32 protein-coding genes and 2 pseudogenes (1 of these 34 running past the window's edge) are annotated in these 57,671 nt (G+C 57.4%); 9 read left to right on the forward strand and 25 right to left on the reverse strand.

The window, feature by feature from the left end:
- The coding region (locus PH586_RS21430; protein WP_271349837.1) for a hypothetical protein at positions 1 to 803 on the reverse strand (803 nt) is incomplete at its 3' end.
- Positions 804 to 1,475: 672 nt separating this feature from the next.
- On the opposite strand from PH586_RS21430, the gene PH586_RS21435 reads away from it, so the two are divergent.
- The 5 genes from PH586_RS21435 to radC (PH586_RS21455) all read left to right on the forward strand — a co-directional run bounded on the left by PH586_RS21435 (position 1,476) and on the right by radC (PH586_RS21455) (position 5,480).
- Positions 1,476 to 1,805, forward strand: a complete 330-nt coding sequence (locus PH586_RS21435) for a hypothetical protein (RefSeq protein WP_271349838.1) — start codon at positions 1,476 to 1,478, stop codon at positions 1,803 to 1,805.
- A gap of 70 nt (positions 1,806 to 1,875) precedes the next feature.
- A complete protein-coding gene (locus PH586_RS21440) occupies positions 1,876 to 2,844 on the forward strand; it encodes a DUF932 domain-containing protein (protein ID WP_271349839.1) in 969 nt (322 codons plus the stop codon).
- A 79-nt stretch (positions 2,845 to 2,923) separates the two neighbouring features.
- Positions 2,924 to 3,928: a YqaJ viral recombinase family nuclease gene (locus PH586_RS21445; RefSeq protein ID WP_271349840.1), complete on the forward strand. Its 1,005-nt coding sequence runs from the start codon at positions 2,924 to 2,926 to the stop codon at positions 3,926 to 3,928.
- Between the two features lie 80 nt (positions 3,929 to 4,008).
- The gene (locus PH586_RS21450) at positions 4,009 to 4,935 is read left to right on the forward strand and encodes a recombination directionality factor (RefSeq protein WP_271349841.1); all 927 of its coding nucleotides are present in this window, start codon (positions 4,009 to 4,011) and stop codon (positions 4,933 to 4,935) included.
- 47 nt (positions 4,936 to 4,982) lie between these two features.
- Positions 4,983 to 5,480: a RadC family protein gene (gene radC, locus PH586_RS21455; RefSeq protein WP_271349842.1), complete on the forward strand. Its 498-nt coding sequence runs from the start codon at positions 4,983 to 4,985 to the stop codon at positions 5,478 to 5,480.
- Between the two features lie 293 nt (positions 5,481 to 5,773).
- Here the strand turns inward: radC (PH586_RS21455) and PH586_RS21460 are convergent, their stop codons facing one another.
- From PH586_RS21460 to PH586_RS21480, 5 genes are read right to left on the reverse strand one after another with little or no spacing between them, the layout of a single operon-like run.
- Complete coding sequence (locus PH586_RS21460) at positions 5,774 to 6,337, reverse strand: condensin complex protein MksE (RefSeq protein ID WP_271349843.1); 564 nt, start codon at positions 6,335 to 6,337, stop codon at positions 5,774 to 5,776.
- Positions 6,321 to 7,727 (reverse strand): hypothetical protein, encoded by a 1,407-nt coding sequence (locus tag PH586_RS21465; protein WP_271349844.1) that lies wholly within the window; start codon positions 7,725 to 7,727, stop codon positions 6,321 to 6,323. The genes PH586_RS21460 and PH586_RS21465 overlap by 17 nt, the downstream gene beginning before the upstream one ends.
- Entirely contained in the window at positions 7,724 to 10,675 is a 2,952-nt protein-coding gene (locus PH586_RS21470) for a coiled-coil domain-containing protein (protein WP_271349845.1), read from the reverse strand. The genes PH586_RS21465 and PH586_RS21470 overlap by 4 nt, the downstream gene beginning before the upstream one ends.
- Positions 10,675 to 11,490 (reverse strand): hypothetical protein, encoded by an 816-nt coding sequence (locus PH586_RS21475; RefSeq protein WP_271349846.1) that lies wholly within the window; start codon positions 11,488 to 11,490, stop codon positions 10,675 to 10,677. Before PH586_RS21475 ends, PH586_RS21470 begins: the two co-directional genes overlap by 1 nt.
- A gap of 59 nt (positions 11,491 to 11,549) precedes the next feature.
- On the reverse strand, positions 11,550 to 12,587 hold the full coding sequence (locus tag PH586_RS21480; RefSeq protein ID WP_271349847.1) for an IS630 family transposase: 1,038 nt from the start codon (positions 12,585 to 12,587) through the stop codon (positions 11,550 to 11,552).
- An 88-nt stretch (positions 12,588 to 12,675) separates the two neighbouring features.
- Here PH586_RS21480 and radC (PH586_RS21485) point away from each other — a divergent pair, with 88 nt between their 5' ends.
- Together radC (PH586_RS21485) and PH586_RS21490 are read left to right on the forward strand one after the other, a co-directional pair.
- Positions 12,676 to 13,173 (forward strand): RadC family protein, encoded by a 498-nt coding sequence (radC, locus tag PH586_RS21485; RefSeq protein WP_271349848.1) that lies wholly within the window; start codon positions 12,676 to 12,678, stop codon positions 13,171 to 13,173.
- A gap of 9 nt (positions 13,174 to 13,182) precedes the next feature.
- Complete coding sequence (locus tag PH586_RS21490) at positions 13,183 to 13,365, forward strand: hypothetical protein (protein ID WP_271349849.1); 183 nt, start codon at positions 13,183 to 13,185, stop codon at positions 13,363 to 13,365.
- 117 nt (positions 13,366 to 13,482) lie between these two features.
- Here the strand turns inward: PH586_RS21490 and PH586_RS21495 are convergent, their stop codons facing one another.
- The 6 genes from PH586_RS21495 to PH586_RS21515 form a co-directional block, all read right to left on the reverse strand.
- Positions 13,483 to 19,434 (reverse strand): DEAD/DEAH box helicase, encoded by a 5,952-nt coding sequence (locus tag PH586_RS21495; protein ID WP_271349850.1) that lies wholly within the window; start codon positions 19,432 to 19,434, stop codon positions 13,483 to 13,485.
- Positions 19,434 to 24,512, reverse strand: coding sequence for an Eco57I restriction-modification methylase domain-containing protein (locus PH586_RS21500; protein WP_271349851.1), 5,079 nt, complete (start codon positions 24,510 to 24,512; stop codon positions 19,434 to 19,436). Before PH586_RS21500 ends, PH586_RS21495 begins: the two co-directional genes overlap by 1 nt.
- Positions 24,509 to 27,775 carry a DISARM system SNF2-like helicase DrmD gene (drmD, locus tag PH586_RS21505; protein WP_271349852.1) on the reverse strand — a complete coding sequence of 1,089 codons (3,267 nt, stop codon included), beginning with the start codon at positions 27,773 to 27,775 and terminating at the stop codon, positions 24,509 to 24,511. The genes PH586_RS21500 and drmD overlap by 4 nt, the downstream gene beginning before the upstream one ends.
- 179 nt (positions 27,776 to 27,954) lie before the next feature.
- A complete protein-coding gene (locus PH586_RS21510) occupies positions 27,955 to 28,830 on the reverse strand; it encodes an OB-fold protein (RefSeq protein ID WP_271349853.1) in 876 nt (291 codons plus the stop codon).
- 78 nt (positions 28,831 to 28,908) lie between these two features.
- Positions 28,909 to 29,106, reverse strand: a complete 198-nt coding sequence (locus PH586_RS23765; RefSeq protein ID WP_408637027.1) for a type II toxin-antitoxin system HicA family toxin — start codon at positions 29,104 to 29,106, stop codon at positions 28,909 to 28,911.
- Positions 29,103 to 30,020, reverse strand: coding sequence for a viperin family antiviral radical SAM protein (locus PH586_RS21515; protein ID WP_271349854.1), 918 nt, complete (start codon positions 30,018 to 30,020; stop codon positions 29,103 to 29,105). Before PH586_RS21515 ends, PH586_RS23765 begins: the two co-directional genes overlap by 4 nt.
- Positions 30,021 to 30,202: 182 nt before the next feature.
- On the opposite strand from PH586_RS21515, the gene PH586_RS21520 reads away from it, so the two are divergent.
- On the forward strand, positions 30,203 to 32,923 hold the full coding sequence (locus PH586_RS21520) for an ankyrin repeat domain-containing protein (RefSeq protein ID WP_271349855.1): 2,721 nt from the start codon (positions 30,203 to 30,205) through the stop codon (positions 32,921 to 32,923).
- 321 nt (positions 32,924 to 33,244) lie between these two features.
- Here PH586_RS21520 and PH586_RS21525 read toward each other — a convergent pair whose 3' ends face one another.
- From PH586_RS21525 to PH586_RS21550, 6 genes and pseudogenes are all read right to left on the reverse strand, one after another.
- A complete protein-coding gene (locus tag PH586_RS21525; RefSeq protein WP_271349857.1) occupies positions 33,245 to 33,751 on the reverse strand; it encodes a hypothetical protein in 507 nt (168 codons plus the stop codon).
- Between the two features lie 131 nt (positions 33,752 to 33,882).
- Positions 33,883 to 34,182: a hypothetical protein gene (locus tag PH586_RS21530; protein ID WP_271349858.1), complete on the reverse strand. Its 300-nt coding sequence runs from the start codon at positions 34,180 to 34,182 to the stop codon at positions 33,883 to 33,885.
- Between the two features lie 60 nt (positions 34,183 to 34,242).
- Positions 34,243 to 34,926 (reverse strand): inovirus Gp2 family protein, encoded by a 684-nt coding sequence (locus tag PH586_RS21535; protein WP_271349859.1) that lies wholly within the window; start codon positions 34,924 to 34,926, stop codon positions 34,243 to 34,245.
- A 370-nt stretch (positions 34,927 to 35,296) separates the two neighbouring features.
- A complete protein-coding gene (locus PH586_RS21540) occupies positions 35,297 to 35,482 on the reverse strand; it encodes a helix-turn-helix transcriptional regulator (protein ID WP_271349860.1) in 186 nt (61 codons plus the stop codon).
- A gap of 463 nt (positions 35,483 to 35,945) precedes the next feature.
- Positions 35,946 to 36,470 (reverse strand): annotated as a pseudogene (locus tag PH586_RS21545) (IS21 family transposase); the annotation flags it as partial.
- Positions 36,471 to 36,607: 137 nt separating this feature from the next.
- Entirely contained in the window at positions 36,608 to 37,774 is a 1,167-nt protein-coding gene (locus tag PH586_RS21550) for a hypothetical protein (RefSeq protein WP_271349861.1), read from the reverse strand.
- Positions 37,775 to 38,064: 290 nt separating this feature from the next.
- On the opposite strand from PH586_RS21550, the gene PH586_RS21555 reads away from it, so the two are divergent.
- Positions 38,065 to 38,796 (forward strand): hypothetical protein, encoded by a 732-nt coding sequence (locus PH586_RS21555; protein ID WP_271349862.1) that lies wholly within the window; start codon positions 38,065 to 38,067, stop codon positions 38,794 to 38,796.
- A gap of 178 nt (positions 38,797 to 38,974) precedes the next feature.
- Here PH586_RS21555 and PH586_RS21560 read toward each other — a convergent pair.
- The 7 genes and pseudogenes from PH586_RS21560 to PH586_RS21590 all read right to left on the reverse strand — a co-directional run.
- Positions 38,975 to 39,247 (reverse strand): annotated as a pseudogene (locus PH586_RS21560) (IS3 family transposase); the annotation flags it as partial.
- A 732-nt stretch (positions 39,248 to 39,979) separates the two neighbouring features.
- Positions 39,980 to 40,873, reverse strand: a complete 894-nt coding sequence (locus PH586_RS21565) for an efflux RND transporter periplasmic adaptor subunit (RefSeq protein WP_271349863.1) — start codon at positions 40,871 to 40,873, stop codon at positions 39,980 to 39,982.
- The gene (locus PH586_RS21570; RefSeq protein ID WP_271349864.1) at positions 40,870 to 42,882 is read right to left on the reverse strand and encodes a preprotein translocase subunit SecA; all 2,013 of its coding nucleotides are present in this window, start codon (positions 42,880 to 42,882) and stop codon (positions 40,870 to 40,872) included. Before PH586_RS21570 ends, PH586_RS21565 begins: the two co-directional genes overlap by 4 nt.
- A 7-nt stretch (positions 42,883 to 42,889) precedes the next feature.
- Positions 42,890 to 45,037 (reverse strand): efflux RND transporter periplasmic adaptor subunit, encoded by a 2,148-nt coding sequence (locus PH586_RS21575; RefSeq protein WP_271349865.1) that lies wholly within the window; start codon positions 45,035 to 45,037, stop codon positions 42,890 to 42,892.
- 25 nt (positions 45,038 to 45,062) lie between these two features.
- Positions 45,063 to 46,871: an efflux RND transporter periplasmic adaptor subunit gene (locus PH586_RS21580; RefSeq protein ID WP_271349866.1), complete on the reverse strand. Its 1,809-nt coding sequence runs from the start codon at positions 46,869 to 46,871 to the stop codon at positions 45,063 to 45,065.
- 383 nt (positions 46,872 to 47,254) lie between these two features.
- Entirely contained in the window at positions 47,255 to 48,064 is an 810-nt protein-coding gene (locus tag PH586_RS21585) for a SapC family protein (RefSeq protein WP_271349867.1), read from the reverse strand.
- 20 nt (positions 48,065 to 48,084) lie between these two features.
- On the reverse strand, positions 48,085 to 57,671 hold the final stretch of the coding sequence (locus PH586_RS21590; protein ID WP_271349868.1) for a hypothetical protein. The gene runs 15,430 nt beyond the window's last position; the window shows 9,587 of its 25,017 coding nt (coding positions 15,431–25,017); its start codon lies off the right edge, out of view — the gene reads right to left on this strand; the stop codon is at positions 48,085 to 48,087.

The raw sequence follows: 57,671 nt of genomic DNA on the forward strand, positions 1-57,671 counted from the left end.
TTCTTTAAGGCCTGGATAGTTGTACGGTGATCTTGTGGAAAATAGTAGGAAATAGGTCTGAGGTGTCTGACGCGCCATCTTGGCCAAGATCGCTTTCCGCTGAGCGCCGTCGAAGGACGTGGATCATCGTATTCTATCTGTATCGAAGCGTTGCTCACGGTATCAATATACTCGGTATAGCTAGGTTGGCGATCAGTAACATCAGAAATATTGAAGTGCAGGCGAGCAGCACAAAGTGCATTTTTCATGGGTACAACTGGAATCGACCGTGATGCACCCACACCAAAACGCTGATCTACGGTGCAGTGAATGAACTGCTGTACGTTGGTGACTCTGTCGTATGCGGTAAGTCGGCCAGCATTTTTACGTAGCGCATTGCTTAGGTTACCAATCTGGTCAGCAAGTATGTTATCAGGTTCTATTTTGCATACTTTGTACAAAACACCTTCTAATAACCTATCGATACACTCACTGCTTTTAAGAATGGCGGCGTAATATCCTGGCAACTTTTCTTTGCTCATGTATCGTACAACTGCTGATTGCAAGCTGTCATGATAAACTTTATTAATCAATGCCAGTTTGATTTCCCTGTTGCTGTTGAGGCCCGCGACAAGCTTCGCTGCAGCTTTGAACTTCTCTGAGTTTTCAATCTTTTTCTTTCGCTCATCTGATTCATGTGCATGATCCAAATCGCACTCCCATTGACCACAGTGGCATTGGCTCCCGCCAGTTAGAAGACGTCCAACTCCTGCAGCCCGCTCCAGCGGCGTTAGGCAGTTATCATCCCAGCTATCTGAGCTCAACCTTTACCCTCCTTAGAATATATCGCTGCGTAATTTTGCATAATCTCACGGCCACTGAATCAGGTAAACCCAATACAGCCGGTAAGTTGGCCCTGAATATGTAGGCCGTGATCGGCTATTCTGGGCCGGTGGTGGTAAGTCGTGACAGCTACCTGCCAACCGTTACCAGTATCGGTGAGGGTAGGACGGACTATCTATATTGGGTCGATTTCAGTTGGTTCCGGCAGGCAGCTATTGGCCGACTGCTGCCAGTCACTAACGGCGGAAGCCGCCCCGTAGCGGACGGTGGTCACCGGCAAAAATCGGCCAATTGCGCGCAAAACACAGACCTCGCACCTCCATTTCGACCTGATGCACCTCACGGGAGTTTGAGTCGGGCCCTGGCAACTCAAATTCAGCCTGACTACGCATAAACCCTCAGCCAGTTTGCAGTCCGGCAATGCTTGAGCTACGCCCTCTCGCGCGACCCGCTGTAGAAGGCCGCAACTTTTAACCTTAATTTACAACAACTTAGTTCGAGATAAAGACGTGGAACGCTCATCGGCTAGCGACGGCCGGGCCGCCTGTTTGGTATCTCATTCAAAATAAATTCAAACCTATATCACTCGAATGAACGCTCAGCGATGAGTGGATCGTTAAGCACTTACGCGTGAAATAGAGAGGAATTTGCATATGTATACCCCATGCCCTTGCTGCAACTCAGGACGTGTCATAACGAAAAATATCGGCCGAACAACCGGGGGCGTCATCGGCTCTGTTGGTGGAGCCGCTAGTGGAGCTGCTGGTGCTTTGTCAGGTGCAGAAATCGGAGGGGCTCTGGGTGTTGTGGGCGGCCCCGTGGGCATAGCCCTCGGGGGTATTGCCGGCGCGATTCTTGGCGGGCTGTTTGGCGGTGCAGCGGGAGGTTTGGCCGGAGCAACAATTGGCGAGCAACTCGATGAGCGCGTACTGAACAACTACGAATGCTTGGAATGCGGACACACGTACAGCGTTAACAGCTGATCCAGCTAACCCATCCAGCATCGGCCCCCACGATGCTGCGCTCTTCCCCCTTGAGCAGGAGCAACTCTTCATGGCCCATCTCGTCGAACAAATGGCTTACGTTGGCGCAGCACCCTGGCATGGCCTGGGCAGTCGCCTTTCACCCAAACAACCGCTGGAAGTCTGGCAACGTGAAGCCGGTATGAACTGGCAGATCCAACACAGCCCGGTGCACTTCAAAGCCGACACGGTTGGCAACCTGGGCACCATTCACTCCTTCCCGGAACAGAAGGTGCTGTTCCGCTCGGACACCAAGGCACCGCTGTCGGTAGTCTCCAGCCGCTACCAGATCGTGCAACCCGGCGAGGTGCTGGAGTTCTACCGCGATCTCACCGAAGTCTCCGGCTATGAGCTGGAAACAGCCGGCGTACTCAAGGGCGGCCGCAAGTTTTGGGCCTTGGCCCGTACAGGTCAATCGACCGCATTGAAGGGTAACGATCAGGTCAACGGCTACCTCCTGTTGGCGACATCCTGTGACGGCACCCTGGCCACTACCGCCACCCCAACCACCGTTCGCGTTGTCTGCAACAACACCCTGACCATCGCCCTGGATGGCACCACCCGAGCGATCAAGGTGCCGCATAACACCCGCTTCGATCCCAATGCGGTGAAGAAGCAACTCGGCATCGCCGTCTCGCAATGGGACGAGTTTATGTTCCGCATGCGTGCGCTGGCCGACCGCAAGGTGCAATGGCACGAGGCCATGGGCTACTTCATGAACGTGTTGTGCGAAGTCAGCCCGAACAGCCAGTTGCCGGAGGTACTGCCCAATGAACGGGCGCTGCGCAAGGTGCAGGCGCTGTACGAAGGGCAAGGTCGCGGAGCCACTCTGGAATCGGCCCGCGGTACCGCCTGGGGGCTGCTCAATGCCGTGACCGAGTACGTCGATCATGAACGTCGGGCGCGCAGCAACGAGTACCGCATAGACTCGGCCTGGTTTGGCCAGGGTGCGCAGATCAAACAACGTGCGCTGGATGCCGCCCTGCAACTCGCAGCCTAACTCCTTACTTCCTCACACCCAATAACGCCCGGTCAGCCTTGTGCTGCTCGGGCGTTTTTATGCCCGCAAGGTGACCGTTATGAAAGCCAAGAACCTGAATAGCAGCACCGTAAAACCTCGCCCGGCCCTGCGCCTGGTCAACACCAAGGAACTGCCGCGTGAAGACTGGCTGGCCGTGCGTAAGCAAGGCATTGGCAGTTCCGACGCAGCAGCGGCCGTCGGCCTCAATCCCTACAAGTCGCAACTGGAGCTGTGGCTGGAGAAAACCGGCCGCGATACCACGCTGCCCAAGCTTGACCCACACGACGAGGAAAGCCCGGCGTACTGGGGCAACATCCTCGAACCTATCGTTGCCTGGCATTACAGCAAGCGCACCAGCAACCGCGTGCGGCGCATCAACGCCGTGCTGCAGCACCCTGACCCTGAGTTGTCCTGGATGCTCGCCAACATCGACCGGGAGGTGATCGGTGCGGACGATGTGCAGATCCTCGAATGCAAGACCGCCGGCATAAACGGTGCACGCCTCTGGAAGGAAGGCGTGCCCGAGTATGTGCAATTGCAGGTCATGCACCAGCTGGCGGTTACCGGTAAGCAGGCGGCCGATGTGGCGGTACTGCTCGGTGGCCAGCACCTGGAGATCCATCGCATCGAACGGGACGAGCAGATGATTGCGCGCCTGATCGACCTGGAGCGCAAATTCTGGGCGTGCGTGGTAACCGACACTCCGCCGGCTGCCGATGGTTCAGCGTCAGCAGACGCCGCCCTGCGCTGCCTCTATCCCGAGGATAACGGTCAGGTGATGGACTTCAGCGCCAATCCAGCGCTGTCGATTGCCTACGTGGAGCTCAAAACAGTACGCAAGAACATTGCCCAGCAAGAACAGCGCGAAGCCCAACTCAAGCAAACCCTGCAACAGGCCATGGGCGAGGCCACCCGAGCGGAGTTCTCCAGCGGCTACATCAGCTGGAAGAAGTCCAAGGACAGCGTCGGGCTGGATGTGGAGCGCATGCTCAAGGACAAACCCTACCTGCAAGCTCGCTACAGCAAGGTCAAGGACGGCAGTCGCCGCTTCCTGATCGCCTGAATCCAGCCATCCACTCTCAAGCCACCCGGTTAGCTCGCTGACCCGGTGGCTTTTGTTTATTCAGATAAAGGAAAACCACCATGCTCAAAGGTCTGGCTATCACCCCGCCGGTGCTCGGGCGTATCTCCATCGGCAAGGTCGTCGAGAAAAACGGCAAGCGCCTGCCGGAGAAGGACGATCAATTCACCATCACCTCGCAAGTCCAAGGCCGGGAAGGCTGGCTGCTGCACCCACTGAACGACGAGCTGCGCCAGACGCAGGAAGACAAGCTGCGCAGCATCCCGATTCGCTTTCTGTTCAATGAGCCGGATCTCAACTTCCGCGCCGACTACACCCTGTTCGATCGCAACACGGGGCGTCCGGTGTGCGTCGGCAACGGAGAAACCTGCAAACGGCAATGTGAGGATGGGGTCAAGTCCATGCCCTGCCCCTCGCCGGATGCCTGTCCGCTGGCCAAGGGTGGCGCCTGCAAGCCTTACGGGCGACTGAACGTGGTGATCGGCGACGATGACCCACTCGGCAGCTTCGTGTTCCGCACCACTGGCTTCAACAGCATCCGCACCCTGGCGGCGCGCCTGCAGTACTTCCAAGCCATCTCCGGTAATCGGCTGGCGTGCTTACCCCTGGAGATGCGTCTGCGCGGTAAGTCCACCCGGCAGAGCCACGGCACGCCGATCTTCTACGTCGACATCACGGTCCGTGGTGGCCTTTCGCTGGAGGCAGCGCTGCTCGATGCACAGCAAACCGATGAAGTCCGTCGCAACGCGGGCTTCGATCAAGAAGCACTGGATCGTGCTGCGCGGCAGGGCTTCAACAACGGGGCATTCGAAGACAGCGAGGAAGATACCAGCGCCATCGTTGAAGAGTTCTTCTCCGCTCCTGGAGAGGAAACCCGTACCACCGCACCCACCACCAAACCTTCAGCCTCGGCCCAACCTTCACTCGCGGAAAAGCTGGAATCCAAAGCCCTGCAGAACAGCAGCGGGCAACCTGACCGCACCCACTAACCATGCGCCCACCTTCACCCAATGCCTTCAACCTCAGGAGAGTACTGATGAAATATCACAAGCTCAGGGCCGGTGAAGCGACCGGCACCTATGTCATGGAGTCGCCGGTTACGGAAGCCGACATCCTTCGCATGGCCCAGCAGTTCGCCAGCAAGCGATTGGCCAAAGGCCGGCTGCTGGCCGATCCGCAACACGTATTCAGCCACCTGCAAACACTGCTGCAGCACCACGAACACGAAGTCTTTGCCCTGCTACTGCTCGATAACAAGCACCGGGTAATCGGCTTTCGGGAGTTGTTTCGAGGCACCCTGGACGGCGCCAGCGTGTATCCACGGGAGGTCGTCAAGATTGCCCTGGAGCACAACGCAGCTGCAGTGATCCTGGTTCACAACCATCCCTCTGGTGATCCGGAACCCAGTAGCGCTGACCGTCACCTGACCACGACACTCAAGGACGCACTCAATATGGTCGGCACCAGGACACTGGACCATATCGTCGTCGGCAGCGAGGGCTGCGTGTCGCTAGCTGAACGGGGGTACCTATAATCCCTAAACTCTCACCTTACCGATAGACCGCCTTGGTATCAGCCAAGGCAGTCTATCGGTAAGGTTTCACCCACTAATTTTTTGCCATGACCCAGCGACCGCATTCAGCTTCGCCTGCAGACATGGCTACCATCACCAAAAGCCTTGGCAATCGCTAGGTGCGAGGCCGGGTATCAGCGTATAGACCAAACGCTTGCACTCGTATGGCAAAGCCCCTACGTTGGTCCACTCATTTGCGGACCAGCAGTTTGCTAATTTTCTAAAGCGGCGCTTCACAATAGCCCAGCCATAACTCAAGCCACCATCACTACCCCAGGCTCTGAATTACTGTATTTGAACACGTCGTCAAAGAACGCTAATCCAGCATGAGTCAGCACCAGATTGCCTTTAGCATTCCTGTAGGTGATCCCACGCTGCTCGAGATTTTTCCTAACTGCAGATGCAAGAACCTCCCCTTTCATGTTGCTGGCAGACATGACGTCTTGCTTGTCTTCTCCCTTCCCGATCTCCTCCATGATCCCATCAGACACACCAGCTTCACCGTCACGCAGAATATCAAGCTGGTAGCCCAATTCATGCAGTCCACGGGCCAGGATCAGCAGCAGAACCTGGATCTTCCTGACCACCTCGCTGTACTCCTCATCGCGCTCGACTGAACGAATGTAGATAAAGCCATTGCGCATTACCAACTCAAAGCCGATGTTCAGGTACAAGGGTTTGTAGCTCTGATCGTAGCTATTGAGAACCTCTTCGAAGAGCGGGTTGGGTTTTACTTCACCATTCTCGTAGGTGTCTCTGTTGATTACCTTCCCCGACATCAACTCTTTGTAGATGGCCTGGCTAAGCTGTTGTCTCACTATCCTGCTCCTCGATCCTCAATTTGTAATAGGTCAGCTTCTGCCTGTCGTCCTCAATGACTCCTAGCTGAAATCGAGGGATTAGCACGATGTCCTCTCGGTGCTTTAGCCAAGACACGCCTTCTACTAGGTCAGCAATTTCGTAGTCGCTGATTTTCTGGATCAGATGTGTGTGAAGCGACGCATGGGCGTCAGGCCCAGCCTGAACAGGCCACTCATCTATCAGCCTCCCAATTAGCTTTCGACGCACATCTGAAGCACGTCTGGCTTTGAGCACATCCTCTCCAGCCGGCTCAACAGCCGTTGTCGTTACACGGATATTATTGAGCGAATCCAGGCTGCTTCTCAGATGCTCCTGAAGGTGAAGCCAATGGTCTACGTTGTGCCATTCAATCTTGCTTTCGGCTCTCTGCCTCCTCAAGCCTTTGAAGGTAGAGAAACGTTCAAGCACCTCATGGTCCATTGGTATGAGATTGCCCCTAAGCTTTCCGTCATGGAGCTCCCGGCATGCAACCAGCAAGTCGTTGAAAACACTCTCGACCTGATCGTACTCACGGCGCTGACGTTCATTCTGGTGAACATAACGCTGCAGGGATTTGCTGATGACCTCCACGTCATAGCGGTACGAACGAATGGACGCCACTGCATAGAGAACCTGTTGGCCCAACTTTGGCAGCTTGGCATCGCGAAAAATTTCAGATATCCGCAGCAAGGCCGTGAGTGCCGGTAAGCCTTCCTTCAAAGGTTCCCTCTCATTGAGGAACTGCAATGTGGGAAGAACATGCCTACCGTAGATTCGGGTGATCGCCTGCAAAGCGCCGCGCGCCTGCTTCACCTCGTCGAGGTTCTCAAGGCTCATCCCTTCAACGATCTCAGCCAGACGAAGTGTCTGTCCCTGAAGGCTGTCCACGCTTTCCTTGATCTTCCCTTGAGCGTAGCGGATGCGCTCCCGGAGTAGCTTAAGCTCATCCTCGAACGTGTCGTTCCCCTGCTCAATCACTGTCAAATCGCGAAGCTTTTCAAGACTATCGTTGAAGCTGTCGCACAGCGCCTTAAGATCGGCGCTACTCAGCTGCCGAAGACGCGATTTATCAAAGTGGCGAAATAACTCGATCAGAAACGGGGCGAAAGCAATGACTCCTCGCTTAGTATCATGGTGCAATATAAGGCTTGCCCGGACGAGGTTACGCACGTCGAAGGCCGCTTCAATTTTTTGCCGATCGGACTTATTGTCTCCCAGCGAATCAAGCAGCTTCATTACCGTGGATTCGTACAGGCGAGTGGGCACCTCTTCACCAGCCGAGCCTTCATCCATGATGTCGATAAGATCAAGAAAAATATGCTTGTGCTCGATCATGAGCATGACCGTTTTGTCTGCTGCAACGATCATCCTGCAGTGATCTCCACAGCATCATCGGCGGAATCTTTTTTTGTTCTCAGCGACTCGCTTTCACCTGTGTAAATCACCCTACGCAAGTGGCTGTACGTTCTGTCTGTGGCAAGAAAATGCGAAAGATCGATGTAGTTTTCGATTACTTTCGCAATAGTGGACGTCGGCTCCGGTGTTGCCCCGAATAGCACGAACCCTTCTGACTCAGCGATGCCACGCGCAGCCTTCAGATTCAAGTGGCTCAGATTCGACAGCTCGTCCATCACCAATGGCAAACAGATCTGTGTATTCGCAACCAGCAGCCTGCGCAGAAGGATCGATAGCAAACGGCAGTTGATCATTGCCGTAGTACCGTTGGACTGATCCTCTTCGGTGTACTTGTCATGCCCACGCTTGCGGTACCGGTATCCAACCCGATCTATCAGCAGACTCATATCCAGGGTGGTCCCCCGGCGACCACCGTTAACAAAAAACTCGGTGCAGAAAGCTCGTAACCGTTCATACAAACGCTTCTCGTGGAGCCCGGTTGTCATGAGATTTATGGAATCAATATCGACCAACAGCTCTTCGAAATGGGGATTCAATACGCAGTAGATCTCGATCGCCTCGAGGTCAGACACACTGAACTCCGAAAGCTGGACATCTACCTCCTTCTCGAATTCCTTGATCATCCTTCTGGCGTGTCTGATTTCGTCGATTTGAATAGAGGTATTCGAGTTATGCGCGGTAACCTTTGACTGGTAGGTCTGCTGCTCTCCTTCCAAGGTGCCAAACATCGCCGCGAAAGCTTTCCGACAGCTACGCATACGACCTAAGTCATGGAAAGCATGGTAGCCAAAGTCTCTGCCCTCCTCCTCCAGCAAGTTACGTTTCAGCAATTCATCCAGGGCCACTTGCAGAGCTTCTCGGCTCTTGGCTACCTCAGAAGCGAACTGAGAAATGTCCTTGATCTGGTTGGGATGAAAGGACGTATCGCGAGCTTCCAGCTTCATTTGGCGGATCGAAAGGAATCCTAAAGTGATCTCTGCAAGGTTGCGAATCTGCTCTAGGTAACTGCGCAGGTCGTCGTTTTCCTTCCTCACTCTGGCAAGCACTTCTTTTGCGCGCTCAGCGTCTATTGCTAGGTCCTCCAGCTCGCCGGCGGCATCCGCTACACTCTTATGTAGCTTGGCCAACTCTACCGTCTGCCCCCCCACCTCAAGGTCCAATGCTTTCTGCTGGTCGCGCATGTAGCCATGCCGACTGAGCAGTTGAACATCTTCATCAGTTTCAGTCCGCTCGCGGTTCAGTTTTTTGGCCTTATCCCTGGCCTGCTCGGCAGTCAATTTACTGTCATCGTTTAGGCGTTGAATGAGGTCATAGCAGTCCTTGATATCATCATCCAGCTTGATCAGGTCTTGCTCGTGCTGCCTCCTTGCTCTGGTCGGGTCGAAAGACATGAAACCGAATGAGGTCTCCTCGCTCAAGAAACTGATGAAAGAATCTCGCTCTTGGAATAGACAGCCAAACTCTTTGATGGCTTGCTTCTGGTCAGGGTTGAGTCGAGGAGTCAGGTTAGTGAACAGCGTCGAGTTCAAGCTACTCAGCACCGACGCACTGTGACGATCGACCTGCTCGAGAACAGTCTCCACATGCTCATCAAGGATTTTTCGGAGTTGGTCGCGCTGATGGGTAAGACTGTTCTTACTCCTGATTGCTTGGGCTAGTTGTTCAGCGCTCTGGGCCTTGTTTGTCAGGGTCTCGACCTCTGCGGTCAACTCTGCTGAAAGATCGGATAAGAGCTCGCGGACCTCATGCTCTGTTTTGCCAGGGTAACGCCGAAGAATCTCGCTGACCTTAAATAGCTGCTTTTGGGCACTTTCCAAATCCTTCTGCCGAAGATTAAGTGCTCCTGCAAGCTTCAGATACTCAGCTTTGACCAACCCGTGATGCTGCCTTTTCGCAGAGTGAGCGGCCTCAAGAGCCTGATGTCCCTCAGACGCAGTCTTCACCTCATCAAGAATGCTGGACTGCCTTTTTGCCAAGGCATACTCAACATCGACGATATTCCGAACGATCAGCTCGGACTTCGTCTCAAATTGCTGGAACTGGCTATCAAAGAGCTCCCAAGGCTTCCGCGCGCTTTCTATGTCCGCCAGGCGATCACCTTCTTTTTTCAGGCTCTCATAGTCATCAAGGATCTCGCTGAGACTGACACTCAGCTCTGCATTCTTCCGGTCCTTGTCTCCTTCGATGATCGTGGCGATGGTATCCGGCAGAGTGCGGCGGTCCTTTGCACCGATATCGAAGGCAAGGTGGATAAGCATCTTCCACGCGTCGATCTCACGTGCAGTACCGCCATTCCGTAGAGGCAGCAAACAGAACCGGCCTTCCTCACGGTTCAGTGCGTGTTGGCCGAAGAGCCGCTGGCGGATGACAGTCCCGTCGTTCATTGCCTCCCCGCCCCGAGCTCTCAGATCCGAAAGCACGCCAGAAAGTGAGATACCTTCTATCGGAGCCCCCATGCCCCCATTGATGGGCGACTCAAGGTCCCAAAATAGATGCTGGATGTCGGCATACACGCAAGGTACTGCCATGCGGCCGTATGAGAATGGTCGATTCCCACGGTGCAGTACCAGGCAGAACGGGCCGTGCATGTTCTCCGCTTCGAGGATGATGAAGGAGTGATTTTCCGGGAAGTAGTAGCTGTAGCTAGCGTCAGTCGAGTAGTACGTCCCGGCCGGGCCCTTGAAGGCGAATTTCTTATCGCAGCTCTTGAAGTTTTCGTGTGGCAGCAAAAAGAGCTTCAATGCATTCAGCATTGAGGTCTTTCCAAGGTTGTTCTGGCCACACAAAGCGGTGTGCTTGTCCACGCGGATTACGGTGTAGGCATAGGCAGCACTGTTAACAAAAATCAGTCTGTGAAATTTGTATATGTCCTGGAACGCGTAGGAGTCGCTCAACATCATCAGTCCCTTGTCGTTGCCGGCATCAAATAGGTTTCCTGCTCTAGCGCTCTATGAGAGCCTCGCATAAATCCGATCAGCTCATTGGTTTCCTTGGACAGACCAACAAACTCTAGAAGATCATGTCTCGTTTGCTGATTTAGTAAGCATTTGGAAGCGCTTAATCTGTGGGCGATATCATCAGGGTACACAAACACAACCCTGTGCCCTTCTGGCAACCCTTTGAGAAGGGTTCGATACATCGTCAGCCCGCCTAGGTCCGCATCAAACAAGCAATATAGCCTCTGGTACTGACTGAGAAATGGCATGTTCAACCTGCTGGTAATCTGATTGCCGGCACCGAAAATGAAGTCGAGATTTTCATTTTGCTCAGTTACTCCGCAGTCGGCCAGGATGTCGACGGTCTGTTCGAGAGCTAGGAAGTTCTCGAGATTCTCCACCAACAACGCTGCTGGTCGGGGAGTGTTAGGCGCATCCCATCCGTGCTTGCTCAGAAGAACCACGCTTGGATGTGGATGGACCACGCTTCGTGTTATCAAAATCGAGCCACTTACTGCTACTGCGTGGCTATTTCCATCGAAAGCGGCACCAATACGGCCCGTAACTTCTGATGGGGCGTGTTCACGAAGCAGCTCAGCAAAGCGGTCCTCACGCAAGACAGCCACCTGATAGCTGCTCTTTCCGATTTTCGACGCTGAAAACGTGTCGTGCAGATAGCCTGCACCCTTGCCCTGCTTCCTCAACTCCTTAGCAAAAACCTCGAAGTTGATCGGATGACCGGCGCTGATTGAGCTCAGGTAGCGGTAGATATTCGACATTGCATTCCTTGTGCTCTGCGAAACAAGTGAATCCCTATTTATTCGGCCCGTAAATAGTTTCAGGCGGCATACTTGACGAAAGGATCCTGGAAGAAGGATCTGATGCCTTCTGGCTTGGCCTCCAGCGCGGTCATGTGCTCAACGGCGGCAGCCTGCAATTTGGCTTTCGTGCGGACAGGCACTTTGCGTCTGATGACGTGCTTGAGATCGGCATTCAACCGTTCCTCCGGGTTCAACTCGGGGCTGTAGCTGGGCAGGTAGAACACCTCCATTTTGGCTGCGTTCTCTGCCAGCCAGGCCTTCACCGGCTTGCAGTGATGAACGCCCAAGTTGTCCAGAATGAGGAAGATTTTCTTGTCCGCATCCTTGACCAGAGATTCGAAGAACTCGATCAGGCGCGCGTGATTGAAAGCGCCATCAATGATCATCCAGCGTGCCTTGCCTTGGTTGGTCACCGTGGCGATCATCGACAGCTTCTGGCGTGTGCCGCCCACCGCCAACGTCACCGGCGTTTTGCCTCTCTGTGCGAAGCTGTGCCCTCGCACATCGGTATTGACCAGCGCCGTCTCGTCGCCCCAATGAATCTCGGCGCCTTCGGCCTTGGCGCGTGTGGCGATCTGCGGGTACTGGGTATCGAGCCACTTCTGAACGGCCACCGGTGACTGCTCGTACGCACGCTTGATGGGCTTTTGAGGGGTGAAACCCCAGCGAGCAAGGTATTTGCCCACCGAACGCACATGGAGCACCACGCCGTACTCCCGCTCGATCAGTTGCATCACGGCCGCACGGCTCCACAACGCAAACTCCATCTTCAACTGCTCAGGGCGTTTGTCGCAGATTAGGCGCTGGATGGCTTGCTCTTGATCTTCGGTCAGCGCGCGATCTTCTCCGGGGCGTCGACCCCGGGTTCGCGGCGCCAGTCCTGCGGCACCAAGTGCTTCGTAACGCTCAATGGTTTTGCTTACGGCGGGGTAGCTCAGGCCAACTTCTTCGGCAATTTGCGTGCGGCTTCGCCCGCGCTTGTAGGCGCGGATGACTTGCCTGCGGCGCTCGTGTTGTTCAGCTGGGCTGAGCTTTCTGGCATCTTCTTTTTCCATGTGCAGAAGATGCCGCAATTCCCCGCATAATTCAAACTATTTGCGGGCCGAATCTATAATACCGGCCAGCCGGCCCATGGAGCACACGATGAAACTGCACAAGCTTAAAGCCGGTGAAGCCACTGGCACCTATCTGATCGAGTCACCTGTGAGCGAAGCCGACATCCTATTAATGGCCCAGCAACTGGCCAGCCAACGCCTTCGCCGGGGCCGATCGCTCACGTCGCCAACAGCGGTGTTTAACCATTTGCAGACGTTGCTGGGCGACTATGAGCACGAGGTTTTCGCCTTGCTGATGCTAGATAGCAAACACCGGGTGCTGCAGTTTCGGGAGCTGTTCCGTGGAACCTTGGACGGAGCCAGCGTCTACCCAAGAGAGGTCGTCAAGATCTGCCTTGAGCAGAACGCTGCCGCAGTGATCCTGGTGCACAACCACCCCTCAGGTGATCCGGAGCCTAGCCAGGCTGACCGCACTCTGACGCGTAAGCTTCAGGATGCACTGAATCTGGTTGAGATTCGAACGCTCGACCATATCGTGGTGGGCCACGAAGGCTGTGTGTCGCTGGCTGAGCAAGGCTACCTGTAAGGAGACGATATGAAGCTACTGCTACGCACCCTCGCCGCAGTATTCGTATTTGCCGGCATCTTTGCTGGCTGCCTGTCAATATTACTGCTGGTGGTTCTGATGGTGCGCTTTCCACCGCTGCTGATCGTTGTAGTGCTGGCCTGCTGGATTTTCAACCGACTGGCAAGAGCTTCAAAGTCAGCACATCAATAGGAACCTTGGATCGCATGGGTAGCTAAAAGGCTACTCATGCGACCGTCAGGTGATTTTTCTTTTTTGTCCCGCTTTATCGAGACGTTAATCTTTTCTGCAGCTCTTCAAACCAGTGCTTCAAAGCACTCTTAAAAACTCGGCGACGGCAATAACCATACCCTCTTCCTCAGGCTCAAGCACCAAGGGCTGATACTCCGGATTTAGCGGCTTGAGCGTTATCCGCTCGTGCTGCCATTCACCGTCATCACTCGCAGTTTTTTCGCTGGAGTAGACTTTCAAGGTGTACTCCCCACCCGTCTCAGTATCGGCTACGCCTGCATGCCAGATGAGCAACTTCCGGCCCTGCCGACTACCAGCTGGCACCTGCCGGAACAGGCAGTAACTACCATCAGGCACCAAGGGCTCCATGGATCGACCGACCACCTGGGCCACAAACATGCCAGGCTCCGACTTGCTGTTATCCAGCACGACCCACTCTTCAGCATGTTCGGCCAACTCAAGTAGCCCGCCCTGCTCCTTACTCCAAGCTCCAGCGGCGACCTGCAGGCCAACCAATGGTGCGCAGCCCTGATAGGGCACAAAGCCCGCTTCATTCGGGGTTACGGTCCTGAATGGCAATACATTGACACTGGATGCAGCCACCCTGGCCATTGATGCAGATGCAGAATCAAACCAGTCATCACTGGCAGCCAACTCCTTGGCCTTCGCCTTGCCGATCACAGCTCGCGCTATGCGTCGCATGTGCTCACGCATCACAGTCTTGTCATAAAGTTCCTGGAACTGAATTTCGATCACTTCGTAATCGGTATTCAGCAACTCCTGACGGATCTGCCGGTCCTTAGCTGCTGTCTGGGCGTTACCGTGCAGGTGCTCGCTCATGCCATCCAGGTAGATGCAGACGCCCTCGTACTGATCGTTGGGCTCGTGGAAATACACGTCCGGACGGGTCGTGATGCCACCGGATAGCTGAATCGGCCGCTCAGTCTCAAACGCACTCATGCCTGCCGCCTTCAGCATTGCCACCAGCTGTTGCTCTGGGGGATTACCCGGTTGCTGAGTCAGGGTTTCATCAGGCAGAACAGGCGCCAAATCATGGGCAAAGCTCAGGCTGCTTCCCCAGTCATTGAACACTTCAAGCGCGGTATGGCGATTCAGCTTGTTGTGATAGAACGAATTGCGGAAATGCTGCAGGCAATCCACACAGGACGATTCACAGGCTGACGGACACTCTTCAGCCAAGCGCCTTGCCGCAGCAACAACAGCCGGCCAGTGCTCCAACAACTGCTCAAGCAGCCCCGAGCCACCGGGCATAGGGTCATACAGCAGCGCATCTACCGACTCACTGCCCGGCTTGCCAATCACCTGCACCTGCAGATCGGATATTTCCATATCCAGCACGTCGGCAGCCCCCTGACGCAGCGACTCCATGACGCTGTAGGCCGTTTCCTGGGAGGCGCAGTCCTGCAGCACTAGTGCATCGGCTACCACCTCGGCGTAGAAAGCGATGGTCTGAACGGGACGGCCACAGCGCTCGATATGATGCTCATTGAATTTATCCAGCTCCTGCTGGCTGCTCATAGCCGAGCGGCTAGCACCACACACCAGGCAAAGCGGATATCCCAGCAAAGCCCCGGATCGCACTTGCGAAGCCGCGCCAACATTCACCAAACGCATATGCAGGCCATGCTTTAGCTGCAACTGCGCTTTGCCCCACTCATAGACTTTACCGCCGGAGTGCCGCCCCTGGTCTTGAGCAAAGACTGCCACCGACATTTGAAAGCGATAGTCCTCATCGTCCGAAATATAGGAATGATGAGGCGCATCCACATCGCAGATGGATACACCCGGAATTTGCGTGACCGACATGGAGCTGGCTTCACTGCCAGCCTTAGTGTTCGGGCCAGTTTCCTGGACTGACTCACTTGCCACATCCACAGCAAATACCAGAGGCTCTTCCGGGACTAGATGGAAGTGACGCGGCACAAATTTGTGCGCATTGGCGTAGATCAGGTTACCAGGCACATATTCGCGAACAGCCAGAGCAGTGTTACGGCGTAACTCCCAGTCACTGATATCGCTGCTGTGACGAGGCGCCACATGGGTCAGGGTTACCGCACCGCTATCCAGTCCATACCCCGGTAAAAAGCCCTCAGCCGCCAATACGCCATAGGTATTGGTGTCATCAAAACCCTCTGCCTGGCTACGATTGCGCTTGGCCTCGCCTTTTAGTTTTTTTACCAACCGTTCGCAGCGGGCGCGCAAGGCCTCTTCATCGGCGTCCAGTGCGCCCTTGCCAGCGGCCACCTTGCGCAACCGCTCCAACTGCCCCAAAGCCCACTGCAGGCGCTGGAATAGACGATTGATTACCCCCTGGAGCTGCTCCGCAAAACTACCAATGAGCACCTCCAACTGGCCACGGCTTACTACCTCGCGGTCACTAGTCGGCCACCCCTGGTGGAAGGCTTTGATCACCGCATTCAAGAGTGCTGTTTTATGCTGCGCTATCTGCTGGCTCAGTGCTTCAACCGGTAGAGGCTCAGCCCTCACCATGCCATCAGAGGTAAACAGATAGGGTCTGATTTGAGGTGGCAAGCAGGCAGACAAGGCCTCCTGCAGCGCAGCGGCCTGTTGTCCTGGCAGACAGTTACTACGCAGCATCTGCAGCAGCGTGGTCAGCACCGTGGCATTCACGTGCTTGGCCACCATGACGGGGTTGCGCAGGTTGAAGCTTGGGGGCTCCACCAGCCCCTCGAGCATTTTTAACGGTTCATTGAAGTAGGCTCGGTCGTGGCTGGTTGTGCGTGCATAGGTCAGATCCAGCGCCATGCGGAACTGACGCCCGGCACGACCAGCCCGCTGCCAATAATTGGCCGGTAAAGGCGGTACGTTGCGCATCAAGACTGCATCCAGCGAGCCGATGTTCACGCCCATCTCAAGCGTGGGTGTACACACCAGGGTATTGATGCGCTCGCTCTCGCCCTTGAAGGCGTTTTCGATGCGTTCACGCTCCGGCCCCGGAATCTGCGCAGAGTGCTCGCGGGCACGGAGCATGGAAAACTCCTGATCCAGCAGCAGCAGGTCGTAGTTATCCGGATTCTCGGCCTCGAATACCAGCTTGCCACTGCAACGCCAGGCCATACAGGTCATACCGGGGTTGGCCCGGGCATGCAGGCGCCGGCAGGTCTGGCAGCGATACATGCCTGACGCAGGTACCAGCATCATGTGATCCACATGCACCTGGTTGGCACCGTGACAGCCTGGCAGGTTTTTTCCACGCGCTCCCTTGAACTGAACCTGGGTCAGTAATTCCAGTTCATCGGTGCAGAGCCGCCAAACATCATCCAGAAACGACTGAACGTGATCTGGATCGACTCCCCAACTCACAGCCGCCTGTTTGGCGGAGCTGTCGTAAGTGCTGAACCACTGCTTGATACGCCCTTTTTCGTGTTGACCATCACGCTCAAACACCAAGCCTTCCGGTACGCCACGCATGATCGGTAAATATCCGCGCAGCACTTCCTTTTCACCGTCCAGCCAGAACTTGGAAAACATACGGGTTACAGGATCAAACAGCATGCGCCGGGAGCGGGCTGCATCCAGTAGCGAGCCAATGCCTTCGCGCAAGTCAGCCGGTGAGCAGCCCAACGCCCTTGCCCACTTCTGAATAACCGGCAGTGCTTCATCCAGCCCCAGATACTGGATCTTCAAACGCCCCAACGGTTCCAGACCGGTGCTTTGCCGCGCCCCTAGCGTCAACTCACGCAGCACCTGAGCACGCAAAAACCACTTGCGTTCCTCGGCATGGGCCAGGCTGGTTTCCGATTTGGGTTCGACCCGCCAGACTTCCGGGATCAACGCCCGCGACAACTCATCGTCTGCATCCAGAAACTTGTCCAGCCACAACACCAGATCACTGACCGAGACGGCGCCTTCGCGCAATTTCTTGTAGATCAGTTCCCTGAGACGATAACGACGAGAGCGATCCTGCATCCACCCGGCCTGGAAAGCGGCATCCTGGCGGTTGTCTGCGAACACCAGCAGGCGCTTGCGCTCGGCACGGTGGATCATACTTTGGGCCAATACATGCACGTCAGCCACACCCGTCGCGCGTACTGGACGGGCCGGTTCGCGGTAACTGCCGCTCACCCGGCGACCATGGGCGCCGCAGGATACACAGCGTGTCAAACGTCCAATGTGTTCTTCTTTCTGTTGTACGAAATGCAATGCCTTAAGGGCCTTATTGCGGCCACAACCAACACATTCAGGACCCTGCCGGTCATGCGTGGTGCCGCAATAACGGCAGACGAAGAGCACCTCAGTACGCGAGGGCTCTTCCTCACCATCGGAGCCTACCTGATGATCCAATGAGACCGCACGCACGCCCCCCAACGGGATGTCCTGGGCACGCCACACACGATTTTTGCCCTCTGCAGAGCCACCACCAGGTGCATCACCGGTGTAATTGAAGTCCTCCAGCCCATGCTCGAAGTAGTGCTGGCCACAGGTCGTGCAGCTCGACAGTGGAAAGGTTTTCAGTTCCGGATCACGCCCGTCACTCGCAGCCAGTGCATCCTCAGCCGACAGCCACAGCCGACCCAGCTGCCCTTGCCCATCTTCAAAGGTCACCACTGCGCCGCTAACGCCGCGCACAAACCCGTGTACCACCGGGCGCAGCAACGGCCGGTCGCCATTACGGGCCGCAGCCCCCAGAGCCAGCCAAATGAGGATTTCCTCTTCGGTGATCGGGCGTCCCAGTTTGTCGTTCAGCTCTTCCAACAAGGTAGCCACGGCTCGCGGACGGCGCAGCACATCGGCGATCTGGAACACTACCTCGTTATGGCTGAGCCACTGGTTCAGCGCCTCACGCCAGTTGTCACCGGCCATGCGCATGCCGCTAGTGGTCTGGAACCAGATGCGGAAGGCCTGCAAGTCGGCGGGCTCGACCTCGGCTCGGTCCAGCGTGCCGAGCATTTCCAGCACGGTTTTCAGCTGCATGGCCTGATCGCCATTGAAGGGCGCGCTGACAGTACGCGGCTCGCCCCAGATATCCTCCTCGTAGGCTTCGCCAATCAGCTCAACCTGCTGGCCATCGACACCAAAGAAGCGACTAGCAAACTCGCGGCCGGCTTCGATACCGCGGCGCGGGTCAGCAATGGTGGCGGAGGTGGCGACACAGGTGGTGCTGTTTTCGTCCTTGCCGCAATAGGCGCGCAAACGGCGAATCAGGCAGGCGGTTTCGGCGCCACCGGCACCGGTAAAGGTATGCGCCTCGTCGAATACCATGAATTCCAGCAGTGCATTGTCGAACAGTTCCAGGTCCTGCTGGCGGGTCAGCAGCAGCTCCAGCTGTTTGACGTTGGTCAGAAGGATGCGTGGCTGCTGGCCGGGTGTGCGCATGGCTTCACGGCTAACGCGCTCCTCGGCCGGGTGCAGGGCCACGTCCATTTTCTGTTGCTGCATCTGCTGCAACTTGCTGCGGTAATCCGCAACCGTGCTGCCCAGCGCCAGACGCACGCCGTTGATGTCGGCTTCGGTGCGCGGGGTTTTGCCCACATACATGCCGAAGGTGACGCCGGTGCCGACCAGTAGTTCGCGCATCCGCTGCAACTGGTCTTCAGCCAGGGCGTTCATGGGGTAAACGATCACCGCCGTCACACCCGCTTCGGCACCCTCGTCGCGCAATTGCAAGCAACGGCTGATGATCGGCAGCAGGAAGCATTCAGTCTTGCCAGAACCGGTGCCGGTGGCCACCAGCGTGGTGCGGCCAGCCTTGATGGAGCGAAAAGCCTTTTCCTGGTGCAGGTAAGCCCCCGGATAGGGAGACAACTGCCTGATATGCGGGTGCAACACACCGTCCTTGACCAGCTGCTCAAGGCTCGCACCCTTCATAAAGGTGCGCGACAGGGAGATAAACGGCCCCTTCAGCAGCGGCGTGTTGCGGGTGTGCTCAAGATTGAGCAGTTCACGCATTTGCCGGTAAAGGTTCTCGTCGGCGAAGGCATAGGTACTGAGTTGATAGCGCAGAAAGTCGCTGACCACGTCTTCGGTATAGGTAATGGGGTTCAGCATCAGAACAGTGCTCCCTGCGGTGATTCTGTTTTATAGGGCGCGTGCGCTTCGGCGACCCGGTCGGATTGTTCCGACTCTGGAAGCGGCACAATCCGGCGGATCAGCTCAGCATGGGCCACACACTCCTGCCAGGAACGCTCCACATCCTCGTTCAACTGCCAGTCGTAGAAGCGTGGCCCCAGGCGTGAGGCCACCGGCTGGTATTCCTGCGCACGATCATCGTGGCCCAGGCCGAAGTCGGCAAGGCGCAGCTGTTCGGGAATCATCCAGCCCTCGCCGTCGTTCTGGGCGAGAAAGGCATCGAGGCCTTTTTCTTGAAGATCGTAGAAGGCGATCATCGACAGGACGGTGTGGCGCAGCTCAGGGGCCATCCCTTTCCCAAGACGCCAAAAGCCTTTCGGACTAAGCGCTTTCGCTGCATCCCCCGAAAGCTCTTCTATTGGGCGATCACAATCTTTCAGGATATGACAGGCACCATCCCAGTCCAGCCCAGAGATTGCGAACAGTACGGCATCAATTATCACCCTCTGCCTTGTACGTTCATGCGCTGAAACAGCAGCCCTAATAGGAGGGGGGGCCAGTGATTCCAAGACGGGTGAATAGATGGGATTGCTCGCTGAAATCAGACTGAACGCTGCCTCCACAAGCTGTTTCGGAACATTTTGTAGCGGAGGGAGTGGTGACTCCTCGGCAATAAAGTAATTGATGGTCAAACCGCCCAGTCTGTTTCGGATTGCAAAATCGAAGACAAAAGAATTCAAACAGGCGATAAGCGCGATGCTTGCAGTCTGCCCTTCGCTTGGAATCAATAAAGGCACCTTGTTGCCGCAAGGAAAATCCCACACAGCAGAGGAGATCATTGTCCTGGAGTTAGTCGCTGAGCTAACGTCCATGTAACAAGGCTTGAGGCCACGTGCGGTTTTAGGATTGCCACTCTTGTCCACTGCACCAAGGTAATCGGTAAAACTCATCAGGAACTGCGGCTCAATCACTTTCTCTTCAAAAGGTATATCCCGCCAAACTGCCGAGCGCCCCTTCCCACTCACCCACCCCTTCTCACTGAAGTCAAACTGGCCAATCATCCGCCCTTCATAGAGCGGCAACGCCACATCCTCAATCGCATCCACCTGCATCGCCTGCCGCCCATCCCGCGACAGCACCAGCCCAGGCTCGCGCTCCAGAATATGCTGTGGCCCGTTGTAGTCCCGCCAGGAGCCTTTCAGCCAGTGGCCGTACTCGTCGGGGCAATAGCCCTTTTCCTCCCACTTGGGCCGCGGAGGGAACAGCTTAGAATCGTTGGTCATGTGGAATTCGGTGGCGTACTTGATACCCCAGCCGTTCTCGCTTTGGTCACCCAGCAACACGCCGTTGGCGTAGATCTTCTGCAGCACGCGCAGATCCTGCTCGCTGCGGATCTCCAGAATGGCCTTGGAATACGGCGAGAACTCCTCCACCCGCGCGCGTGGATAGGCCAGCACATGGCGTTCGGCCTGTTCCCAGTCGTCCACATTGCGGTGCATGAAGGCGGCACGGATGGCCAGGGTTTGCCCGCCCTTCTGCACGATCAGCGGGCAGAACTTAAAGGAGCGGTGGATATCGAAGATGCCTTCGCGGTTCTCAAAGCCAAACAGCCACTGCCAGTCGCACTGACTGAGGAACAACTCACGCAGGTCGGTAGTACCCTTGTCGGTATAAATACCGCTGGGCACGATCATGCCCAGGCGCCCCTGCCTGCGCAGCAGCGCATGACTTAGCTCCAGAAACAGCTTGTAGGTATTGAGGTCGGCTGAGCCCTGATGCAGGAAAGGATGTGCGGTATCGGCAAAGCCCTTATTTTTCTTACGCTGTTGCAGCCACTTTTTATGCACAGCCGCCGAGGCGTCAAAGCTGTTTCTGCCGCTGCCCATGTTCAGATCGTGCTTCTTCTTGCCATTCTTGTCTTCGGTAACGTGGTCGCCAAAGGGCTTGCCCACGTACTTCGCCCAGTTGGACATCCCTTTCAGGCCGGCGTTGTAAGCAATCCAATCGTGCTCCAGTTGTGGCCAGGCGCAGAAATACTCCAGTTGCTTGGCCAGTGCGTCCTGCTTGCCGTAAGCGCGGTAAAGCGGGTCGTGGTTGGAGAAAAATTCCTTGGAGTTGGGTTTCTGGATTTCCCACGGGGGGTTTCCCAGCAGTGCATCGAAGCCGTCCTGAGTTGCGGTGAACACATCCGGGAACTCCAGTTCCCAGTGGAAAAAGCGCTGGTGACGCGCCACATCGGCGGCAATGGCCAGTGCCTGTTCATTGGGGTTGGCAAACTCACGCGGCAGTGGCGCCAGCTCGATCTGCGCGCCGGGCCAAAACCACAGCGCGCACCACAGGTCCATGCGCGCTTTCAGGGCATGGTAGTGGGGGTTGTTCAGCACCTCGTTGCGGTACACCTCGGCGCGTTTTTCGCTTTCGTGTACCGGGAGACGGTGTAGCTTCTTGAATATCTTGAGCAGCTCGTCGTGCACGTTGCCAGCATCCAGCCCGCCCTCCAGGGTCATCTGGCCGCTGAGCAGCGCCTGCAGTTGCTCGGGCACGGCCTTGCTGCGGGCCTTTATCGCATCGGTAAAGACGTCACCCTTGCGCTTGCCCTTGGCGTCTTCGTACCCATGGTTGATCAGGTTGTCTGGCTTGTTCTTCTGGTAGTCCTTGTCACCGCCTTCCCGCTCCCAGGCCAAGGCCGGGTAGTCGCGGTAGGTGTCAAACCAGGTGCCCACCAGGGCGTTGCCGACCTTGAGCTTGTGATCAAGGAAGCCAAAGGGCAGATCGCGGTCCATGGTTTCCACCCACAGCGCCATACGCCCCAGTTCCACTGCCAGCGGGTCAAGGTCCACGCCGTACAGGCAGTTTTCCACAATGTGACGCTTGAGCTGGGCGCGCAGGGCCTCTTCAAAGCCGTCATCTTTGGGATTGAGTTTGGTCAGCTCATCGCTGAGCAGTTCGGCCAACTTGCCGTCAGCCATGCGCGGCACACCGCCGTCTTCGCTACGCTCGATCAGCTTATGGTGGAACAACGACTGGGTCAGTGCTTCGGTGAGGTAACGCAGAGCACCCGCAAGGAAAGAGCCGGAGCCCATGGCCGGGTCGCACACCTTCAGGGCCAGAATCTGCTCGGGCTTTTTCGGTGCCCACTCCACTACGGCGTCCAGCCCGGTGCGCGAATCGATTTCACTGCGCACGACCTCATAGGCCAATGGTTGCAGGGTTCGGCGCACGGTGGGCGCGGCCAGTTGCGGCCGGGTGTAGAAGGTGCCGGCGCCCTTACGGGTACCACCCCAGCGCACCAGAAAGAACTGGCCGGGGGCGACCATACGAGCACACAACTGTTTGCCGGCCTTTTCCAGTGCCTGTTGTTCTTCATCCCCGGCGGCACTGGCTTTGCGGCCACGAGGCTTCTTTACCAGCCCGGCTACCTGCGCGGCACGCTGCAGCCAGGTATTAGCCCGGACTAGATGGTCTTCGCTAAGGGTCAGCTCTTCTACGCTGTCGTCGCTGGCGACAATTTCTTCTTGGCTGTCGTCCTCGACGGGTTCGGTTTCTTCGTCGGCGTTCTCTTCGCTTTCTTCGCTGTCGGCGGTTTCTCCCGCGCCCTCGTCACCCTCGTCGCCACTGTCATCCCCGGCCTTGTCTTTTTTCTTCAGGGCTTCGAACAGCTGCTTGATGGCTTTGTCGTCCATCGCCTCCAACTGCGACAAAGTCAGGGCAGGCTGGTTGCCTACGGCGAGAAAGATCACCGGGTCATTGTCGGCAGCCTGTTTGAGTTCGAAGTCGAGCAGGCCTTCGTAAAGAATGCCGATGTATTCCGAAGACAGGGTGGAGAAATCCACCGGCGCATCGACCCAGCGGCTGCCGCGGCCCTGGCGCACCTTCATTTTGGTGCGGGTGAGCAGGCGCAGCAGTTTGTGCACCTGCAGATCGCTGACCAGGTTCTGACTGCTTTCCAGCAGCGCCAGTGCACGGGAAATGCCATCGTCGCTGCCAGGATTTCCCGGCTCGAATAGCGCACCGCCATAACGGGGTACGGTGAGGCGTTCGTGGGCGGAGCCTTCATGGATCAGGTTAAACAGGCCAATCAGGCGCGGCCAGGCGCTGCGGCCCTGGCTGAGGCGTTCGTTGCCGCGGCCACCGGCGCGGCGATCCAGTTGATGGCGCAACCCTTCCAGGCTGTAGGCCTGCTGATAAATAGGGTTGTCGACCGGCACCAGGCCGCGGGCTTCGGCAAAGAGGGTAATGATGCAGCGCATGATAATGCGCGAGCCGGCGACGTATAGATCTTTGTAATCGTGCGCCTGCCCATGCTGTTGAGCCTGCTCGATGGCGATATGGGAAGCGGTGATCAGCTCTTCCACTCCCTGCCGCACGCGCTCACCCAGTACGCTGGAGAGCTCGGCCTGGCCCTTTCGGGAGGCGCTGATGGCTTGCAGCAGGAGGCTCTGGCCCTGCGCTGCCAGCAGAGTGTTGCGGTTGAGCAGTGTGCGCCAGACCACTGTCTGCGCTGAGGGTTGGCCTTCGTTGAACCAGAGATCGATATCCCATTCACACCAGGCGTCGTAATCGCTACCAGCGTGCACTAGGCGCCATTGGCGGCCATTAGTTACTAGCGCCAGCGCCTGCCCGGTACGGCGCAGCCATTCGACCACGCGTCCCAACAACTGGCGTGATCGCCCGACCCCCAAGCGACCGGCAAACTGGCGCGAGCCGCCGTCATCGGGCACGAACAGGGCCAGGGTTTCGCCGTTTGGTCCCTGCCACAGGCGGCGAGGCTTGATCTGTGCGCCGGTGAAGCTGCGCACCGCCCAGCGGCCGTCGACGCCCTGGGCCTTCTGCCATTCTTCGGCCGGCAGACCGGTCAGATCCTGCAGGATGTAATCCAGCACGCTGCTCAGGCTTTCATTACTGCCGTCAAACGCCGTGAGCGCACGACGGAGTTTTTCGGCCGCAAATTCCCTCATGACGGGTGCGGCTGCCGGGAAAAATTCATCCAGTTTGGCCGGGGATAACAGCAGGCCACCATGTTTGAGCTGCGCCCACCCTTCCGCATGCAGGCTCATACAGCCACCTCCGGGAAACGAATTTCAATGGTTACCGGAAAGACTTGAGCTTCGCCACGCAGGGCAAAGCGGCGCGGCAGAACCTGCTCAAGGATACGACGCTTCTCTTCGGTCAGACGTTCTTGCAGGTCACCAAACTGGTTCTGGCGGCGCTTGAGCTCGTCCTCCAGATCACGCAGACGCTTTTCGGCCAGCGCATCGGCGTCATCAAATAGTTGCTGCTGGATGCTAGCCACCCGCTGTTGCTCAATTTCTCGTTTTAGCTTGTCGATGCTCTGTGCCTTTTGCAGGGCCGCAACTTCACGAATGCGCTGCTCGAAGGCATCCTTTTCATGATCCCTCGCCTGCTCGTACGCACTCTTGAGTTGGGTACGAAGGATCTGAGTCAAATCAGCTCGGTAACTGCCCAATAAGGTTTTAATCTTGTCTTCCACCTCGTCCCATAGATCGCGTGCGGCGGGTACATCGGCTGCACTTTGCTGGCCAAGCAAACCAAAGTGCGGCCCGCTGTAAGGCAAGGGTTCACCCAGAGTATTGTTTTGCACTGGCAGGGCCAGGGTGCGGGTCCAGTGGTGGAAGGTTTCGCGCAGATCGTTAACGGCCATTTCCTCCACGGTGAACAGCACCAGCGCTTCAGCGCCAGCCGGCACCTGGCCACGGCTTACCAGCCAGCGGCTAGGCGGCTGAAAGTCGGTCTGCCCGCCCGGAAAGCGCAAGCGTGCAAAGGCATTTAGCGACTGACGCAGCAATGGATGGCCCAGGTGCAGCAGCACGGTGTCCGGGGAGGGGCGGAATACCGGCCGACCATTGATGTTGTGGATAAAGAAGTGGTTGTCGAACACCAGCCAGGGCATGGCGCCGCTGACACCTTTCTGCGAGGGCAAGCGCAGGCTGTCATCGACCACGGCCTGCCAGCGCATAGGTAGCGGCGTACGCAAGCGCATGCGGCCCTGGGCATCGGGACCATCCAGCACTTCGCGCGCGGCGCCCAGACCCATGGCAACGCCGAGTGTGTCTTTGAGGGTACTGGGATTAAGGTCTAGATCGTCTAGCAGCTGTTGCAACCGTTGTTTTTCGTCTTCGCCGCGTTCCTCTGTGTGAACCTGAGCATCTTCGGTTGCACTTCTGCGACTGCTTATCTGCAGGTCCAGGTCACCCAACACATCGCGGTCTTCGTTCATCTCCATCATGCGACGCTGAAAAGCGGCATCAAACACCTCACCCACCGAACCTAGATCCTCGCGGATGTCGTTGACCTTGCTCAGTACGCGGGCGACAAACTGTAGGTCACTGTCATCTTCGCTGGTGAAGTGAAAGATGGTGACATCCCGTGATTGACCATGACGGTCGATACGGCCGTTACGCTGTTCCAAACGCGATGGGTTCCACGGAATCTCGTAGTGCATCAACAAGCGGGCGGTGTGCTGCAGGTTAAGACCTTCGGAGGCAGCATCTGTCGCGACCAGAATTCGTATCGGCGCATCTGGATCGTTGAAGGCACGCTTTACCGCCTCGCGCTCGTCCTCATGCATGCCGCCATAGAGCACGCAGATGCTGCCAGGTTCAGCGCCATACTCGTCATTCAAGCGGTTGACCAAATAGTCGAGCGTGGTTTTGTACTCGGTAAAAATGATCAGTCGCTCATCATTTTTCCACTGTTCAGCGTTACGCAGTTCCTTGCCGATCAGCTCGCGCAGGCGATCAAAGCGGGCATCCGATTTCGGCTTGGCCTTAACCACGGGCTGTCTGTCTAGCCCCAAAGACTTCAGCGCAGCATCAATTGCGTCAATCTCTGGTTGCAGTACATCCACGTAGGGGTGCATCCAGGCGCCGACGACCTGCGCAGCATGCCGGCTGCGGCTCTCGCGCTCCTGATCATCATCGATATCTTCTTCACTGGCACGGCGGGCGGCAGCCACTTCAGCTGCCTGCAACGCCTCTTTGGCAGCCAGGCCCTCCTTGAAGCGCAACCAGCTGTCGGCAAAGGCCACCGGACACGACAGCAAACGCTTACGCAAAATCTCAATGGCAAAATTGAGCACCATACGTGCTTCGGGAGCGGTGCGGATAATGCCTTTCAACTGCGTGCAAAACTTGCGCACGGCTGCCGCCAGCTCCTGCTCCGGCTTGAACATATAAAGCGGCAACGGTTCCAGATAGCGCTTGGCAAAACGCGGCACTCGGCCAGCCTGGCGATCCTGATCGTTGATCTCGCTTTTCAGCCTCCGGATCAGCACATCGCCGATCATCTTGCGCTCTTTGTCCGTGAAATCCGGCGTTTGGGTAAAGCGCACCGGATCTAGCTGTTCCAGCAGACCGGAGAAGCAGCGGGTATGGCCGTTGTGTGGTGTGGCTGTCAGAAACAGGCGGTGCTCAAAATACGGTGTCAGAATCCGCAGCATCTTGGCCAGATCGCTGTCTTCGCCAAAGTTAGACGGCATCAGGTTGTGGGCTTCATCGACAATCAGCAGATCCCACGGCAGCTGTGCACCACCCCGCTGTTTGATGGATTCGCAATTGGCGATGAACTGCTCCAGCACATCCGGCTGGCGCAGGTAGTGGTAGGACGTGATGATGCGCGGCAGTGCACGCCAGGGGTTGGCATCCAGTCCCATCTCTTTCTGTAGCTTGTGGGTGGCGGCTTTGTCGACGATATCGAAGCCCAGGGAGAACTTCTCCTCCATCTCCTGCTGCCACTGGGTACGCAATGCAGCAGGAGTAATGATCAGCACCCGGCGGATACGACGCTTACGGATCAGCTCAGTCAGAATCAGACCGGCCTCGACGGTCTTACCCAAACCCACATCATCGGCCAGCAGTAGAGACACACGCGGCATGCGCATGGCTCGCGCCAGGGGCACGAGCTGGAAGTCATCAACGCTGACCGCTCCATATACCGGTGCAGTCGGCACTGGCTCGGAGCGCTCATGAGGATCACTTGCTGATAAGAACGGAGTGAGGGCGCTCCAGCGAGCAGCACGCTGTAAAGCCAGGAACTCTCCCTGCTGCATGGGTGCTTCGCGATCAATTTTTGGCAGCGCATTCGGCTCCAACACCACCGGGCCGCGCTCACGCTCCCACAGCAGGGACTCTTCCGCATCACCATCGGCATCGCTGAACTCTATGGTAACCAAGTGCAGTAACGCAGAGGTCTTGCTGTCACTGAAGGGCTCTACGGAGGAGATTACACCGCGACGGTTACGGACAGTGGCGAGCATGCCGACGCGGGGCAAGTGACTGGCCGCTGTGTCTGAATTGTTCATTGGTGATTCCGTTCGATTAATTTGAAGTCGGCAGAATGGCTATTAACAAACTGGATTTGTTGGCTCTGATCGCGAAAATTCTTAATAACCATAAGAGGATACGGTTTATGCAGATGACGAACCTTAACCGCCTGAAGCGAATCGAGCCAGAGCCTACTTATTGAGCTCCAGATCTGCTTTCAATTGGCCGGCGCGCACTCATCCGACATGGGCGTTTTGGCTACATCGCCGCGGCCCTTGCAGATCAGGCTGATGTGCATGCCGCTTTGCAGTCCGGCTGCGTAGTTGGCATGGGCGTCATCGAGCTCGAATTGCGGCTCCATGAACTGGTTCACCCCGCCACGCAGCGTGACGTAAGGATTACCGAACATATCGGTGTTGATGGCGTCCACTACGCCTGTGACCTTGAAGCGCTTGTCTTTGAACTGCTGATCGGCCGCGACCGTGTTGCGGTCATAGGCCTGGGCCAGTTGCTGGGCGCTGACATCAATCAGTGGCTCGACCGGTGCAACCACCTTGGCCGGCTGGCTCTGGCCGCTCGTAGCAGCGGTCGGCGTGCTGGCTGGGCGATCACTGGAAGCCATGCCAACCAACACCAGCGCCAACCAGGCAAAGCCGATCACCCGGCTGGTAGTGCTATGCCCCTGACGCAGCAGGAACCAAGCGAAGATGATCGGGAACAGGAAAATGCCCATTCCTAGCCAGAATCCGACGCTGCGATTGACCAAGGCGCTGAATTGCGCCTGAGCCGGTGCGGGCTGCTTGGCAATCGCCACTACATTTAGCCAATCCGAGAAATGCCGGCAGCAACAAGGTGAGAGGCAGAAAATCGATGAGCGAGAGCATGGACATGGGCAATTCTCTTGGTCAGTGATGGCCCAACCATAGCGAGGCTCGTCCTCCGTATTGATCTGTCTTCTTTTCGCCTGTAAAGAAAGCAGGCACACCCATGACTCAGGCGACGAGCGCTCCTTGCCCATTGGGCGACTCGCCGATATCTGTATTCGCATACAGCTTTTTTGATGAGCAATGCCCTGCTCCTTGGTCCGCTTCAAGCCTGGCTCGACCAACTTACGGATGCTGTTCTAATACGATTCATCACTAAATACGCTAATCAGAGCCTACTCCGGGTGCTAACTGACGGTTTGGCGCAAATCGCGACGAAAATTTTGCAAACTACGGCAGTCGCTGGGTGACTTTGCCACGGTCACCGTCGGTCGCCCGCTAGGGTGAATAAGCCGGCCATGCTTGCCACCGCGATGGAAGCTCCAGCCCTGGCGAACCAGCTGGCGGATCAGTTGGTCGATTTCTTTGTTTGAGCAGTATTTCATGCGCCTACCCCGGCGCTGGCCGGGATGTAGCGCGCGTTGAAGCGTTCATGGTCAAAGGTCATTTCAGCGAAGGCTGCCCCAGCGCCAACCTCAAGAATCGGCCGACTGTAGGTATAACCCTGCCCCACAATCAGCGGGCTGTTCTGGAAAAAACGGCCGTGGAGGTCGACCATTAGGTAGGACTCGCGCATGTCGTGGTTGTCTTCGGCGCAGAGGATGTTGGTGAAAGTGCCGTGGCGGGCGACAAAGGCGGCGAACTGCTGATCGCTAACGGCCAGGTGCTGGTTGACCACCGGAAGCATGCGCAGAACCTTCCACTTCTCAGGGGCAAAGCTGCGGACCAGGGCGGTGAGGTCTTCGGTGTGATTGAGCTGGTTGACCACGGTGTTGAGCTTGAGGCGCAGCTGCGGGTTATTCTGACGGGCTTGATATAGGTTGGTCGCCAGCTGATCCAAGTCGAGCAGCTGACCCCTACGGTCGATGCGACCGATAGCTCTGTTGGTCGCTGAGTTGGCCGAGTCGAGGCTGATGCCCAGCCAAGTCAGTTGCGGCGCCAACTGGTCCAGCATCTCCCGGGTCAGGCGAGAGCCGTTGCTGATCAGCGAGACTTCAAAGCCGAGGGCCCGGGCCTGGCTGACCATGGCCGGGAGCTTATTGGCATGTAGCAAGGGCTCACCGCCGGCCAGGTTGAGGCGGACGGAGTACCAGGACATTCGGCTGGCCAGCGGGTTGACGCGGTTGTCCGAACGGAAGAATCGGTACAGCTCGCTCAGCAGCGCTGCGGTTCGTTCGGGATCGTGGATCAACTCTCGCGGGCAGGCGGACTCGCTCCATGCGGCGTAGCAGTACTGGCAACGGTAGTTGCAGGCTTCGGTGAGGTGCCAGTTGATGACCAGCGGGGCAGGGTTGTGCATGACGCGAACTCCATGGTTTGGGATCCGCGCAGGGTGTCAGGGAGCTAGATTGATCGGTATGAAGCACCGCGTATCCCCTCCCTCTCGCCGACCTGCGAGAGGGGATACGGCAATTTTCAGTGGTAAGCTGGCCGCGCTTTGCAAGGATTACCGCACCTTCAACAACACCAAGGACAGGCGCCATGAGCACCCTACCACTGACCGAAGCCATCCTGCTGGAGATTCATCAGAGTCTCGGCTGCCCAAGCTATCCGACCACCAAAAAGAACAAGTTCGCGACCGGGCAGGACAGCCTGGCAGCCCACAAGACCATGGGCGAGGAAATCCTGAATGCCATCTTCGACGCCCTGGATATGGATCCACGGGCTCGCGTTGACGCCATCGACAACCTTACCGAGTTCTGGAATGCCTACAAGTATCTCGAACTGAATACCTGGACGTTCGCCGCCGACCAGCAGCAGGTCGTCTGGATGCTGCTGGGTTACTTCTATATGCCCGGGCTGGCTCGCCGTGCGGCATTCTGGAGTCTCGAAGATACTCTGGACATGGGCATGCCAGGTGGGCGCTTCTGGTATCTGCCCGAGCCCCGTGAGGTAGATGGCAAGCCCAGCCTGTATCCGCCGGCCGCTCAGGTGCTGGATTGGCTGCTGGATCTATTGGGGATGACGCTGGAGGAGTTCGCCGATCAGCGCAGCGAGTCTACAGACGGTGGACATGATGGCCTGCGGCGTTCGCTGTACAACTGGCGCAAGGGAACCACGCCTGACTTAAGCACCATCGACAAATACTTCGCCAACGAATTGCTGGTGGACTTTAAGGGTGCGTTCGCTCTCGACAGCAGCCGCTCGCCTGCCGAGCAATGCGCTGATGCCCTGGCGTTCGTGACGCGCAAGCAACTGACCGCCGACCAACTGCGCCTGGAAATCCCGATGACCCAGCCAGGCCGCCTTGAGGCGATTCTGGATGGCAGTGTGGATGACGACGAAAAGGCTGCTTTCGTGGCGTATCTGGCCAGGCGTTATGCCATCCCCTCGCCGCACACCATCCGCCAGCGCCTGCTGTTTGCCCGCATGGTGCAGGATGGCTATACCCGCCTGCTCAAGTTCCTGTGCCCGGGCGTTGATTCGCGATGTGCCGATGCCCAGCAGAACAAGCTGCTGCAGCTGTTCGCCATCTACAAGTTTGCCTACAACATGACCATCGATGGTTGGCGCAACTGCAGGGATCAAGGCGAGGCAGCTGAAAATGCCTGGTTCGAGGAACACCTACCGCCATGGGACGCGCGCGGGTTGTACCTTTCGATTTTGCCATCACAACGGGAGACCGCTAATTCCGCGCTGGCCGAGCTTTTGACCCGTCACTTCGCCGAGGTACAACCCGGCGCGGCTCTCGAGGATCATGTCGGGCTGGGCGCGGAATCGGAAGCCCCGATCATTCAGCGCAACATCGAGCGGATGAAAGCGACCGCCGAAGAGTTCAAGGCAGAGCTGGAGCTGGCCGAGCGCCTGAAAACCGCATCGCCTTGGCGGACACTGCAGGGGGAATACCGCTACAGGGTAGTCAGCCAGATTGCCCAGCGAAGGAACCTTGGCCCCAAGGTTAGGCAGGCGGCCATCCAGCGCCTGCGCGAACTGGCGTCCAGCCCTTCAGAAACCATCCAGGCCGTGCTCTTCGAGCTGGACACTTTCCTGAATAACGACCGCAGCAACAGTCCCAAGGATGCCCGTGACAGCGTGCAGGCGCTGCTCGAGGAAGCCGAGTCCTGTTCTGCCTACAAGCTCTGGAAGGCCGCCACCCTGCAATACAAGGCCAAGCATCTGCTGGCCTGCAACGACTTCGTGGGGGCTGGCAGGCTGTTCAGGGAGGCTCTCGAAACAGGACTTGAGCGCAACTGCGGGCCACTGCACGGAGAGGTGGCGCGGGACTGCCTCGCTGTAGAGGTCGCCAACCAGAAGCTGATATTGAACAATCACGAAAAGTACTACAGGGAGATGCTGGCTGGCGGCATGATGACCGAGTGCGAGGAAATACCCAGCATCGAGGAAACTGCTCGTTGGGCTTCCGAATACTTCTGGGACACCCTGTACAAGCCCTATCCAGGCGTCCCGCCCCAGAAGCGGCGCGCCAGCGCTGCAGGCCGAAAAATGTTAGAAGAACTGATGCCACTGTTCTTTACCGGCGATCAAGACGGCTTGCAGGCCTGGATCAAGGCCAATCGCCAGTTGCTGAAATCGAACCTGCCGGACGTTGACGGCAATTCGGTACTGATGCTCCTGATCAAGATGCGCACGAGCTTTGCGCAAGGGTTGCACAAACTTCCCGCCGCTATGCTGGAAGGGGAGCAACAGAGCGTCGAAGCCATGCTGGAACAATGGCGGCAATTCCTCGGACTACTGGCTCAGGAAGCGCCGAAACAGCTGAACATTACCGACTTCAAGAGCCAGACACCGCTGATGCTGATGGCCGAATCCGTAGATACCGAGCTGGTCAGGATTATGCTGCAGGCTGGTGCCGATCCGGAAAAACAGGACTGGCAGGGCATGACTGCTCTGCACTCGGCGATCAAGTCCCATGCGAACAGTTGCGTGGATGCTCTGCTGGATCATCCGTGTAACCTTGACAATGAAACCGTGGACGGTCAGTCACCACTACATACAGCCGCCTGGTGCGCAAACAAGCATGCAGTCAAACGCCTGTTGCAGCTAGCCCCTCACCTAGCTTGGAAACGTAATGCACAAGGGATGACACCTCTAGAGAGAGTTGAGTATCTAATAGAAGAGCCAGAAGCCTTGGAGGCATTGGCTCGGGATCTCAACAAGAACGGCAGGCAATGTGCATCAATGCAGGAACTGCTGAGCATCGTCAGCTTGCTTGAAGAAGACCTTCCTGAAGTCAGTAACTGAGTAGAGGCTGGGTGCACATTCATGCAGGGATGTGCCCCCACCCTCCAAGCCATCATTTCGAGCCCCCTGGTGTCAGGCTGATTTTCGCCTGGGCTGCTGGGCCATTCCTCCTTTACGTGGGCGAGACTTGGTGGTCTGCGGAGCATCAACTGGGTCAGCGCCTTTAAAGACTTTCTCTATGGCTTCGATGGCTTCAACCTCATGCCGCAGAAGCTCACCTTCCCAGTACACAACTCCAGCCAATAAACAGCGGGCCGACTCCCAGTTGCGCCTCAGTCACGGCGTACATTCACAATCATTCCCGAACCCCAGATCCTAAGCTCATCGGCAAACAGCCAACACATAGCGGAACCATCGCTCCAGCAACTGCCTCTCCTCAGGCTGCAGATCATCCTTCGGGTAGCTAAGCGCCAATCGGTACGCATCTCCCTCTCCCTGAAAAGTAACAAAGGGGAAGCGATGATTAAGCTGCAGCAAACGGAAAAACTGCGGCGCAACGACAAACTCCAGCGCTGCAGAGCGGGCGGCCTTTTCCAGTGCACCGGCCGGCAACGTCTGCACTAGACAGGACACGCCGCCGTGAACGCCTCCCGCATCGCACCATGCAAGATCATCGAGCGCTTGCTTCCCTGCAGCACTGAACAACCGTATTCCGGCATCCGTCTGACGCTCAGACTGCAGATCATTCCGGCTCAGATCCTGACTGGCACCATAGAGCGCCGTTTCAAGATCGTCTGAGAAGTGCTTGAGGTCATTGAAAGCCATCTCAACCTCATGCAGTGACAACATTTCAAGCTGCCCCTGCTTCACCAGCAGGGGCAGGTCCACCGTCGCACTCAGGTAGAAATAGCTGTTGTCCGCCTCCTCGTTGATCGTCAGCCGCGCCAGCGGATATCCGAAGCCATGCCGACCATTGCCAAAGACCTTGGTGGCAGTCTTGCAAAGGTGGCGAAGACCTACTATTCGCCTTCCAACAGAACGAAATCCATGTGACTGAGAATCTCCACACCTGCAGGCTGCTTTACCAGCTCGAAAGTTTCCAAGCTGGCACCCTTCACCCCGCTAGAGTAGTAGACCAGCCAGTTGAACTCTCCGACTGCATGTGATGCAGTGAAAGACACTGACCAGCTTTCCGCCTCATCTTTCTGAATGCCACCGCTGTTCTTAATAGGACTCTGCTGCTTCAGCTCGCTAGCAGCAATGCGATAAGTCTGCCCAGCCGCTTTAAAGTCGACCGCACCAATTGGTTGAACTCTCATGACACCCCCCTCGATTTATTGAGGGGGGCACTATAGCCCAGCGCGACTGAGTTTCAGCGGTCAGATTCGACTGCAACCAAACCCATGACTGCCATCGCCAAAGGCCTTGGTAGCCGCCTTGCAGAGGTAGCTGGCTCTATAGAAGAATGCGGCCTGCCCTTCTGGGTCGTCTCTGTGTAAGCGGTAGAGTGGGTTGCGGGGTATCTCGACCAAGCCTCTGACCGCCTCAACCGGTAGCCCCAACGTGCTGGCCCAGGCTTCCGCAAGGCGGTTGAACATGTTGTCCCTGCCTGGCTCGAACTTACCCAGGGCACTGAAAGCATCTTGATTCAACAAGATAGCCAGGTGATGGTGAGGCCTTCCATGCTGCCCCTGCTCTCTGGCCCAGACGTACCGAACATCAGTGTCATGGGCGTACTTGTTCTCCAAGCGAGCTTGATCACGGTTATGCTCGATCTTGGCTTTGAGCGATCCGATGAAACGGGCAATTACCTCGTTCGTGTAGGCGTAGTCAGGAAGCAGAGGCCCGACAGGAAGCCGCAGGTCAATCCTGAATGCAAATACACGAGGGTAGTGATCAAGCGCACGACTCACCGTCAGGTGAAGACGGTCTAGGTAGTTACAGACAAATGGGCCTTTGTCTGCTTGCACAGGCAAGCCCTTGTATGGACTGCCGTAGAAAAGTTTCAGGTTGGCGTTGCCAGGATGACGGAGCGGGTTAGTGTTGCCAGGGTAACGGGTCATGTCGGTATTCCAGTGATGAGGTCTATACCATCAGCACATGGAATATTTGTTTACTCACACCCCTTAGCATGTATCTCTACCAGGCATCCCAGAGGGTGCCTGTACTCCTTGGGTAGGTACCTAATGCAAGCATCACTGCCTGCTAGTAGCCTGAATGAGTAGCTATGAAGGCATACTACCAAATACCGAAAAAGCAGCTTTGCTTTCCAGGCTAGCACTCAGGCAAATCCGCTCCAAACCCCAGCAGACCCAAGCAAGCTTCTACTCCGGCAAAAAAGCATCATGCCCGGATATTCTCCGGGCATGATGCTTTTTGACTCCGGTGGAGTGAACTCCCCCTCCGCGGGCTCTGACCCTTACTATCCCATCGTCAGGCCAGATCCCGCTCCTCGACTCTGGCCAAGATCCAGTCCTGAACCTCGCTCTCTAGCCAACCCACACACCGGTCCCCCAGTGGAATCGGCTTAGGAAACGAGCCCTCTCCAACGTACTTGTAGACTGTCGATCGAGCCAAACCAGTGGCATCGATAACGTTTTTCAGACGAATTATCCTCATGAACGTGGTCCTCCTGTTCGTTCAGAGGATTGGGGGAACCTGTAGAAGATTACTGACGGGCAGAAGATCAGCGGCCAGCAGCCACGTCATCACCCAGCTAGCGAGCCCACAGCCCCTACAGCCAAGCCAAACAGCCACTTAATACAATCGCAACTCATCCGACCAAACCCAAATCTCACCCGCAGCGATGATTTGATCCGCACGTAACTGCAATTAAAAAACGCGCAGACACTGACATCCAGAAGGATGGCTGAGCGCAGATGACCCATCCACCCCCCCCAAGGTATCTACCCCCAGCGTGATCATCAGTCAGCCCCGATCAGCGCTGGTATTCCCCCAGTGACCTCAAACCTTCCTCGCAGCCAGCCAGCCGAAGGAAGGGTGGCAACAGTACTTTCTGCAGGGAAAAGGAACACTCCCATCATTAGCATGCGTGGTAGCCGAGCCAATCCAGCAGTTGCTAAGACCAGGTGGCCCCCGGTCAAGGTGTAGCTGGAGGCACCGAGTACCGCGACGAACACCTGCGCCTGACGGGTCTCGCCGCTGTGACAGTCGATCACCGGCACCGCCTGGCCGACATAGTCGACGAACAGCGTCTCGCCGACTCGATACTCCTGGCGCAGCGCCAGATCCAGCTTGCCCTGCCAGGCCTGGTAGTGGCCGCAGAACCAGCTGTACTGGAAGCCCTGTGGCTTGCTACCCAGCCAATGCTCCTGCCAGAGCAGTGCTAGGGTCAGGGTCAGGGTCACGCCCGGCCGGCGTAGCTCAGTGTGAATCGACGGCCAGTCAGGCATCGGGCTCTGCCCGGAGGGAACTGCGGGTAGCTGCGGAAACAGCCGCAGCTCCAAGTCAGCATCCGACAGCACGCTGACAAGGGCAAGGAAAGCCCGGCAGCGTTGTGGCGAGTCAGGGCCGCTGGGGCAGCGACCTACCGGACAGGCAGGCCAATATCAAACTTGAGGCGTGGTACCTCTCGAATTTCACGCATGGATAAACGCTCTACGACAACCTTTCTGCTTCGAAAGAAGGCTGATGGTAGTGAAGAAATCCTGCGTTACTGCATGCCTGACCGGGTGGCCGGATCAGCGTGGAATCGGTGGCCGGAGGCCACGGAATCCGTAAAGGTCACCGAGGACGAGTCAATAAACCAGAACGGTATCTATCCTCAAGTGGAATATCATCCTCCTGCTCGTATGTGCGATTCAGGCTTTTTAGCCACATATTGACATCAAGCCCTCGCAGCATCTCAGCCTCAGCTGGGATCACCAACAATGCCCAGTACTCGGTATAACCTCGTACCTGCTTGGATGGCGGCAGCACCATGCACTTGAACTTTCCCCCGCACAAATTGGTCGTCTTTTTGATTACGGCCTTGATCTGTCGAGCCCAAGTCACGGCTTCCTCATGTAACAGCAAAACAAGATCCCCAGGATTGCCAAGCTCACTATCGGAGCCAACATATTTAGATCCCAGATGTGCAAAGTCCTGCCGAATGCGTTCAAAGAGCTCATCAATACTAGGGAAATCCTGTTCCAGAGCATCAAAATGCTCCGAGAGAAGAAAGGATGCGTATCCATCAATCATGGCCTGCAACATTGGCGTTAAGCGCAGCCAATCTGTGGCGTCGAAGAGACCGTCGACTATATAAGAACCATGTCCAAGCTGAAGGGGGCCGATTTTATTTCTCCTTGCAGCAGAAAAAATATTGCGAGCTGGCCAGACCTTGGAGGCATGCCTGAGAACTAAGGGATACGGTTCAGTCTGAGCCTTCAGCATCTGATGCCCTAGATTCAAGATGTAAAGGCTTTTGGTTGGTTTGAATAGCGCTCGCCCCGTAACACCTGGGACAGTTGCACGGATATAACACTGGGCTTCCAACGTAACCAGCCGCTGGCGAAGTACCTCTTTCTTCAGACCTGTTAACTCACTGAGATCGCGTAGACCAAGCCCTCTAACCACTCCGAACTCATCCGCATGAGCAAGCAGAACTCCCAGCAAGAGACGATTGGCGTAGAGAAGACGCTCTGCCCCCTGACTCAACACACCATTCAAGAGCCGATCAATGCATTTATCATGCATCGCTTTTTGCTTCGCCCCCCCACCCAAACTTAGCTTTTCGGCAAGGGCCTTCCTGATACAGGTGTAGCTGCTAGATGGCCTACCAAGCCTACCTTCTGTAGCTTGCTGTGACAGTAGTCCTTGGGCAACAAGTTGCTTAATTGCATCACTTGCCACCCGATCCGTAACCCCTAGATCCTTCGCCAACGCCTTCACGCTCAGGGCCACAGCCATGCCTGTTCCGTACAGTTGGACGAACCTAATCAGGACGAACTTGCCCCCCGCTGAGCATGTCATAATCCGCGCACGTAGCAAGTCGTTAATCATATAACCACCAAAGCCAATGAAGGCAATTTTCGATTATATACTGTTTTATACAGCCTGTATTTTTACGATAAATCACTCCGTAACGTTACTCCGCAACATGACTCTGTAACAGGCACTAGCAACTCTAAGTAACATAACTCCGTAACATGACGCCGTAACAGTGCTACCATACGAACTGAAATTTTTCTGAGGTAGGCATGGGCACAACAATCGACAAATCACGCCTGAAATGGATAAACAGCCACGACCGCGTACAGATGCAATGGGCGTGGCAGTACCTATCGACGAAAGATGTAGACACTCAACAGCATGACGGCGCTGCCCTAGTTCCCTTGATGGCTTCATGGCCAGATGACGCGAAACACAGAGAGCTGCTGCATTTAATGAGCGCTGCTTGGCGTCAGAAAAAATGCCGGAGCCAAAGCCCTGGCAAAAAGGCTTACAACTTCCTTTTGCCCACCTCCGCCCAGGCAAACCTGAAGCATCTCGCCCGCATCAGAAGGACAACCATCACGACAGCACTGGAACAGCTCATCACCGACGCCCTAGAGGCCGAGAAGCGCCACAATCAGATACTGAAGGACCGACAGGATGAACAGAAAGGCAAACTAGCAGAGATGAAAGCAAAACTTGATGCGACTAGGGAAAGGGCAAAAGAGCAAACAAATGAGCAAGCCAATAAGATTTCAGAACTTGGCAAAGTGGCCAAGCAGCTAGCTGCTGAGGTGTCTACACAGCTGAAGAACTTGTACGAAGCGCAGCTCCAAGCCAACAGCACCCTCAATGAGGAAGATAAAGCAGCAGTGGACGAGCTCGTTCAAGAGGCGCAAGAGGAGATCAAAGAACGTTTGGCGCTACCCAAATGGCTAGATGCTTTTAACTCAAGGCCATATTTTTACAAGCCCAGCAAGGCTAATAGCGGAACCTAGGGCCAGCGACAGATAAGACAGAGCACCCAAAACAAAAAGCGTGTCCGGCCTACACACTCGCGACTCATCTCGCCAGGAAGACACAACGGGCAATCAACGGGTGCTGGCTGGCTGCGCCTAACGAATAAGAATAGGTCGCGCATAAGCTTCGCTACTAGACTGGCGAGTGGTGTCATGCACTACCTGGGTTGTCGTTACTCACCCGCGGCCCTCCGAGCGACGGAGTGATACTCAGATGGTACAGTTTGCTCAGCAGCGCCACCAACTTCATCGACGCGCCGTTGCCCGAATGCAGCATCATGGGTTGGCGCGCACAGCGCTCGCCGAGCACGGTACGATGTATCAGTTCGGCCGCCCACTCGCCGCTTTCTTGCTCGTAAACCTCCCAGCCCACAACCTTGTGAGTGTAGATATCCTCGATCAAATACAGGTAGTAATACTGCCCGCGCACCTGCAATTGCAGGCGCGAAAAAAGAGGGGGGGTGCGACGAACCCCGGGTTCTAGCTAGTTGCGAAGATACGGGAGCACCAGAGGCCTGCCGGGCGGCCGGCAGTCGAGGATTGCCTATGCACAAGGGAGGCAGACAAGGCGGATTTCCGGTAGGGGTATAAGTAGGGGGTTTTTTCTGGATACGAAAAAGCCCGGTCCTTGCGGAACCGGGCCAAGTCATTGAAAATCATGGTCGGGACGGAGTGATTACACATGCGGCATGCTTGCTCCCCGCACGCCCCCCCCCTGAATACTGATCACGAGAGCAGCATGCACAATCTCGAAACCGGGTATAAAACCGGGTATAGAACTAAACGATATTTGACCAACCCCAGTACTCAATGAGCTTCGCAGCCATACTCCCCATTTAACGTCTAAGCGCGAAGCCGGATTCCGGCACAACCACGCAGACAAAAGTACCCCGCAAAGCCGCACGCTTCCGGGGTATTTTTCTTTGATGTCGGCTTGATGCCTGGTGAGCCGGGAATAGCCCAGAGCCCCGTCCATCAGCCGGCACCCGCGCCATACCATTGGGCCTACGATCACGTTCGCGGAGGGTGGGACCTGGCGCTATCGCATCAGACTACGCAGAGGCCAGACCGGCGCCTATGCCCCATTGGCGTCCTGGCAGAGGAGCGCGGACCGCAAGATCGCGGCCACGTTCGGCGAAACCTGTCATCGAGACAGGCAGGATCAGGGCGACGCCGACTGCACCGTCCGCTCATGCATTTGCGGGTTGGCGGCCACCGCCTGAAGCGCGGGAAAAACCACTTGGCAACGAACACCACCAGGTATCAAACCGTTCTGGTTTAGAATTTCCAGCCGTACTCCGAACATGCCACTGGCCGCGTCAAACACGCTGTCAACAATGGTGACCGAGGCCGCGTGACTCCCCAAACCTCCCTCAGGCGTGACGGTCCCAGTCATACCGACTTGTAACTTCCCATAGGCTTCGAGAGGTAAAGCCACTTCGACAAGAAGCGGATCAATTTGCGCGAGTTTCAGAATAGGTCGGGGCCCCGTCCCTGACTCGGCAAGGTCGCCGGGATTAAGCATCCGGTCGACCACCACTCCAGCAAGGGGGCTGCGCAAGGTACGCTGATTCAATAAATCCACGGCATGCAAATAATCATATTTGGCAAGTTCCTGATTCTCCAGCGCATCGTGAAGCTCGGCTTCGGCGATGCGCATTTGCGCATCGGCCTCATCCGCTATCTGGGCAGAGATCATATTCTTCTGCAGCAGCACCTCGATGCGGCTGAGATTCTTCTTTGCAAGCTCCAGACGGCTCTTCGATGATTGAATACGTCCATTCATCTGCGCACGGTACTTGGCTATTTTGACGGCCGATTTCTCGACGCTAGACTCAAGCACTACCAGCGTTTGTCCTTCCTCGACTCGATCGCCGCGCTTAACCAATATCTTATCGAGCAAGCCGTCAGTTGGACTGCGCACTTCGACCGTTTGGTAGGGGCTGATCAAACACTCGAACACCCCCTGCGATGCAGCAACAGGCGCGCTGGTCGCAATAACCGCAACCAGACAAATCCCGGTTTGTGCTGAAATGAATTTCCGATTTCGCCTCACTCTCCTCTCCCCGAAAAAGCCAACACCTGATGTAAACGCCGGTCGAGTTTCATTGTTTCGCTGCGCACCCGTTCAGCTTTATTCTCAGCGGCAAATTGCGCCAGCGCCTTCAGCAACCAGTGGATTGGCGCCGGCAGTTTCCCCCCGCGTTCGATCAGCTTGCCGACCACACGGGTCGTGCCAGGGGCATAGGCCGTAAAGATCTCATCCTCCAACGAAACGATGACCTGGCAACTGCCAGGGTCGCCCTGCCGCGCGCAGCGCCCAAACAGCTGGCGGTCAATCCTGCGCGACTCATGGTATTCGGTGAGAATGACGTGCAGGCCGCCCTTCTCGGCGACACCGGGGCCAAGCTCTATATCGGTGCCGCGCCCGGCAATGTTTGTCGCCACGGTAACCCGACCAAGCAGCCCCGTCTGGGCGACCACTTCAGCTTCGCCAGCATCCTGCTTGGCGTTCAACAATGCGTGCGCGATCCCACGCTGGGTGAGAACGGCACTTATGTCTTCGGAAGCCTTCACCGAGCGCGTGCCGATCAACACCGGCCGCCCTTGCAAGACGGCAAGCTGTTGCACCGCATCCGCGACGGCATCCCATTTCTGCGTAGCCGTTGCACACACGCGGGCGCATTCGAAGTGGCGCTTCGAGGGTTTGTTCAGCGGCACCCTGGTACTGGAAAGCCAGTAAGTGGCCTTGATCTCCCGGGCCACCTCACTGGCGGTACCCGTCATGCCCGACAGGCGGATATAGCGACGAAACAGCCGTTGATAGGTCAAGCGCGCAAGGGTTTCGCGCCCCTCGGTCAGCTCGCAACCCTCCTTGATCTCGATCAGCTGATGCAGCCCTCGTTCCCAGGAGCGATCGGGCATCACCCGCCCCGTAGACTCATCGACGATCTGTACCTTGTTGTCAGCCACCACATAGTGGCAATCACGCCGGTATAGCAGTTCTGCACAGAGTGCCTGGGTCACCAGTTCCTCGCGCGCGCGGACCGAGCCCCACACGCCCTCGGCGCCCACACTGGCCGCAATTCTGCCCTTCCCCGCCTCGGTCAGCACCGCCCGCCGCTCTCTGATATTCAGGACAAAGTCATCCAGTACAGTCAGCCTGCGGGCGAGTTCAAGGGCGAGCCCATAGTCGTTCAGTTCCTGGCGCTGACTGATGGGCGACGACAGGATCAAGGGCGTGCAGGCCTCATCGATGAACACGCTGTCGGCCTCATCGACAATGGCGAAATAGAGCCCGCGCAAGACTAGCTGCTGGTCACGGCTACCTGCACCATGCAGTGCCTCCAAGGCCAGGTGCAAGCGACTGCTCCTGCGCGAGAGCGTCACCCCATCGCGTAAATAGTCGAAAGCCAACTCCTTGTTGGTGCAATAGGTGATGGCTTGCGCATAGGCCTCGCGCTTGGCCTTGCTGGGCATCCCCTGCACCACGGTGCCGACGCTCAGCCCTAGAAAGCGATAGAGCGGCAGCATCAAGTCCGCATCGCGCCGAGCCAGGTAATCGTTCACCGTGATGACATGTACCGGGTAGCCCGCCAGCGCCACCACACACGCCGGCAGTGTGGCCGCAAAGGTCTTGCCTTCCCCGGTGGCCATTTCGACCAACTTGCCATCGAGCAACGCCCAGCCGGCCATCAGTTGCGCCGCATAGTGCCGCCGGCCCAGGGTGCGCGAGGCCGCTTCGCGCACCAAGGCAAAACACTCCCCGACCAGGGGTGGGCTAAAGCCAGCACGGCGAAGTCGCGCCCGCATCTGCTGTGCATGGAGTTGCAGCGCCTCGTCCGTGCACGCCCTGAAGCCTTGGTCGTGCACGTCGGTCAGCGCAACAATCTTGCGTAACCACGCGCTGGAATGACGCAACCGGTCGCTTACCGGGGCGATTAGCGTGGCGAAGAGGAAATCCGCGACCCGGTCATGCCACCTGGGCTGAGCTTCGGCCCGCTCTGGATAGGGACGCGCGGCGGATAACTCGACACTATCCGCCAGGATGTCGGCTCTGCTCATTGCCTGCCTATATGTTGAAGTGCGAGAGGAACATCAAGCGGATGCCGCGATACCATTGCATGGCTAAGGGCTCCTGCTCATGGCTGAAGCGAACGTAGACGCGCTCGCCCCAGAATACTCGTTCGGGGTTCTGCAGAAGCTCGACATCGAGCTGGAACATGCGATGCAGAGTTTTGGCGCTCGCCTGTTCCCGCGGATCGATGACGATCTTCCCGCCCCCCTCCGTCGAGAGGGCGCGGCTCGGCAGCGTATCGGTGCCGGCCGGGGCAAGGCGCACGATTCGGCCCTCGGACGCCAGTTCGGACCGGTGCACGTGACGCACGGCAACGTGATCGGTCGCCAACCGCACCCGGTCCACTGCACTCTGATCCACGACCACCCGGACCAGCAGTCGTCCCTTCTCGACGACGTAGCCGAGCAGCTCGCCCTTTTGATAAAAACGGCCGGGAATATTTTCCGACTGCGGCAGGATAAACACGCCATCGGTACCGGCCCGAACGAGCAGTCCATCAAGCCGCTCACGCGATCGGGCCAGTGCAGCCCCCTCGGCCTCGAGTTGCTCACGGATGACATTGGCCTTGGACTTATCCGCGACGAACTCTGCGCCGTACTCGGCTTGCAACTCGGCCACCCGGGCTTCGCTCAATCTGACCTGGGCATCCAGCTCAGGATCATACGACTTGACCAGGACCTGCCCCTTGACCACGCGCGTGCCCGGCTTAACCAATATCTCGCCGATAAAGCCATTGACGCCTGAGCGCACCATGGCCTCATCGGCAAACCAGATCACCCCTTCGGCATCAGAACGAAACGGCATCGGCACGAAGAACACAAAGGCCACGAAGGCCACCAGCACGCCCAGGGTAATCGAAACGGCGCGGGTCCTTTTCACACTCAACGCGGGGCTATCAAAGAGGTACTTCACACCTTTGCCCAAGGGCATCACGATCATCGAGATAACCGCCCAGATCGCCAGTACCACGCCAACCACCAGGTAATGACTCGCTACGAACAGGGCAATGGTGACTGTGACAAACACGCGGTATATCGTTGAGGCCGGCCCATAGAACAGAAACCAGGCTTTCTCGCCTGCCGTGGCATGCGGCGGCTCAGCGTCCGATACCCCATAAACATAGCGCCGCAGCAAATACTCCCAGTAACGCAGTGAACGGGCGGCCAAGTTGGGCGTTTCGATCAGGTCGGTGAGGATGTAATAGGCGTCGTAGCGCAACAGTGGGTTGCCATTGAACAGCAGCGTGGTAAAGCCAGCAATCATCATCACGTTAAACAACACCGCGCGCAGGACTCCGGGCTCGATCAGCAGCCACCCATAGAAGGCGATTGCGGCGACAAACAACTCGGCCAGCATACCGGCCGCGCCGACCATGGCCCGCTGATACTTGGACCTGAATGCCGTCGCCGCAGAGGCGTCAACATAGGGAACAGGCATCAGCACCAACAGCATCAGCCCAATATCATGCACCTCGCCACCACCGGCCTTGGTGGCCGAGGCATGGCCTAGCTCGTGCATTGCCTTGATCACTGGAAAAACCAGCCACATCAACAACAGGTTGTCGACGGCCAGCACGCGATCAGAAAAGTTGTTGGACAGCGCCTGCCAGTTCGGCGCAACCAAAGCCAGTGCTGGCACGACTACCAGCAGCCAAAGCAATCCGCTCCAGCGCCCCCAAAGCAAGCCGATCAGGTTTGGGAAGCGGTCAAGAAAGGTGTCTGGGTCCCACAACGGGATACGCACAGACATGGGGTTCATATAAGTACGTCTACGCTGCATTTTTTGCTCACGCGCACCACGATCGAATACCTCACTGGCATCCGGCGTCACGTCGTTTTGCAGCAGGTCGGCGGTATGCAGCTGACCGAGCAGGCTGATGATTTCATCCTGGGTTGGCGCCTCGTCCCCCAGGCGCTTGTTAGCCAGCTCCCACAGATTTTCCACGGTGCGCTTGCCGTCCATTGAGGCAATCAGCAACCGTGCCGCCGGTGTAAAGCGGTGCACGCGGTTGGAAATCGGGTCCTGCAACAGGTACCAGACCTGATTGCGGTAGCGATGTCGATACAGCCGCGCGTGCGAGCGCAGCCGTGGTTTGAGCGCCGCAACGCGATACCAGGCGCTACTCAGGAGTGGCGCACTCACCCTTGCCAATCCTTGGTACGGATCATCATGGCATCCACTTCCAGGACCATAGACGGAACCAATCGACCAGGCTGTGGGTAAAGATCCAGATCAATTTGCGCTCGCCGACCGACACCTTACCAACGCCTTCCATACCGGGCCGCAATCGATCGGCAGGCCCATCGATCTGGGCCTCGACCCGAAAGTAGTTCGTGCCGTCTTGCGAGGTCGACACTGGCGTCACCTGCTTCACGGCAAAGTGCATGACGTTGTAGGGGATCCCGGACAGGGCCAGGCTGCCCGTCTGACCGACTTCAATTTGTGAGATGTCGCGTTCGTCCACATTGAGAATCACCCGATAGGTATCGAGCGGGGCAATTTCAAACAACACCCGCCCCTGCTCCACCGGCGAGCCCAGCAGTTGCCTCAGGTCGCCGGAGACGACAATCCCATCGAAGGGTGCCGTCAGCGTCGCGCGCGCGAGCTTCTCCTCGGCCAGTGACAGCTGCGCCTGAGCCTGGTCGATCTGTGCCTGGGCGATGGTCATGGCCGTTCGATCCTGCTGCGCCAGGGCCTGCCTGAACCTGCGCTCCGCCTGTGCGTGCTCGGATGCCCAACGAATCTGATCCAATTTCAGATCGCGCTCATCCAGTCGACAGAGCACCTGCCCCTTCTTGACGGTATCGCCGGCGCGAACCTGTCCCTCTGCAATGTAGCCGTCATATGGCGCTGCCACAGCGCGCTGTAACGCGCCTTCGACCACAGCCTTGGAGGACACCCGGTAATCCGTTTGATACAGGCTGAAAAAGACGATGATCAGCGCGACGACCAGGGCAATCAGCTTGACGCCAGAATGACGGGGGCCGAAGAGTGCTTGCGTACCTCTGGAAAAAGCCTCCCGCAAGCGCTGCAAAGCACTTCGCTCGTTCTGTAACTTGAGCCAGAGAATCGGCCCGAGCAACAGCCCGGTCGTTTCACACAGACTGACTTCTTCGGCGGAAAAGCGCACACCTTGTGTCCGCTCCAGGGTAATGACGCCGACCACTTCGCCGCCGTCGATCAACGGTACAGAGCAGACCGCCACATCCCTCAGCTCTGTCGCCAATTCGGCATGAGCCAGCAGCCCCAGTGCCTCCTCATCCGCAACTGGGTAGACAATCACCGCATCAAGATCCAGCACTTCGTCCATGGCATCGCCGATATGCCGGACCAGATTAGCCTTGCGGTCGAATTTGGCCGTATCGGATATCGCCTTGACTTCGATGCAACCCGATTTCTCACACCCAAGGCTGACCCGGTCGCACTCCAGGCGCGCCGCCAGTTCATTCACCACGGCAAGCGCAGAGGCACCGAACTGGTATTCCTGGACAGCCGTCGCCACGAGGTCAGAGGCAAGCGAAAGCCGCTCCAGGCGTGCGGCATAGACATCCAGCGTCTGTTGCCGGAACCGATCGATCAACCAGGCGCTACCCCAGTGCATCAAGCGCAGGGCACGCTGTAGCTCTTGCTCTGAGGGGTTTTCAATATCCAGAATCACCGCACCATGCAGCACCCCTGATACTTCAATCGGATAACCCACAAAAGCCGATTTCGGGGCTCCACCTGCACGGCCTTGCCCACGTCGCTCAACCGCAACTTTCTCAACAACCCCTCGCCGCTCCTTAAAGACCTGATCGACGATGCCTCGTCGCTCCTTGAGTGCCTTCTCGGCAGTCGAACCCAGATATTGCATATTGCGTGAGACATCTGGCCATACGGCTGCTGCACTAAAGCCACCGTCTTGATCTGGCCCCAGGACAAGCAGCGCCCCACTAACCCGCTCGATCTGAGGACACAGGATGGCCAGCCAGCTCATCCAGAACTCACTGCTATCCTTGGGCGAAGCAAAGCACGCCCAAGCGGCTAACTCTGCCTGTGTGTGTGTATCGTTCAGTTGAGAGTGAATCGATGCACTGCTCAATCAGAGGTCCCTTATCTTCTTAAATGCGAGCCACGACATGGACGCTCGACAACTTAGGTTTTTCCGGGCTGCCTCTAAAACCACCCCCAGTTCGGTGGAACTTCTCCCGGCCTGACTTTGCTGTCAAACGTGAGACTGCCAAGCAGAATACAGCGTTAAACCTGTGCCAAGAGATGCCCCCTCATGGCTCCAGAGTAACCCTGGCCTGATAAAGCCGCAGCCGCACAACCGCGTGCAGCAAACCCTTGCCCAATAGCAAGGGTGTGCAACACCTGCGATTAACCTTTGCGTTTAGCCCCTTTGCCATCTGCTGCTTTAGCCTCGACTGCCTCGGCCCCTGGCTCGTCAGTACCGCCCTTACCACCATGAATCAGGACCAGGCGGTCTTTAACGGCATTGAAGTTGTGCATGGACTGCAAGTGCAGGTAAATCAACTCCAACTGGTCGGTCTTGGCCAGCTCGGACAATACCTCTCCAGGCAGCTCATTGAGCTTCTTGCGATTGACCACCATGAAGCCGTTGAGCGACATCTTCTCGCCCGAGCCTAGGGTGAATTGCGCCTCCATGGGCTCGAGTAATTCGAGCTCGGTCAGCTTTTTGCAGAACTGCTGGGTCAGCAGATGCTGGCCACGGTAGTCCTGCAGGAACTTGAGCACGCCATCGACATAGGGCGTAGCTTTACCGTCCTCGGTAAACAACGGCTGCCCACGCCCCTCACTATTTAGACCCGGAAACTTTTCGTCGATGCACAAGGTGAAGGTTTTTTCATCTGCACTGCTTGAGAACACGAACGGGTAACGGCGAACAAAAGCCGGGATGTATTTCGCCTGCCAGGCACCATCCTTTGATAGGAAGAGGTTTTCATTACCGCGCACCCCCAGAATCACGACCGGGGTCACTGTATCGGCGCTCCCTGCAAATACGATTGCGTAATCCGATGCCGCCAGCGGAAACTCAACCGCCATCAATGGCAACGAGTTCAAATTGCGGACAAATGAATAATCGCTGCCCACATCCACCGAGCACTGAGCATGTCGCCCACTGTTGACTGGAACGGCTGTTTCGTAGATCAGTTGTTGAGTGGTCATCAAACATCATCCTTTAAGTTTTAATCGACACTGAGATGTGAGTTGCTTACTCCTGGCAGTACCTTGCAGTTCGTAGAAACAAACACTTTGAGACTAGCATTGGGATTGCGTTGTGCCTGACTTTCTCCTGCGTGATTGACGAAATCCGCCACCCAGTTCTCGGCAGCGTCAAATCCTTTGGCTTTTACAGCACGCTCATCAAGCGCAAATGTTGAGTCCCAATTAATGATGCATAGAGTTTCCTGCTCGTTGTCAGCAGCGTCCTTGAGCGGCGCCACAGACAACGGCAAGGACCGCACAGGCCAGGCTAGGCTTGCCACAGACGTGTCTGCCGAGGTCATTACCACGGGCTCGACAGTTCGTCCGCCCGCATCCAGCGTATCGCTCATGACGCCATCATCGGTGTGCTCCAGGCCAACAGCATGACCCAGTTCATGAGCCAGGACGGACAGCAGATCCATCTGACCTGCGGCCTCGCCATCCACTGCCTGCAGCGAGTCGCCGAGCAGGGCGTACTCGGTGTCATCGGTCGGCATGGCATCGATGTACCAGCCATAACCTGCGGCGTTCAGGTCGATGTACACGGCCCCATCCCGGTACGCACCCAATTCCAACCCAGGCAGATCGGTAATCTGCACGTCGACACTTCTCATCAGTTCGACAACGCTTTCGTCCACGCTCAACGACCAGCGGCGAATGGCCTCGTCGATGATGGGTTGCAACTGCGCCATCGTCAGGCTGACTTCACCGGTGTAACGGGCAGGTGCGGCCTGGGCGGCAAGCAACGGGCTGGCGCTGCTCGGGATAGCCGGGTCATCGGTCTTCAGGCTCATGCTGTCGAACGATACCGAACCGTCCTTGGCAAACACCCCAAAGCGCCCGTCCACCGTTTCAGCGTTGTAGACATGCCCAAGTACGGACTGGCCGTTAAGGGTCACGCTCACCGACGCCCCGTGCAGGGAGACACCCAGGGTGTAGTCCACACCGGCCTGCAATGAGTCGTTGCTGATCGCCGCATCGATGGTCCAGCGGCCGCCCTGAAAGTGCCCGATCAAGACCTGCTGGGTCTGTACGTCGATAGCGACCCACTTGTAATCCGTGCTGCTGTACTGATCGAAGACGAAGCCCGCCCGCGCCGTGGCGCTGAACGTGGCATTCATTTCAAGCAACGAGCCAGACAGCTTACCCACGCCGTCCAGGCTCGCCAGGCTCAGCAGCGCGTCGCTGCCAGCGGCTATTCCGCTATAGCGACCGCCGGACAGGCTGAAGTTGCCACCACTGACCATATCCGCGCCGCTGAACAACGCATTGTCGGGGCCGGCGAACTGCTCGGTCCTGAAGGCCGTCGCCGCCGAGGGTACGACCAGGACCGAGATGTTATCCAGCTCACCACGCGCATTGTTGGAGCCGAATCCGACCAGCCCCCAGTTCAAGCCATAACTCCAGTCATCCACTACAGTCGGCTGGAAGGTATGACTGAAGTAGGTGTTGTTATCCACGACCAAGGTGGCTGTCAGGCCATTGACCGCCAACACGACGTTGTACCAGGTATTGTTCTTCAGGCCGCCCTTCACGGATGCCTGGTCGAGCACGTGCCAGCCTGTGTCATCTCGCTGCCCCATTACCAGCTTGTTGGTCGCGACATCGAGCCCGGCGAACTTGAAGTTGCTGGCGCTCTGGTAGTCGAAAATAATGAAGCTGTTGGCATCCCAACCGCCCACGGGTTTGTTGGCCTTGATGCTGGCCGCCACCTCGAAATACGACGGCAATGCATCTCCCACCTGATAGACCGCCACGGCATCGGCATGGGAGGACTTGGAGGAAACCTGCAACGTACCGCCGGACACCTCCCAGGTGCCACTATCCGGAGCCAGCGCCTGCATGGTGCCGTCATTGAAGTTGGCTGTGCGCAATACATCGCGCTTGCCGCCGGGAATATTGCCGGCCTGCGGATCAGCCGGCGCACCGGTCTGCGACTGCCAGGCGAAGTCCTTCTGCCGGATTAAGCCCAGTTCACCCGCTGGCTCACCATTGCGATAGGCCTGACTCGGATCACCGTTGGTATCAGCAAAACGGGTCGGATCCGCACCATCGCTGGCCGACAGCGTGTACAAGAACTCGGCCAACTGCGGTTGCAAGGTGCGGCTGACGGTGGCCATGCCGAACGGTGCGAAAGGCACCAGGTAGGAGTTGAATTCACCCACCCAGTCAATCAGACGGTCGCCACCGGTATTGGCAATCAGGACATCCCGTCCGGCACCACCAAAGGCACGATCTTCATAGCTGGACTGGGTATCAGGCTGATCATTGCGCAGGGCATTGGTGTCCTGATTGTCGTCGGCATTCATCAGGTCATTGCCGAAGCCGCCATACATATTGTCGCAGCCAGTACCACCCACCAGCCAATCGTTGCCGGTATCACCGAAGATGCGGTCATTACCATCGTTCCAGGCTTCAGGATAACCACTGGCGGTCTGGCCAACCGGCTTGGGATTGGTTCCGGCAGGCACATAGGTGCCTTCGCTGGTGGAGAAGTTAAGGAACCAGGCATAGCCACCGGTATCGCTCTTGCTGGCGGTGCCGTCGGCATTCAGGGTGATCTTGCGCAGCGGGTCGTACTCGTCATAGAGCGCGAATTCACCAGCACGGCGGGTGCGATCGTAGTGCCAGCCATCCGGGTCTTCCGGGTTGTAGCGCAGCACGTCGATCGGGTTATAGGGGTGGGTGTAATCGCTGCGGGCAATACCCGTCAGAACGCCACCGGCACCATAAACCTGGGTATAGGCCTCAGCCAGCGCCTCGCCGCCGAGAATGGCATCGTCGCCTGAGGCGCCGTGCAGCCAGTCGTTGCCCAGACCGCCGAAGATAATGTCATCGGAATTGTGCTGCAGCGGCAGGCCCTGATCATCCAAGGCCTTTTTGCTGGCCGTGGTGAACTCGTCAGTCATACCATTGAAGTCAGGGTCGAAGCTGAACGGGGTGATATTCACCGCCTTCTTCAACTCCCCACCCACATTGACCACGGCCTGCTGAATCGAACCCGGTGTGGCGATCGATTCATTCATCATGTTGCCGTTAAAGGTTTTGCTATCGCCGTTGTCTGGCAGAAGCGCGACCACTCCGTTCAGCGCTTCGCCATAGGTGGTGGCGTTGCGGCTGGTGAGGATGCGCCCATCATCGCCGATTACGCCATCATCACCGCTGCCGCCACTGATCCAGTCGTTGCCGTAGCCGCCGATCAGGTCATCGTCCTGACCTTCGCCGAACAGCACGTCATTGCCCTTGAGCCCATACAGCCCATCATCGCCGGACTCGCCGTGCAGCTCATCACCGTTGCCCCGGTCACTGGCCGCGGCACTGCTGAAGTCGATGCCGCCTTCGTGGTAGTCGAGGAACTCTACCGCGCGCACGATGATGCGGTCATAGGTGGCGGCGTTGCCGTCACTGCCGTAGCCTTGTGCCGGCGAACCATTGGTGTCGTAGTTGTAATTGAGGAAGCCACCGGTGCTGGTCACGCCATTGGCGTACACGGTGCCGGTTGCGCGCTGCGTTTGGTTGACGCCCACCAGGCGCAGAATACGACCGTTGTCCCCCACCAGGGTATCGGCGTCATGGGCATGGCCGCCGGCTTTGGTGATGATTAGGTCATCCGCCGCCGAAGTCGGCAGCCCAACACTGCGTGCGGTGGTTGCATCGCCAATATCGTTGCGGGTGATGTCGGTGCCGGCGCCGCCAAACAGCAGGTCACTCCCATCGGGGCGCTGATTGGCGTTGATCAAGCCAAACAGATCGGAACTGCCGCCGATGATGTCATCCTGGCCGAGGCCGCCGAAGATCACATCATTACCGCCATTGCCTTCGATGTAATCGTCGCCGTCGTACAAGCCCTCGAAGGTGGCGTTAACCAGCAGATCCAGGCTTGCGTCCATAACAAAGCCGAAGTCGGCCATCGAGGTTGGTAGCGCTCCGCGATTGGCGCCGAACTGGGTGAAGCCGTTAATGCTGACGATGCTGCCATCGCTACGGGTCAGGCTTAGCTGGGCAGCGGCTAGATTTTTCGCAAAGTCGGCGCCCGCTTGTACACCAATCGTGCCGTCACCCTGAATTACGTCATTGCCCAGCTGGCCGAAGATTTCATCCTCGCCGGCGCCACCGGCTATGTAGTCGTTACCGAACAGCTCAGGGTGATTGGCCTCGACATCATCGCTGTGATCGAGCAGCACAATGCGGTACTGGGTTTGGTTACGCGGGTCATTCATGGCATTCAGGCTGGGCTGGCTTGGGTCAATAACATTGCCCGCGCCGCCCGCACCAATACCGATCAACACCCGGCCATCATTGACCCCTTCGGTCACACCATAAATCAGCGTGCCGTCGAGGGCGCGCATGCGCACATCAATGTCGTCCGGCCGGTAGCAGATAGCTGCGTTATCGCCGGCGATGGCATCGGCGCCCGCACCGCCATCCAGGCGATCATTGCCATCCAGTGCACCGGCAACATTGCTGCCGCCAATCAGGATGTCATCACCGTTACCGCCATAGAGCACGTCATCGCCCTGCTGACCCATCAGCACATCGCTGCCGTCTTCGCCGAACAGCAAGTCATTGCCGGCGCCAGACAGCTGATCGACATTGGTGGCTTCGAACAGCAGGAAGCCCTCAGTTGGGAAGCACTCCCAGCACACGGGACGCAAGCTGGTTTCGGGATCGAACGGGTGATCGTTTTTGCATTCGATACGGCCTTGATCGCCAAACACCAGATCGTCGCCAGCCCCGGCGTAGATGGTGTCGTCACCGCCACCGCCGAACAGCACATCATTGAATTGGCCGCCGATGATGGTGTCGTTGCCATTGTCTTCATCGTTAAAGCCAATGGTTTCGATCTTGCACAGGGTGAACTCATGGACCGAGAACACCAACGGCGCATCAGTGCTCAGATGATCACGTGGGGCGCTGGTCAGCAATGCGTTGTCACCGATGGCGATATTGCTGCCGTTACCGGTAGACACGGTGTCGTTGCCCACACCGGCGATGACAATATCGTTGCCCGCGCCGGTTTCAATGATGTCGTCACCACCCACGGCCGTGGCGCTGGCCAGTGACCAGATACGGTCAATGTCATTGGTGCGCGGTGGATTGCTGGCACTAGGGCTGAGGATTTCTTCGGCCAGGTAATCCACCAGACCATGGTCACCAAAGACAATGTTGTTGCCATCCAGCGCAGCGCTGCCGCCACTGCTAGAGAAGCTGTTGATGGTGTCATCACCGCCGCCACCGAAGATCATGTCGCGGCCAATACCGCTAATGATGCTGTCGTTGCCGTTGGCGTACTCGTTGCCGGTGCCATTGATCGTGCCGGTATAAGTGGAGGTCACCAAGCCCAACACCTGCACCTGATAATCGTCGTCAGTTTTACTGGTAAGTGGATCTCTCACCGGGGTGTTTACGCCGGTATCTACGCCCAGAATCTTGCCGTGGTCACCAAACAGAATGTTCTGGCCAATACCGCCATCGATGCTGTCGTCGCCTTGGCCGCCGAAGACGATGTCGTCACCGTCGCTGGCTGTAATGACGTCGTTACCACCCAGGCTTGCCTGCGCATCGATGCTTTCCACCACATCCAGGGTGCTGATATCGCTATCCGGCGTACCGTAGTAATCGTTGCTCAGGTAGCCCATGTGACCGAAGTCACCGAAGATCACATCGGAGCCGCCATCACCACTGATGATGTCGGCACCATTGCCGCCGAGAATGCGGTCACGACCGGCATCGCCGACAATGATGTCATCATCGCCATTGGCCGACTGATCACTGCGGATATCGGAGACCTTGCGCACAATCAGGATTTTGTCAGCATCGTCTATCTGCTGCGCAACGATGCCGTGGTCGCCGAAGATGATGTCATCGCCGTCGCTGCCCTGAATCACATCCTTGCCTGCGACCAGGGTGTCGCGGTTGGAGGCTGGGTTGTCATTGTTCGGCCGCACTGCATCGGTGGTCGGAACCGACAACACGCGGGTAATCACATTGATATTGACGCCCGAATCACCGTAGATCTGGTCGTCGCCTTTATTACCAATAATCAGGTCATCACCTGAACCGCCGGCCAGCACATCACCAATCTGGCTACCAATGAGGGTGTCATTACCCGCACCGCCATAGATCACCACACCCAGGGCATCGTCACCGTAGCTGCCAGGGTTGGGCATGATGGCACTGGCATCAATCACATCGTTACCGCTGCGATCAAAGGGATTGGCCCGCGCCAGACGATAATAAGTGCCGGCCTGAACCGGGTTCGGGCCCAGCACAAAGGTGTCGGTTACATCGGCAATGTAGGGTTGCCCTGCATACCAGGAAGCGTCCTGGGAGGTATCACCGTAAATCACCAGTGGTGAGGTCGGGCCGCCGCCGCCGGTGACGGTAATCCGGTCGCCATCGATAGTGCCGGTGTAGGCGCCCGCTACCGGGTCTTGTACATCGAGGTTACCGCCACCATGCACAGTGGTCAGGCCGCCATGCAGCGCATCAGTATTCAGGGTGCTAGTGATCAGCAGCGAGTCATTACCCGAGCCCATCATCAGGTTGAACACTTCGATATTGGAGCGATCAGCCGCGCCATCAACCCCGGCCTTGCCATAGGTAATGCCGGCCGCAAAGTCAGCGTTTTCGCCATAGGCGACCTGATCGAAGTGCAGCCCAGACGCCAGCCCCATACCCGTGAGCTGGGTGCCGCTGAGCACGCCTTGCTTGTCCTCCATGCTCGAATCATCGAACACATTGAGGATGTCGATCGACTGTTCTTCTGGTGGCTGTACGGCAATACCGAATACCGGGATGTTGGTTTCACCCGGCAACAGCACGGCCTCGACTAGCGGATGCACCTCGGCCCCGATGCCACCTTCGATTTCCAGAGGGCCTTTGATATCGGACAGCAGGTGTGGCTGCACGGCGAACTGCTTGGTGCCGGGGTGCAGCAAATTCACTGCGGGATCCTGCACGGCAGTCACCGTGACTAACTGAGGAATCCACCAATTGGTTTCATCGAAGACCACCGGCTGAGCCGTGGTCAGGCCATCGGTATGCGGGGTGATGGTCACCGTACCGGTCGGAGCCCGGGTCAGACGAATGCTGTAGGTATCGGTAATGCCATCGCTGACCAGGGTGGTGCCGTTGCTTTGCTGAATCAGCACGCCCGGCACATCGTCGTCGGCCACAGTGACCGCCAGGGTTTCGCTAACGGTGCTAGCGCCATTCTCGAAGTAGGTGCCGTCGGCGCTGCTGCTAACGCTGTGACTGATCAGGGACAACTTCTGGTCTTCGCGCAGGGTATCGTCCAGCGCCGTAATGATGATGGTCTGGGCCTGATCCCAGTTATTCTCGGTAAAGGTCACAGTGGTTTGCGACAGCTGCAACTGCTTGGCGTCGTAGTTGAGCGTGATCGTCACATCTGCGGTGGGTTTCTTGGTCAGGGCAATGGTGTAGCTGTCGGTAATGCCCTTGCCGGCGTCACCTTCGAGCACCAGCGTGCCATTGTCGTAGGCATCCTTGCGTACTTCGGTCAGCAAGATACCGGCGGTGTCGTTGTCGATCACCGTAACCAGCACATTACGCACCTTGATGCCGTCATAGCTGGCCACACTGGCAAGCTGAGCGGCATCGGTGCTGTCCTCTGCCACGGCCTGCACGCTGTGGCTGACGGCGACAACCCGCTTGCCCTCCTCCTGGCTGTCGTTGGCTGCGGCGATATACACGGTTTGCGCCTGATCCCAGTTGCTGGAATCGAACACCAGCACCACGGCGCGGTTGCGCACATTAGTGGCTACGCCGTCCTGAATCAGGCTGCGTTCGAAGCTGGCCGGATCGGTCGAGACCAGCACCGAATCGCCCATGCCGGCGGCATCCTGCTCTTCCTGTGGTGAGCGCGAAGCGCTGACGGTGACATAAACCTTGGTGCCTGCGGCCACCGGTAGGGCCAGGCGTACGGTGTAGGTGTCCACCGTGCCCCAGGTACCGCTGTCGGTTTCACGCACCAGGCTGGCACCGTCGGACTCGTCGATGATCACGTTGCCACTGAAGCCACTGGCGCCACCGCTGCCTGGCAGGCCTGCGACATTGAGGTTGATCCCCGGAGCGATCAGGCCGTCATAGCCAATGTCGCTTCCTGAGCTGACCTGCTGGTTGATCACTGCGCTGTGGCCTTCCAGCTCCTGGGTGGTAATCACGTCAGTGACGTCACCGGCCACGTTGAAGATGTCATTACCCAGCCCGCCGACAATGCGCGTGGCCATGCCAAAGCGAGTGCTCTGCACGGTGAAGTGATCATCCCCTTCCAGGCCATCGACCTCGAGCACCTCGACATTGTCGTAGGTGACATTGAGGCCGGCGCCATACACACCCTGATCGGTGATGACAAAGCTGTCGCCAAACTCGGTGCCCAGCACCAGCAGCTTGTCAAAGCCGGCGCCACCGTCCACCGAGACCGGTGCATTGATGTTGTATTGAATAAAGTCGTTGCCGGAACCACCCTCCAGCACCTGGCTGGACGCGGTAGAAACGCCGCCGGTGGTTTTGACAATGGCCACGCCGTTGGCATCGGTTTTGATGCTGCCATCGGGGTTGGTTTCAGCCAGGGCGAAGGCCCGGACGATAAACAGGTCATCGCCGTCATTGCCCTCAAGGCGCAGGGCGGCCTGGTTGCTGTACACCTGGAATACGTCATTACCACCGCCACCGATGGCGGTCAGTGCCACGCTGTTGCCGCGACTCAAATAGCCCCGGGTGGTGGCCACTGTGGCGAACTCGAACTGGTCGGAAGCTGCAATGTTGGCACCGATGCCACGCTGGGAACCGTAGATCTGACCCACCTGGAAGGTGTCATCACCGGCGCCGCCATCGAGGGTGGTGATGGCGCTGTTGTCGTCGCTGGCGAAGTAATCGTTACCGCCCATCCCTTCAACAATCAGCCGGCCATTGAGGTTGGCGTCATAGTTGATGCGTTCCACCTCAGACGGTCCGGTGCCGGCCATTGCCTGCTCCAGGCTGCCGTGCAGCAGGGCAACAAAGGCAGGCGACTCGGCGACCTCACTCGGAATGCCACCCATGCTGCGCAGCAGGAAGATATCGTCGGTGGCATAGGGGGCACCGGCTGAATCCGCACCGTTCAACACACCATCGAAACCACGAATGCGCAGTTCATCGACGCCATTGGCCTTGGCCCCGGTGTCGAGCACATTGATCACATAATTCTGCCGATCCTCCGCAGCCACCTGACTGCCGCGGGTGTTGATCCAGTAGTAATCGGTGTCCGATTGACCGTCCAGGGTCAGGGTGTCACCCAGGCCGTTGCGGTCGATATGCATGGAGCGAAGCTGGTTGACGATAAATTGGTCTTCACCATCGTGAAGCAGACTGGCGCTGGACTTCTGGCTGCCAAACACTGTGGTGTTGGCATCCAGCTTGGTCTGATTGAAGGTGAAGGTGTCGCCGTCGCTGTGGCCGAAAATTTCGGTGAAGCTCTTGGCGGTGCCGGTGGCTACGGCAAGATCGGTCGGCGCATTGCGCAGGCCGATGGTGCCGCGCAGATCCATCCGGGTGCCGCGGCCGG

Source organism: Pseudomonas aestuarii, from assembly GCF_027988105.1.
In the GTDB taxonomy this organism is placed as follows: Bacteria; Pseudomonadota; Gammaproteobacteria; order Pseudomonadales; family Pseudomonadaceae; genus Aquipseudomonas; species Aquipseudomonas aestuarii.

What these genes read in the sequence shown, in the direction of transcription:
- PH586_RS21435 (WP_271349838.1), top strand. Translation starts at nt 1,476, where the DNA reads ATGTATACCCCATGCCCTTGCTGCAACTCAGGACGTGTCATAACGAAA.
- PH586_RS21440 (WP_271349839.1), top strand. Translation starts at nt 1,876, where the DNA reads ATGGCCCATCTCGTCGAACAAATGGCTTACGTTGGCGCAGCACCCTGG.
- PH586_RS21445 (WP_271349840.1), top strand. Translation starts at nt 2,924, where the DNA reads ATGAAAGCCAAGAACCTGAATAGCAGCACCGTAAAACCTCGCCCGGCC.
- PH586_RS21450 (WP_271349841.1), top strand. Translation starts at nt 4,009, where the DNA reads ATGCTCAAAGGTCTGGCTATCACCCCGCCGGTGCTCGGGCGTATCTCC.
- radC (WP_271349842.1), top strand. Translation starts at nt 4,983, where the DNA reads ATGAAATATCACAAGCTCAGGGCCGGTGAAGCGACCGGCACCTATGTC.
- PH586_RS21465 (WP_271349844.1), bottom strand. Translation starts at nt 7,727, where the DNA reads ATGATCGTTGCAGCAGACAAAACGGTCATGCTCATGATCGAGCACAAG.
- PH586_RS21470 (WP_271349845.1), bottom strand. Translation starts at nt 10,675, where the DNA reads ATGATGTTGAGCGACTCCTACGCGTTCCAGGACATATACAAATTTCAC.
- PH586_RS21475 (WP_271349846.1), bottom strand. Translation starts at nt 11,490, where the DNA reads ATGTCGAATATCTACCGCTACCTGAGCTCAATCAGCGCCGGTCATCCG.
- PH586_RS21480 (WP_271349847.1), bottom strand. Translation starts at nt 12,587, where the DNA reads ATGGAAAAAGAAGATGCCAGAAAGCTCAGCCCAGCTGAACAACACGAG.
- radC (WP_271349848.1), top strand. Translation starts at nt 12,676, where the DNA reads ATGAAACTGCACAAGCTTAAAGCCGGTGAAGCCACTGGCACCTATCTG.
- PH586_RS21490 (WP_271349849.1), top strand. Translation starts at nt 13,183, where the DNA reads ATGAAGCTACTGCTACGCACCCTCGCCGCAGTATTCGTATTTGCCGGC.
- PH586_RS21495 (WP_271349850.1), bottom strand. Translation starts at nt 19,434, where the DNA reads ATGCTGAACCCCATTACCTATACCGAAGACGTGGTCAGCGACTTTCTG.
- PH586_RS21500 (WP_271349851.1), bottom strand. Translation starts at nt 24,512, where the DNA reads ATGAGCCTGCATGCGGAAGGGTGGGCGCAGCTCAAACATGGTGGCCTG.
- drmD (WP_271349852.1), bottom strand. Translation starts at nt 27,775, where the DNA reads ATGAACAATTCAGACACAGCGGCCAGTCACTTGCCCCGCGTCGGCATG.
- PH586_RS23765 (WP_408637027.1), bottom strand. Translation starts at nt 29,106, where the DNA reads ATGAAATACTGCTCAAACAAAGAAATCGACCAACTGATCCGCCAGCTG.
- PH586_RS21515 (WP_271349854.1), bottom strand. Translation starts at nt 30,020, where the DNA reads ATGCACAACCCTGCCCCGCTGGTCATCAACTGGCACCTCACCGAAGCC.
- PH586_RS21520 (WP_271349855.1), top strand. Translation starts at nt 30,203, where the DNA reads ATGAGCACCCTACCACTGACCGAAGCCATCCTGCTGGAGATTCATCAG.
- PH586_RS21530 (WP_271349858.1), bottom strand. Translation starts at nt 34,182, where the DNA reads ATGAGAGTTCAACCAATTGGTGCGGTCGACTTTAAAGCGGCTGGGCAG.
- PH586_RS21535 (WP_271349859.1), bottom strand. Translation starts at nt 34,926, where the DNA reads ATGACCCGTTACCCTGGCAACACTAACCCGCTCCGTCATCCTGGCAAC.
- PH586_RS21540 (WP_271349860.1), bottom strand. Translation starts at nt 35,482, where the DNA reads ATGAGGATAATTCGTCTGAAAAACGTTATCGATGCCACTGGTTTGGCT.
- PH586_RS21550 (WP_271349861.1), bottom strand. Translation starts at nt 37,774, where the DNA reads ATGGCTGTGGCCCTGAGCGTGAAGGCGTTGGCGAAGGATCTAGGGGTT.
- PH586_RS21555 (WP_271349862.1), top strand. Translation starts at nt 38,065, where the DNA reads ATGGGCACAACAATCGACAAATCACGCCTGAAATGGATAAACAGCCAC.
- PH586_RS21570 (WP_271349864.1), bottom strand. Translation starts at nt 42,882, where the DNA reads ATGAGCAGAGCCGACATCCTGGCGGATAGTGTCGAGTTATCCGCCGCG.
- PH586_RS21580 (WP_271349866.1), bottom strand. Translation starts at nt 46,871, where the DNA reads ATGAGCTGGCTGGCCATCCTGTGTCCTCAGATCGAGCGGGTTAGTGGG.
- PH586_RS21585 (WP_271349867.1), bottom strand. Translation starts at nt 48,064, where the DNA reads ATGACCACTCAACAACTGATCTACGAAACAGCCGTTCCAGTCAACAGT.